The sequence below is a fragment of the Turicibacter sp. HGF1 genome (genome assembly GCF_000191865.1).
Classification (GTDB): domain Bacteria; phylum Bacillota_I; class Bacilli_A; order MOL361; family Turicibacteraceae; genus Turicibacter; species Turicibacter sanguinis.
Genome location: NZ_AEXQ01000060.1, coordinates 1 through 57671, shown reverse-complemented (window position 1 = coordinate 57671; position 57671 = coordinate 1). Strand labels below are relative to the sequence as shown.

At 34.8% G+C, this 57671-nt stretch carries 49 protein-coding genes, 1 pseudogene and 3 other annotated features (1 of these 53 running past the window's edge); of the genes and pseudogenes, 33 read left to right on the top strand and 17 right to left on the bottom strand.

The window, feature by feature from the left end; genetic code table 11:
- Together HMPREF9402_RS05855 and HMPREF9402_RS05850 are read right to left on the bottom strand one after the other, a co-directional pair.
- On the bottom strand, positions 1–335 hold the beginning of the coding sequence (locus HMPREF9402_RS05855; protein ID WP_009606822.1) for a GerAB/ArcD/ProY family transporter. It extends 733 nt beyond the left edge of the window; the window shows 335 of its 1068 coding nt (coding positions 1–335); the start codon lies at positions 333–335; its stop codon lies off the left edge, out of view.
- Between the two features lie 17 nt (positions 336–352).
- A pseudogene (locus HMPREF9402_RS05850) lies at positions 353–1882 on the bottom strand (spore germination protein).
- Between the two features lie 415 nt (positions 1883–2297).
- Between HMPREF9402_RS05850 and HMPREF9402_RS05845 the strand changes: the two are divergent.
- The 3 genes from HMPREF9402_RS05845 (at position 2298) to tpiA (ending at position 6259) form a co-directional block, all read left to right on the top strand.
- Positions 2298–4223: a response regulator gene (locus HMPREF9402_RS05845; RefSeq protein ID WP_006783426.1), complete on the top strand. Its 1926-nt coding sequence runs from the start codon at positions 2298–2300 to the stop codon at positions 4221–4223.
- A 162-nt stretch (positions 4224–4385) separates the two neighbouring features.
- Positions 4386–5474 carry a glycosyltransferase family 4 protein gene (locus HMPREF9402_RS05840; RefSeq protein ID WP_006783425.1) on the top strand — a complete coding sequence of 363 codons (1089 nt, stop codon included), beginning with the start codon at positions 4386–4388 and terminating at the stop codon, positions 5472–5474.
- 32 nt (positions 5475–5506) lie between these two features.
- Positions 5507–6259 carry a triose-phosphate isomerase gene (gene tpiA / locus HMPREF9402_RS05835; protein ID WP_009606804.1) on the top strand — a complete coding sequence of 251 codons (753 nt, stop codon included), beginning with the start codon at positions 5507–5509 and terminating at the stop codon, positions 6257–6259.
- A gap of 323 nt (positions 6260–6582) precedes the next feature.
- Here tpiA and HMPREF9402_RS05830 read toward each other — a convergent pair whose 3' ends face one another.
- From HMPREF9402_RS05830 to HMPREF9402_RS05820, 3 genes are all read right to left on the bottom strand, one after another.
- The gene (locus HMPREF9402_RS05830; RefSeq protein ID WP_006783423.1) at positions 6583–7041 is read right to left on the bottom strand and encodes a universal stress protein; all 459 of its coding nucleotides are present in this window, start codon (positions 7039–7041) and stop codon (positions 6583–6585) included.
- A gap of 122 nt (positions 7042–7163) precedes the next feature.
- Positions 7164–7580 carry a YrvL family regulatory protein gene (locus tag HMPREF9402_RS05825; protein WP_006783422.1) on the bottom strand — a complete coding sequence of 139 codons (417 nt, stop codon included), beginning with the start codon at positions 7578–7580 and terminating at the stop codon, positions 7164–7166.
- A gap of 64 nt (positions 7581–7644) precedes the next feature.
- Positions 7645–9771, bottom strand: a complete 2127-nt coding sequence (locus tag HMPREF9402_RS05820; protein ID WP_006783421.1) for an alpha-amylase — start codon at positions 9769–9771, stop codon at positions 7645–7647.
- Positions 9772–10176: 405 nt separating this feature from the next.
- Here HMPREF9402_RS05820 and HMPREF9402_RS05815 point away from each other — a divergent pair, with 405 nt between their 5' ends.
- A complete protein-coding gene (locus HMPREF9402_RS05815; RefSeq protein WP_009606808.1) occupies positions 10177–11214 on the top strand; it encodes a DUF2600 family protein in 1038 nt (345 codons plus the stop codon).
- Between the two features lie 10 nt (positions 11215–11224).
- On the opposite strand, the gene HMPREF9402_RS05810 is transcribed toward HMPREF9402_RS05815, so the two are convergent.
- Positions 11225–11788: a tRNA (mnm(5)s(2)U34)-methyltransferase gene (locus HMPREF9402_RS05810; protein WP_009606817.1), complete on the bottom strand. Its 564-nt coding sequence runs from the start codon at positions 11786–11788 to the stop codon at positions 11225–11227.
- The gene (locus HMPREF9402_RS05805) at positions 11788–12741 is read right to left on the bottom strand and encodes a TIGR01212 family radical SAM protein (protein WP_006783418.1); all 954 of its coding nucleotides are present in this window, start codon (positions 12739–12741) and stop codon (positions 11788–11790) included. The genes HMPREF9402_RS05810 and HMPREF9402_RS05805 overlap by 1 nt, the downstream gene beginning before the upstream one ends.
- 224 nt (positions 12742–12965) lie before the next feature.
- Positions 12966–13180 (top strand) — a binding site (T-box leader).
- Between the two features lie 261 nt (positions 13181–13441).
- Here HMPREF9402_RS05805 and leuS point away from each other — a divergent pair.
- Entirely contained in the window at positions 13442–15877 is a 2436-nt protein-coding gene (gene leuS, locus HMPREF9402_RS05795) for a leucine--tRNA ligase (protein ID WP_009606820.1), read from the top strand.
- A 124-nt stretch (positions 15878–16001) separates the two neighbouring features.
- Here the strand turns inward: leuS and HMPREF9402_RS05790 are convergent, their stop codons facing one another.
- Positions 16002–16772, bottom strand: coding sequence for a nucleoside phosphorylase (locus tag HMPREF9402_RS05790; protein WP_009606825.1), 771 nt, complete (start codon positions 16770–16772; stop codon positions 16002–16004).
- Positions 16773–16927: 155 nt separating this feature from the next.
- Positions 16928–17746, bottom strand: coding sequence for a Cof-type HAD-IIB family hydrolase (locus HMPREF9402_RS05785; RefSeq protein ID WP_006784295.1), 819 nt, complete (start codon positions 17744–17746; stop codon positions 16928–16930).
- A gap of 232 nt (positions 17747–17978) precedes the next feature.
- Here HMPREF9402_RS05785 and clpB point away from each other — a divergent pair, with 232 nt between their 5' ends.
- The 4 genes from clpB (at position 17979) to HMPREF9402_RS05765 (ending at position 25094) form a co-directional block, all read left to right on the top strand.
- Positions 17979–20564 carry an ATP-dependent chaperone ClpB gene (clpB, locus tag HMPREF9402_RS05780; RefSeq protein WP_006784296.1) on the top strand — a complete coding sequence of 862 codons (2586 nt, stop codon included), beginning with the start codon at positions 17979–17981 and terminating at the stop codon, positions 20562–20564.
- A 289-nt stretch (positions 20565–20853) separates the two neighbouring features.
- Positions 20854–21225: a hypothetical protein gene (locus tag HMPREF9402_RS05775; protein ID WP_006784297.1), complete on the top strand. Its 372-nt coding sequence runs from the start codon at positions 20854–20856 to the stop codon at positions 21223–21225.
- Between the two features lie 255 nt (positions 21226–21480).
- On the top strand, positions 21481–23286 hold the full coding sequence (locus HMPREF9402_RS05770) for an ABC transporter ATP-binding protein (RefSeq protein ID WP_009606834.1): 1806 nt from the start codon (positions 21481–21483) through the stop codon (positions 23284–23286).
- 2 nt (positions 23287–23288) lie between these two features.
- Positions 23289–25094: an ABC transporter ATP-binding protein gene (locus HMPREF9402_RS05765; RefSeq protein WP_006784299.1), complete on the top strand. Its 1806-nt coding sequence runs from the start codon at positions 23289–23291 to the stop codon at positions 25092–25094.
- A 204-nt stretch (positions 25095–25298) separates the two neighbouring features.
- Here the strand turns inward: HMPREF9402_RS05765 and HMPREF9402_RS05760 are convergent, their stop codons facing one another.
- Complete coding sequence (locus HMPREF9402_RS05760; RefSeq protein ID WP_006784300.1) at positions 25299–25823, bottom strand: DUF3899 domain-containing protein; 525 nt, start codon at positions 25821–25823, stop codon at positions 25299–25301.
- A gap of 288 nt (positions 25824–26111) precedes the next feature.
- Here HMPREF9402_RS05760 and HMPREF9402_RS05755 point away from each other — a divergent pair, with 288 nt between their 5' ends.
- The 8 genes from HMPREF9402_RS05755 (at position 26112) to HMPREF9402_RS05720 (ending at position 36070) form a co-directional block, all read left to right on the top strand.
- On the top strand, positions 26112–28067 hold the full coding sequence (locus tag HMPREF9402_RS05755) for a peptide ABC transporter substrate-binding protein (RefSeq protein WP_009606821.1): 1956 nt from the start codon (positions 26112–26114) through the stop codon (positions 28065–28067).
- Positions 28068–28364: 297 nt separating this feature from the next.
- Complete coding sequence (locus tag HMPREF9402_RS05750) at positions 28365–29324, top strand: ABC transporter permease (protein ID WP_006784302.1); 960 nt, start codon at positions 28365–28367, stop codon at positions 29322–29324.
- On the top strand, positions 29324–30763 hold the full coding sequence (locus HMPREF9402_RS05745) for an ABC transporter permease (RefSeq protein ID WP_009606815.1): 1440 nt from the start codon (positions 29324–29326) through the stop codon (positions 30761–30763). Before HMPREF9402_RS05750 ends, HMPREF9402_RS05745 begins: the two co-directional genes overlap by 1 nt.
- Positions 30764–30783: 20 nt before the next feature.
- Positions 30784–31833, top strand: a complete 1050-nt coding sequence (locus tag HMPREF9402_RS05740; protein ID WP_006784304.1) for an ABC transporter ATP-binding protein — start codon at positions 30784–30786, stop codon at positions 31831–31833.
- Entirely contained in the window at positions 31826–32758 is a 933-nt protein-coding gene (locus HMPREF9402_RS05735) for an ABC transporter ATP-binding protein (RefSeq protein WP_006784305.1), read from the top strand. Before HMPREF9402_RS05740 ends, HMPREF9402_RS05735 begins: the two co-directional genes overlap by 8 nt.
- Positions 32759–33398: 640 nt before the next feature.
- Positions 33399–33860: a Spx/MgsR family RNA polymerase-binding regulatory protein gene (locus tag HMPREF9402_RS05730; RefSeq protein WP_006784306.1), complete on the top strand. Its 462-nt coding sequence runs from the start codon at positions 33399–33401 to the stop codon at positions 33858–33860.
- 218 nt (positions 33861–34078) lie between these two features.
- Positions 34079–34894: a DUF4037 domain-containing protein gene (locus HMPREF9402_RS05725; RefSeq protein WP_006783752.1), complete on the top strand. Its 816-nt coding sequence runs from the start codon at positions 34079–34081 to the stop codon at positions 34892–34894.
- Positions 34895–34939: 45 nt separating this feature from the next.
- Positions 34940–36070: a competence protein CoiA gene (locus HMPREF9402_RS05720; RefSeq protein ID WP_006783751.1), complete on the top strand. Its 1131-nt coding sequence runs from the start codon at positions 34940–34942 to the stop codon at positions 36068–36070.
- A 7-nt stretch (positions 36071–36077) separates the two neighbouring features.
- Here HMPREF9402_RS05720 and HMPREF9402_RS05715 read toward each other — a convergent pair whose 3' ends face one another.
- Positions 36078–36662, bottom strand: a complete 585-nt coding sequence (locus HMPREF9402_RS05715) for a CYTH domain-containing protein (protein ID WP_006783750.1) — start codon at positions 36660–36662, stop codon at positions 36078–36080.
- A gap of 144 nt (positions 36663–36806) precedes the next feature.
- Between HMPREF9402_RS05715 and HMPREF9402_RS05710 the strand changes: the two genes are divergently transcribed.
- From HMPREF9402_RS05710 to HMPREF9402_RS05700, 3 genes are all read left to right on the top strand, one after another.
- Positions 36807–37499 (top strand): GTP pyrophosphokinase, encoded by a 693-nt coding sequence (locus HMPREF9402_RS05710; protein WP_006783749.1) that lies wholly within the window; start codon positions 36807–36809, stop codon positions 37497–37499.
- Between the two features lies 1 nt (position 37500).
- Entirely contained in the window at positions 37501–38286 is a 786-nt protein-coding gene (locus HMPREF9402_RS05705) for an NAD kinase (RefSeq protein ID WP_006783748.1), read from the top strand.
- Positions 38287–38396: 110 nt separating this feature from the next.
- The gene (locus tag HMPREF9402_RS05700; protein ID WP_009606837.1) at positions 38397–39290 is read left to right on the top strand and encodes an RluA family pseudouridine synthase; all 894 of its coding nucleotides are present in this window, start codon (positions 38397–38399) and stop codon (positions 39288–39290) included.
- Positions 39291–39308: 18 nt separating this feature from the next.
- Here the strand turns inward: HMPREF9402_RS05700 and HMPREF9402_RS05695 are convergent, their stop codons facing one another.
- Positions 39309–39608 (bottom strand): rhodanese-like domain-containing protein, encoded by a 300-nt coding sequence (locus tag HMPREF9402_RS05695; RefSeq protein ID WP_050780857.1) that lies wholly within the window; start codon positions 39606–39608, stop codon positions 39309–39311.
- Between the two features lie 132 nt (positions 39609–39740).
- Here HMPREF9402_RS05695 and HMPREF9402_RS05690 point away from each other — a divergent pair, with 132 nt between their 5' ends.
- The 6 genes from HMPREF9402_RS05690 (at position 39741) to HMPREF9402_RS05665 (ending at position 46731) form a co-directional block, all read left to right on the top strand.
- A complete protein-coding gene (locus HMPREF9402_RS05690) occupies positions 39741–40616 on the top strand; it encodes a helix-turn-helix domain-containing protein (RefSeq protein ID WP_009606810.1) in 876 nt (291 codons plus the stop codon).
- 285 nt (positions 40617–40901) lie between these two features.
- Positions 40902–42002, top strand: a complete 1101-nt coding sequence (locus HMPREF9402_RS05685) for an ABC transporter ATP-binding protein (protein ID WP_006784131.1) — start codon at positions 40902–40904, stop codon at positions 42000–42002.
- A 193-nt stretch (positions 42003–42195) separates the two neighbouring features.
- Positions 42196–42408, top strand: a binding site (T-box leader).
- A 101-nt stretch (positions 42409–42509) separates the two neighbouring features.
- Positions 42510–42725: a binding site (T-box leader), on the top strand.
- An 87-nt stretch (positions 42726–42812) separates the two neighbouring features.
- Complete coding sequence (locus HMPREF9402_RS05680; RefSeq protein ID WP_006784132.1) at positions 42813–43643, top strand: transporter substrate-binding domain-containing protein; 831 nt, start codon at positions 42813–42815, stop codon at positions 43641–43643.
- A 26-nt stretch (positions 43644–43669) separates the two neighbouring features.
- Positions 43670–44332 (top strand): amino acid ABC transporter permease, encoded by a 663-nt coding sequence (locus tag HMPREF9402_RS05675; protein WP_009606836.1) that lies wholly within the window; start codon positions 43670–43672, stop codon positions 44330–44332.
- Entirely contained in the window at positions 44325–45047 is a 723-nt protein-coding gene (locus HMPREF9402_RS05670; RefSeq protein ID WP_009606816.1) for an amino acid ABC transporter ATP-binding protein, read from the top strand. Before HMPREF9402_RS05675 ends, HMPREF9402_RS05670 begins: the two co-directional genes overlap by 8 nt.
- Before the next feature lie 10 nt (positions 45048–45057).
- On the top strand, positions 45058–46731 hold the full coding sequence (locus HMPREF9402_RS05665; RefSeq protein WP_009606831.1) for a M14 family metallopeptidase: 1674 nt from the start codon (positions 45058–45060) through the stop codon (positions 46729–46731).
- Between the two features lie 38 nt (positions 46732–46769).
- Here HMPREF9402_RS05665 and HMPREF9402_RS05660 read toward each other — a convergent pair whose 3' ends face one another.
- From HMPREF9402_RS05660 to HMPREF9402_RS05650, 3 genes are all read right to left on the bottom strand, one after another.
- Positions 46770–47750, bottom strand: coding sequence for a LacI family DNA-binding transcriptional regulator (locus HMPREF9402_RS05660; protein WP_238526649.1), 981 nt, complete (start codon positions 47748–47750; stop codon positions 46770–46772).
- Positions 47751–47844: 94 nt separating this feature from the next.
- The gene (locus tag HMPREF9402_RS05655; RefSeq protein ID WP_006784137.1) at positions 47845–49176 is read right to left on the bottom strand and encodes an MATE family efflux transporter; all 1332 of its coding nucleotides are present in this window, start codon (positions 49174–49176) and stop codon (positions 47845–47847) included.
- A gap of 24 nt (positions 49177–49200) precedes the next feature.
- Positions 49201–51051 (bottom strand): glycoside hydrolase family 13 protein, encoded by a 1851-nt coding sequence (locus HMPREF9402_RS05650; protein WP_006784138.1) that lies wholly within the window; start codon positions 51049–51051, stop codon positions 49201–49203.
- Positions 51052–51310: 259 nt separating this feature from the next.
- On the opposite strand from HMPREF9402_RS05650, the gene yunB reads away from it, so the two are divergent.
- The 3 genes from yunB (at position 51311) to HMPREF9402_RS05635 (ending at position 53348) form a co-directional block, all read left to right on the top strand.
- Entirely contained in the window at positions 51311–52153 is an 843-nt protein-coding gene (gene yunB / locus HMPREF9402_RS05645; protein ID WP_006784139.1) for a sporulation protein YunB, read from the top strand.
- A gap of 110 nt (positions 52154–52263) precedes the next feature.
- Positions 52264–52560, top strand: a complete 297-nt coding sequence (locus HMPREF9402_RS05640) for a YutD family protein (RefSeq protein WP_006784140.1) — start codon at positions 52264–52266, stop codon at positions 52558–52560.
- Positions 52561–52589: 29 nt separating this feature from the next.
- Positions 52590–53348, top strand: coding sequence for a TIGR01457 family HAD-type hydrolase (locus HMPREF9402_RS05635; RefSeq protein WP_006784141.1), 759 nt, complete (start codon positions 52590–52592; stop codon positions 53346–53348).
- Between the two features lie 23 nt (positions 53349–53371).
- Here HMPREF9402_RS05635 and dapF read toward each other — a convergent pair whose 3' ends face one another.
- Complete coding sequence (dapF, locus tag HMPREF9402_RS05630) at positions 53372–54205, bottom strand: diaminopimelate epimerase (RefSeq protein ID WP_009606832.1); 834 nt, start codon at positions 54203–54205, stop codon at positions 53372–53374.
- Positions 54206–54287: 82 nt separating this feature from the next.
- Between dapF and HMPREF9402_RS05625 the strand changes: the two genes are divergently transcribed.
- Entirely contained in the window at positions 54288–54524 is a 237-nt protein-coding gene (locus tag HMPREF9402_RS05625) for a NifU family protein (RefSeq protein WP_006784143.1), read from the top strand.
- Positions 54525–54582: 58 nt separating this feature from the next.
- Here the strand turns inward: HMPREF9402_RS05625 and HMPREF9402_RS05620 are convergent, their stop codons facing one another.
- Complete coding sequence (locus HMPREF9402_RS05620) at positions 54583–55503, bottom strand: hypothetical protein (RefSeq protein ID WP_006784144.1); 921 nt, start codon at positions 55501–55503, stop codon at positions 54583–54585.
- Positions 55504–55594: 91 nt separating this feature from the next.
- Here HMPREF9402_RS05620 and HMPREF9402_RS05615 point away from each other — a divergent pair, with 91 nt between their 5' ends.
- The 3 genes from HMPREF9402_RS05615 to HMPREF9402_RS05605 all read left to right on the top strand — a co-directional run bounded on the left by HMPREF9402_RS05615 (position 55595) and on the right by HMPREF9402_RS05605 (position 57662).
- Positions 55595–56098 carry a phosphatidylglycerophosphatase A family protein gene (locus tag HMPREF9402_RS05615; RefSeq protein ID WP_006784145.1) on the top strand — a complete coding sequence of 168 codons (504 nt, stop codon included), beginning with the start codon at positions 55595–55597 and terminating at the stop codon, positions 56096–56098.
- Positions 56099–56126: 28 nt separating this feature from the next.
- Positions 56127–56591: a divergent PAP2 family protein gene (locus HMPREF9402_RS05610; protein ID WP_006784146.1), complete on the top strand. Its 465-nt coding sequence runs from the start codon at positions 56127–56129 to the stop codon at positions 56589–56591.
- 81 nt (positions 56592–56672) lie between these two features.
- Positions 56673–57662, top strand: a complete 990-nt coding sequence (locus HMPREF9402_RS05605; protein WP_009606809.1) for an NAD(P)/FAD-dependent oxidoreductase — start codon at positions 56673–56675, stop codon at positions 57660–57662.
- The last annotated feature ends 9 nt before the right edge of the window (positions 57663–57671 follow it).

Genomic DNA, 57671 nt, shown 5'->3' with positions numbered 1-57671 from the left:
CTAGTAGTTGGAAAAATAGTAGTTGTCATAAAGGTTCCAAACTCGGTTAATGAAATAAAGGTAGTGAGAATAAAAAAGACAAAAAGTACAAGATAAATCAGCTTATTTAAAAATGGAGAAATATCTTGAGCGATTGCCATAAGGTTACGTGAATGATTTTTTTTTAACAATAAAAATACAGGAATTAAAAATAGTAGGTTGATTATATCAGCTATTACAATGGCGTATAAACTGGCTTCTAGTGCTTGTTCACTATTGGTATAGGTTAAAAGTGAGTAGTGTCGACAGAAGAATAATAATATGACTAATTGGGCGGTACTCAATGGTTTTTTCATGGATATCATCCTTATCTTTAGTCTTCATTAGATGAATGGTTAACATTATCCATCGAAGAATTCGTGTGCTTAAGACTAAACCTCAATATTGTATCTTTTAGGGCTTTAAATTTTAATGGACTTAATGGAGTCATATAAGAATAACCTGTATTATGGAGAGCGCATAAATTGATAAATAGTCCGCATATACCGAGTGCAATCCCGTATAAACCAAGAGCAGCTCCTAATAAAATAAAAGTCATTCTTAAAAAAGAGGATGGAACATGTAATGAAGGGATAACAAATTCTGAAATGGCTGTTAGTGCAATAATCATGACCATTGGTGTACCGACAAGTCCAGCTTGAACAGCAGCATCACCTATTACCAAAGCACCAATAATACTAACTGCGGTCCCAACTGGCCGAGGTAGACGCAGTCCAGCTTCACGCATAATCTCGTAGATTAAGGCAATGATTAAAGCTTGATAGATTAAAGGAAAAGCAGTTGTTTGCTCTGAAGTAGCAATTCTGTAGAGTAAGATTTCAGGCAGTAGTTCGGGATGATGATTTCCAAGTGCAACATAGAGCCCAGGTAGTAAGGTAGTGAGGATAAAGGCAATATATTTAATGATACGTAGAAATGATACGTAAACAGGTTGAGTCGTATAATCGTCAAGATTTTGAAAATGATCAGAAAAAAAGAAAGGTAAGAAAATAGCGAAGGGTGACCCATCTACTAGAAGCACAATTCTTCCTTCTGAAAGTTTAGAACAAACAAAATCTGGTCTTTCGGTTGTACCGATGTCTGAAAAGATTGAAAAGGGTTTACCTTCTAAAAAGGGAATCAGGTAACCTGTATCCAGAATAACGTCTAAATTGATTTTATTTAGCCTATCCTTAATATAAGCTAATAATTCAGGATCTGCTTTATCGGTTAAATACATCAGACAAACATCTGTGTTGCTCTTTTTTCCGACTTGTAGTAATTCAAATTTTAAATGATTAGATTTTAATCGTCGTCTAACCATTGTCATGTTAATTCGAATGACTTCACAAAATCCCTCCCTAGAACCGCGTATATTAGTTTCACCTGACGGTTCATCGGGGGATCTAAATGCATAGCCGACCATAGAGAATGCAATGGCTTCTTGATATCCATCAATTAGAATGGTGACTGATCCGGACATAATCATATGAAAGATTTCCTAATAAGTTGAAATCTCCTTAATATCAACTCCCATCGCGAGGTGATCTTTAATAAATGAACTTAGATTTGTTTTTTTTATGTCGTTTAATTCTAAGTTCATCATTGGGGCTAGAACCATTTCAGATAGCTGAGTCATATCGACCATAGATTCTATTGTAATAAATGCAATCTTTCGTCCTTTAATCGTCGTCTCTTTTATAACTAAATCAGCCGAATCATGATATTTTTCTTTTAATCTTTGGAGCGTTTCAGTTAAATTCTTTGAAAGTAGTTCAGCGTTAGTACTTGAATGAGCGGGTTTATATTGATAAAGTGAGGGGTTCTTCAAATAAGATAGTTTACTTCGGATAAATTTGAACATATCGTCACCTATTTTCATTTTTTGTCTATATATTTTTTGAATTATTTAGAAATCTATTCTAAAAAAGACAATAGAAGATATGAATTACCATAAAATTTTCTTTAAATTTGTGTCATGTGACAATAATGAAAGATTCGATTTCTCTTGCTTCAACAGATAAACGGGATTTTAATTGTTTAAATTTCTTGAATAAAAAATATGTTTTTAACATGATATTTACGACATTCCAAGTATTTCTACATTTAAATTAGCGAATTCATTGAATCTATTTATGAAAACCTTTATAATAGGAGTGATATAAAAGGAAATAATTTGAAAAAGAATGTATATACTTAAATGGTATTGGGGATACCTATTAGTATCGAAATCTTTAAGTAGAAAGTGGGGTTTCTGTTAGAACTTAACAGGTGATTTTATGAGAATTATTGAAATGGATAGGTTAGTTAAAATTTATGATGAAGTTGATACAGTGGGGAGTCCCTCGTGGTATACTAATTTATTAGAGTTGGCTTGCGGTTTTTTTGAATATAAAGTGAATGAAAATACTTGGTACGTAACGGAAAAAGTGAAACAACTTTTAGATGTTGAGGGGCATTCAAATCGTCATTCTAAATCTCAAAGTTTATTTGAAAATGAATCAATCAATGAAATCATTGAAAGTTTTTTATTGAGTCCAGAGGTTATTCTGACTCAGGATTTATTACTTCGTCATAAACATGAGCCATGGGAAACGTTAATGATAAAATGTGCAAAAGTGTTTGATGATGACAAAGTGTTAGTTGTTCAGGGGATGATTATTGATGTCACCAATAAAAAGCGCCATGATGTCATCGATGGGCAGTTAGAAAAATTACAGGCACTTGGTCAATTAACTAGTGGGGTTAGTCACGACTTTAATAATCAGTTAAATGGGATTTTAGGTTATGTAGCGCTCATGAAAACGATGACAGAAGATGAAACATTGCTTCGTTATATGGATGGGATTGAGCGATCAGTTCGTCATTCAACTGAATTAACGCGTCAGCTATTAGCTTTTTCACATAAACCGGAAAGTAAACGAATGAATATCGATTTAGTTCCCATCGTAAAAGATACAGTTAATATGTTAAAACATACGATTGATCGTCGAATTTGTATCGATTTACAAATTGAACCAGATGAATATTTTATTTTAGGGGATTCTTCGCAGCTTAATAATGCGATTTTAAATTTATGTATTAACGCTCGAGATGCTATTAAAGGTCAGGGGAGAATTGAATTAGTTTTAACACATGCTCAAATGGAGAGCATTCCTGGAAATCTTTTGAATACAAATATTACGCCTAATGACTATGCTATTTTAAAAATCACAGATACCGGTTGTGGAATTGAAGAACGTTTACAACATAAAATCTTCAAACCATTCTTTACAACAAAAGAAGTAGGAAAAGGAACCGGAATGGGACTTGCAGGAGTTGTCGATGCGATTCGCTCACATAATGGAGCACTTACATTAGAGTCAGTCGTTGGGAAAGGAACAACATTTACACTGTATCTTCCAATCAATCATGGAATTGAAGAAGTCATTAACGAAGAATCTATTCCACGGGGTGCGGGGAAGATTTTATTAATTGATGATGAACTATCAAATCTTGAAATTACGGAGGCGTTACTTGAGAGTTTTGGATATAGTGTGGTTGCTTTTTCAGATCCAAAACAAGCCGTTAAACATTATGCTAAAGCAGCAAATCAATATGATTGTATCTTGCTCGATGTTATCATGCCTGGTTTAAGTGGCGTGGAAGCTTTTAAAGCGATTAAGCTCATTAATCCGGATGCTAAAGTTATTTTATTAACGGGAGTTAGTGATCGTTTTGAGTTAGATTTCATTTTACGTCATGGAGTAGATGCATATGTTCCAAAACCGGTAGACCACTATACGTTATCAAGTGGTGTTTATAGTGTTATCAACCCTAAACCATTCGATGTTAAACCAATTAAAGCAGAACAGTTAATTGAGTTATCAATGTCTTTAAATATTTCATATGCTTTAGAACGCATTGCAGGAAACGTTAGGTTATATTTACGCATCGCTCATAATTTTAGAAAACATTTCTATATGATTGTAGAACATCTACCTCAGTTGATTGAATCGAACTTAGAAGATGCTATTCGAACGGTTCATACGATTAAAGGGTTATCCGCACAACTAGGAGCAGATGAGTTATACGAATATAGTCGTGAATTAGAATCTGCTTTAAAAGCTGAAGCGGGATTTGAAGATATTTTAAGTATCTTCCTCGAAGAGTTCATGGAAGTAACAGATGAACTAGGGCGTATTGAAGACCAAATTAAACGATAAAGGGTAGAGTTTATACTACCTTTTATTTTTGGTTATACATGGATAATATGTGGATTTTATTTGAAATTTTAAGGGTTTGTGAAGTTCTTTTTTGAGCTATTATTCTAAACAGATGAAATTTGTGGTATAATAACAGAAAAAATTAAATATTGAGGTGTCATTATGATTTACCTATTAGTCATAAGCTTTTGCTTTATTTTAGCGGTAGTAATTACGCCGTATGTGATTAAATTGGCTCATTTTACGAATGCAGTTGACCAACCAAATCAACGAAAAGTTCACAGTAAAGTGATGCCACGAATGGGAGGACTCGCTATTTACATTGCCTTTTTAATTGGATACATGGTATTCAATGTAAAGGGAAAGGCACTGGATGCGAGTGAGATTGCATTTATTGATGCCTACTTTATTGCCTCATTTGTCATTATCGTCACAGGAATGCTCGATGATATGTTTGAACTTCCAGCTAAACCGAAAGCATTGGCTCAACTAGTTGCAGCACTCATTATGGTCTCATACGGTCATTTTATGATTGATAAAATCTACTTGCCGTTTATTCCTGTTATTGATTTAGGCTGGTTAGGCGGAATCGTCACAGTTGTTTGGATTGTTGGGGTGACCAACTCGATTAACTTGATTGATGGATTAGATGGGTTGTCTTCTGGAATTTCTGCGATTTCATTTGGAACCATGGCGTTTTTAGCAGCTTTTCAAGGAGAACTTTTTGTTGCAACGATGTGTTGTTTATTACTAGGATCAACTCTTGGATTCTTAGTGCATAATTTCCATCCAGCTAAAGTGTTTATGGGAGATACAGGATCATTATTTTTAGGATTCTCGGTTTCTGTCTTTTCTTTACTTGGATATAAAAATGCAGCATTCGTCTCATTCATTGTTCCAATTATCGTTTTATCGATTCCAATTTTCGATACGCTATGGGCCATTATTAGACGTACATTAAATGGTCAATCACCGTTTGCACCAGACCGTGGACATGTTCATCATCAATTACTAGATCGTAATTTAGGGCATGTTAAAAGTGTTTTAGTGTTATATGGAATTGCTTTATTATTCTCGTTAACAGCTATTTTATATACTGTTTCATCGAAATTCTATGGATTAGTTATGTTAGTGATTGCGATTGTTGTTGTTGAGTTAGTCTTTAACACAACGGGGTTATTTAGATCAAAATCAAAAAATAAGAAGAAGGCAGAGGAGAAAGTTGAGGGAACGACCTCTTCTGTTGAATAATAGAAATCATGATAACTTAGAGGTGGAGAAAAATGAGAAAACCAATTATTGCTGGAAACTGGAAAATGAATAAAACACGAGATGAGGCGTTACAGTTTATTTATGCGGTTAAAGATAACGTTGTATCATCAGAAACTGTTGAATCAGTTATTTGTGCACCATTTCCATATTTACGTTGTTTAGTGAAACGTCAAGGAAATGCACTTCGTATTGGAGCACAAAATATGCACTTTGAAGAAAATGGTGCTTATACAGGTGAAGTTGCTCCGGATATGTTAAAAGGAATTGGTGTCTCTTATGTTGTGCTTGGTCACAGCGAGCGCCGTGAAATGTTTAATGAGACAGATGAAACAGTTAATAAAAAAGTTCATGCTGCTTTCGCGAATCATTTAATTCCGATTGTGTGTGTCGGTGAATCTTTAGCGGACCGTGAAGGTGGGATAACAAATGAAGTTGTCGATACTCAAACGGTGAAAGCTTTAGAAGGATTAACGCCAGAACAAGTAAAAAATGTTATCATTGCTTATGAACCAATTTGGGCTATTGGAACGGGGCGTACTGCAACAGCTGCACAAGCAAATGAAACCATTGGTTATATTCGCTCAGTTGTTGAACGAGTATATGGAACAGAAGTTTCTGAAGCTGTACGCATTCAATATGGTGGATCAGTTAATCCATCAAATATTAAAGAGTTAATGGCTCAAGAACATATTGATGGAGCATTAGTTGGTGGAGCATCACTTGATCCTCAATCATTCTTAGCTTTAGTTAATTATCAAGGATAAACAAAAGACGTTAGGTGGTAGGCCTAACGTCTTTTTCTTTAATGAGCTATGTATTTAAAAGAGAAGAAAAACACCTTCAATGCCAATCACTTAAGGTTTTCAAAGATATTATATTTTTTTGGATGAGTATTGTAGCCTAGTAGAGTGGATTAACATAACTTATGCTTAGATAGTTGTTACAGGTTGATTGATAGGCATTAATACGTCCTGTTATAACAGAATAGATGGTATAAATGACGATAAAATGACGATGGGAATTTAAGAAAACAAGAGATGAAAAATAAAAAAGATGCCTCTAGTTAGAAATGGCATCTTTTTATTTATTATTTTTCGTGATTACGAATGATGTTAACATCGCATTTTGCATGCTTTACAATATCGAATGAGACGCTTCCAAGTAAGAAACGGTCAAATCCAGATTTATTACTTGCTCCACATACAATTAAGTCTACCTCATATCCCGGAGCAATAACTTCAGCAATTGCAAGCCCTGGTGATGAACTATACGTTTGGACAATCTCAACCTCTTTAACGCCTTGATTCAAAGCCATTTCTTTGTATTTCTCTAATTCTTCATCCATGTAATTTGAGAAATCTTGTTTGAAAATATGAGTGGTTGATAACATTCCAGTTGGATCAATTGGAGTATAGATAATGGTATTTTTTTTAATATGACAAATCGTCAATTTTGAATTAAATACAACAGCAGAATGTATAGCAGAGTTGAGGGCTAATTTTGACTTTTCACTATCATCAACGGCCACTAAGATATTACGATACATGCTGTATCCTCCTTTCGATAGGAACTTCCTAATCTACTATTATTATACACCAAAATAAAGTAAAACGCTATCATTATTTACCTATATATGGTATATAACTAGTATATTCCTTATTAGGAGGATTATTCATTCAATGATTCGTCTAATTCCTTGTTTTTCTTCTCCAAAAAAATCGTGAATAAAATCAATAACACCGCAAAAATAATTTCTCCAGTTGTTGAAATAACCACATGAGGCATCCATTCATCTACAAAATGAATGATCCAAAGTGATGTCAAGAAATCAAGTGTACGATCCAAACGCATCATATTTTGTTTTGAGAGATTCAGTCCAGTACTGAGTGCATGGGTTACAAATTTTTCGAGAGCTTCGATTGGAAAGCTTAATAACATAATAAGAGCTAAATAAGAAAATAATGCCCAGATAGAATTATATTTGATACCAGAAAACCATAACAGTCCAAGAATCGGAAGAACCATGGCAGCCCCTAAGAGCAAAATTCCAGCACTATAGCCCAGAATATTTTTTAAGATTTTCACTTCATACTCCTCCATATAAAAAAGGTAACATCTGTTGATGTTACCTTTAATTATAGCATGATTCTTATAGTTTGATAATTTTAACTTCACCTGGTTGTAAATGAACTCTTAAATTTCCATTTAAATCAAATTCATGAACTTCGCGTCCCCATTCATGTGTTGAATACAGTAAACGTCCTGTTAACCAGTTGTTACCTGATTGATAACGTAAATCTTCAATATGAACGGTTACATCGATTGGAGAGTACATGTTTGTACTAGCGACAATAATGAAAAGATTATTGTTGAAGTGTCCACGTTTTCCGTCTTCGATATAACCGAATCCAATAGCAGGATCAGACAGACGATCAAATCCAAGTCCAATGAAGTTTTCAACATTAGTGAAGGTTTCTAAATGCTCATTACGGATTTTTGAGATAGCGTCTAATGTATCAGGAATATCCCAACGCATATGATTTAAGTAATGAAGTGCAAATTTATCAAATAAGGCTAATTTACCGAAGTAACGGTCTCCTGCTGGTAACATGTATTGCTCATTATCACGACAATCGAGTCCAGTGTTCATAGGTTGTGTTTCATAAACCTCTTGACCAGAGTTGATAAAAGGAACTCCATTCGGCATAAACATATTCATAATCGTTAACATTTTAGATAATGTACGTCCACCTTCGCGTGCTGCAAGACGTGGAGTATCATGTGTTTCACCACCTGCGAATACTGGGCAAGGTAAGTGACGAGATTCATACATAAAGTTATGAGTACGGTGTTCTCTGACACGTGGTTCTTGGTAGAATCCGTAACCGATGATCATGTTATAACCGATGTTACGAGATGTCCAAGCATTTTCATCTTGTAATTCTTCAGCAATGAAGCAGAAGTCTTTATCATTTGCACGAGCATTTGAAATAATACGATCAACAAGTTCTGATGGTAAAGCATGTCCCATATCGATACGTGCTCCATCAATTCCGTATTGTTGTTGATAGAATGGAATCACGTTTGATAATGTTGCCCATAAGCCTTCATTAATCACATTTCCTTTATAAAGGTTTGATTTGATTGTATCGAATAAAATGTATGGAGCAGGATTTGCACCACCTAAATATTTTTGACTTTCAACTGGATGATCCATATACATACGGAAGAATGTAACATCAGTCCATGGTGGTTGAACGTCATTGATATGATCTGAGAAGGCTGGAGCCACTGTTAATCCGAAGTCACGTTTAACTAGGTCTAAAATAGAAGCACCTTCTGTTTGTTTGTATTCTTCAACTAAACGATCCCATTTCTCTGAATCGATTATATTTGGAGCGTATGAGAATTTGCGAATATGATTCCATACTTGTTCTGATTGATAAACATATGGTAAAAATTCTGGTTTTGGTGTTAACGTATCTCCAAGACCTGGTACGTAAGGTGGATAATACTCATGGAATGTATCCGTGTATACCCAATAGAACCAATCTGGATGTTCAACAATTAAGTCACTTTCAACCGAGTTAGTACGTGGAATAATATCAATCATGACTTTCATATCTAAGATATGGCAAGCTTCAACGAAAGCTTGGAATTCTTCTTCGACTGTCATATTTGAACCTGTCATTGGATCTTTTAAACTAGGATCTAGTTCAAAGAAGTTACATACCCCATAAGGAGAACCCAGTTCACCTTTTTTATCTTTTAAAGAGAATTTTGAAATAGGTAACATATAAACTGTATTAACACCCATTTTTTTAAGTAGTGGTAAAAGGGCTAATGATTTAACGAATGTACCTGTCTCTTTTAATCCATAAATGTTTTGACTTTCTAAATCACCACTGCGATCATGATCCCATGATGTTGAAGTACGAACCATCATCGAATAAACAGTTGCTTTTTTAATCCAATCTCCACCTAAATATCCTGGTTTATCTACGAAAGAATGATGTAATTGGCTTAATGATTGATTATAATTAACGCCTTCTTCAGCTTTTGGTAAGATATATGATTCAATGACGCGACTATAGAAATTATATGGATTAACCATAATTTCCCCCCAACTTGTGCGCACCACTTCGTCCCCATCATAATTCCATGCATTCCATAAATCTGGAACCACATAATTATAAACTGATACATTGTTTATTTGATTTTTTAGAATATCGAGTAATTGTTTTAATTTGCTTCCCTCTTTTGCTGGTTGCGCCATTACTATTCCTCCTTGTCTCCATTTATACGTCTCATTATAGCATCTACATGTAAAAAAAAGTATAAATATAAGCGATTTCAAACAATCTTGTAACCGATTACCCATTTGAAGTGAAACGATTGAGTTTGAATCGGAAGAGTTGAAACTGTAGTCTTTTGTAAGGAAACATCAGAATATGTAAAATATAATGAAGGTTTTAAGAAAATGTCTAATTTTCTTGTTTGAAATGTTAGCAATCGTCCTAAACTATATAAGTCTAGATTAGTTTTTCAAACTTGGAAAACTTTTGCTTTTGAACCTGAAATCTCTTTGGATCCAAAAGCTAGAGTACGGAATTGATTTTAAAATACAAAAATCACGTTTATTTATATAGAAAGAATCATTTTTGATGGTGAGGTGAGTTAGATGATCTATCCAATCTTGATTTCAAGATTTTTTAAAAGCTATCAACCCAAGACGAAACAACTATTAGAATTTTATAAAAAACAGGCGGAACAGATTACCGATCCAACCTTAAAAAAAGAGGCACTGGCTAGTTTAGAGAGTAAAGCATTTCATTGTTATGGGGCTTCTTTTTATGCCTCTTTAGTTTCAACTGAATCTCAATTTGAATATTTAAAATTTATGACTGCCTATCAGACAATCTGTGATTATCTTGATAACCTCGTCGATCAAACGAAACTCATTAATGAAACGAACTTTAGACGATTACATCAAGCCTTGATAGATGTGTTTAAAATAAGTGACCCAACACTAAATTATTATCAATATCAAACGCAACAACTCGATGGAGGATATCTTATTGGACTCGTTCGAATGTGTCGCAAATGTTTGCATCAAATTCCTCACTATGACCTATATGCAGCTTGGTTAACTAAATTAGCTGCTCTTTATGTTGATTTACAAGTTTACAAACACCTACATGTCAATGAGCGTGAAATCAAGCTTAAACAACTTGTTGCGACACAAAAGAGATTAAGAGGGGATCTAACTTGGTATGAATTTAGTGCGGCTTGTGGCTCAACACTTGGGATTTTTACGATGGTTGCTTATGCAATGAATCAGTCAAAATACAACGTTCGTCCTGAGGTGATTTTCAATTGTAGTTTTCCATACGTTCAACAATTACACATCATGATGGATTATTTGATCGATTTAAATGAAGATATCCGAGACGGAGAACTCAATTTCTTCTCCTACTATGATACATATGAAGAAGGAATAGACACCCTTTTAAAAACGTATCAGAGTGCTCAAAGAAGTGTTAAAGCTTTACCAGAGGTTAAGTTTCATCAGACGATTAACGATGGTCTTTTCGCCTTATACTTAGCAGAAGGTATAAAAAAAGAACCGAAACTACAGTCGGTTCAAAAACAATTATTAAAGCCTCTTGGGTTTAGAGGAAAGTTTTTATATTATCAAGCATCTAAATTTGTGCGATAAAGCAATGACTTTATCGCACTTTTTCAATGGCTACAATAAATGGGGCAGTAGGGCGATTGACAAACTGATACTGTAAAACTTGTGTCGTTCCTGAATCAAGTGTGGCTAAGCAGTCTTCTAAAAAATGACGTTCAACTTTTCCTTCTTCATGTCCGTGATAAATCACTAAAATAATCAGTCCATTTTTCTTAAGTAGCGATAACATATCAGTCACAGCTTTCCACGTTGTTTCACCAGTCGTTGTAATCGATTGATCGCTACCAGGTAAATACCCTAAGTTGAAGATGGCTGCACTGATTTCTTCCGTGACATAATTTAAAACATGTTGATGCCCATCAAGGATTAATGAAACATTCTCAAGTTTTGCTTCCTCAAGTTTTGCCTTCGTACTATCGATGGCCTCTTGTTGGACATCAAAACTAAATACTTTACCAGACTCCCCAACAAGTTTTGCCAAAAATAAGGTGTCGTATCCATTACCAGCTGTGGCGTCGATTACTGTTTCTCCGGAAGATACAATTTTTTCCAATAGAGACTTTGAGAAAGGTAAGACGCGTTCAAGTGTTAGAGCCATTACACTTCCTCCTTCTTATACAGACGTCCTTGGTATGTATGACGTTCTTTCAAACGAGCATCAATCGCATTTAAGACTTCCCATTTTTTTAAACTCCACATTGGACCAATTAATTCTTCACGTACGGCATCGCCCGTTAAGCGATGAATGACCATTTCAGGTGGTAGAATTTCTAATTGATCGACGACTAAATCGATGTATTCATCTTTATCCATCAATTGAAGCATTCCTTTATCAAGCATTTTGTGCATTGGTGTTCCATCGATGACATGGAGTAAGTGAATCTTAATTCCTTGAACGTCAAGTTTCGCAACAGCTTTTGCTGTTTCAAGCATCATTTCACGTGTTTCTCCTGGTAATCCATTAATAATATGGATAATCACATCGATGTTATGTTTGCGAAGTTTTTCAACTCCCTCGACAAGCGTTTTAAAATCATGTCCGCGATTAATTAATTTTCCAGTTTGATCGTGCATCGTTTGAAGCCCCAGTTCAACCCATAAATTCACGCGTTGATTTAACTCACCTAGATACTCAACCACATCATCTGGTAAACAATCTGGACGCGTTCCGATTGAAAGTCCGACAATATTCGGATCACATTCTAAAACGGCTTCGTATTTTCGTTTTAACACCTCAACGGGAGCATGAGTATTGGTAAAAGCTTGGAAGTAGGCGATATATCCCGCTTCAGGCCATTTTTGATGCATCATTTCGCGCACTGAATTAAATTGTGTTTTTAAATCATCTTCAGGTTTTCCGGCGAAGTCTCCACTCCCTTTTGTACTACAAAACGTACATCCACCGTACTTGACAGTACCATCAATATTCGGACATGTAAATCCAGCATTGATCATAACCTTAAAGATTTTTTGATTATATTTTTCACGTAAATGATAATTTAACGTGTGATATCGTTTGTCTGAATAAGAATATTGAAAAGGATTATCCATGATAACGTCTCCTATCTAATCTAATATATCGTCGTATGTTTATGAATCTTAGCCTAAGTCAATCTAGAGTGAATGATCAGATTTATTAGGCATTTAGTCATCTCTCTTTCATTATTTTATCATACTGAACAAAATCTTTGAAATTTAACACGGTTTTTATCGTAGAATTATTAAAAAATGTTGTATTTTATGAAAGTTTTGATATAATCTTTCTTATAATAACTTATAAAGCTATGAAGAGGACTAGTAGTAAGGATGTCTGTTTTAGAGAGCGAATGGTTGGTGGAAATTCGCACAGAACACTTGTGAACTCACCTTGGAGTTGCAGTTGTGAAACTTTAGTAATGGCTGCCGTATTTCTTGCGTTAAAAGAATGGAGAGGTAAGACTGGTTTTTTGTCTTACAACTAAGGTGGTACCGCGTTTATGACGTCCTTAGAACTTTCAGGGTACTTTTTTTTATGCCTTAAAATGAAGACCTTTCCTTTATTAAGGTATAAAAAAAGTAATAGACACAAATTATTAGGAGTTATTTCTAATAATTGGGATTATAAGTTATGCATTGAACAGGTTATCGTTCATCTGAATTTGCTTTTAAAAAGTCAAATTTAGACTACAATAAAAATTTGCTCAAAAACTGGAGAAAGTCTTTAAAGAAGAGAATCTTTTTTCAACGGATGAGCCCACAGGAGGAATTCGTCATGGCATTTGAACACAAACAAATCGAGAAAAAGTGGCAAAACTATTGGCTTGAAAATAAGACATTCAAAACGTCTGAAGACAAGTCAAAACCTAAATTTTATGCATTAGATATGTTCCCATATCCATCAGGAGCAGGGTTACATGTTGGTCACCCTGAAGGATATACAGCGACTGATATCGTATCTCGTATGAAACGTATGCAAGGATACCGCGTTTTACATCCAATGGGATGGGATGCATTCGGTTTACCTGCTGAGCAATATGCATTAAACACAGGAAATGATCCTCGTGAATTTACAGATATCAATATCAATACATTCCGTAACCAAATTCAATCATTAGGCTTCTCATATGATTGGGATAAAGAGTTAAATACAACAGATCCAAAATACTACAAATGGACACAATGGATTTTTACTCAATTATATAATATGGGATTAGCTGAGATTAAAGATATCGAAGTTAACTGGTGTGAAGGGTTAGGAACTGTTTTAGCAAATGAAGAAGTTTTAAATGTCGATGGTAAAATGGTGTCTGAACGTGGAGAGCATCCAGTCATCAAAAAGCCTATGAAACAATGGGTTCTTAAAATTACACACTACGCTGAGCGTTTACTTGAAGATTTAGATGGTCTTGATTGGACTGAAAGCATTAAAGATATGCAACGCAACTGGATCGGGAAAAGTGAAGGGGCTTTAATTAACTTTAAAATTGAGGGTCACGAAGAATCATTCGATGTATTTACAACTCGCCCGGATACAGTATTTGGTGTGACTTATGTGGTATTAGCACCAGAACATCCATTAGTATCAGTGATTACAAGCGATGAGTGCCGTGCATCAGTTGAAGCGTACCAAGAAGCATCTAAAGCAAAATCAGATTTAGAGCGTACAGAATTAAATAAAGAAAAATCAGGTGTTGCAACAGGTGCTTATGCGATTCACCCAATCACAGGAGATTTAGTTCCAATCTGGATTGGAGATTACGTATTAGCAAGCTACGGTACAGGAGCTGTTATGGCGGTCCCTGCACATGATGAACGTGATTTTGAATTTGCTAAAAAATATGATTTACCAATGAAAGCTGTTTTAGAAGGTGATATGACAGAAGGTGCCTTCACAGGAGATGCTGCACACATTAATTCTGACTTTATCAATGGAATGAACAATACAGATGCAAAAGCTGCTGTTATTAATTGGTTAGAAGAAAATCAAAAAGGATCTCGTAAAGTTAACTATAAATTACGTGACTGGTTATTCTCTCGTCAACGTTATTGGGGAGAACCATTCCCAGTTATTATGTGGGAAGATGGAACAATGTCAGTTTTAGAGGCAGACCAATTACCACTCGAGTTACCGGTTATGGATAACATTAAACCATCTGGAACTGGAGAATCTCCACTTGCAAATGCGAAAGAATGGTTAGAAGTTGTACGTGAAGACGGAGTTAAAGGTCGTCGTGAAACAAATACTATGCCACAATGGGCAGGAAGCTGCTGGTACTACATCGGATATATCTTAAAACAAGAAAATGACTATGTGGGATTAAATACAGAAGAAGCAAAACAATTATTAAAAGAATGGTTACCAGTTGATTTATACATTGGTGGAGCAGAGCATGCCGTTTTACACTTATTATACGCACGTTTCTGGCACAAAGTATTATACGATTTAGGAATTGTTGAAACGAAAGAACCATTCCAACGTTTATTCAACCAAGGAATGATTTTAGGTGAAAATAATGAAAAAATGTCTAAATCTAAAGGAAACGTTGTAAACCCAGATGATATCGTAGAATCACATGGTGCAGATACATTACGTTTATATGAAATGTTCATGGGACCACTTGATGCTGCGATTGCCTGGTCAACAGAAGGGTTAGATGGAAGCCGTCGATTCTTAGATCGAGTTTGGCGTTTATTTGTGACTCCTGAGCACACATTAGCTGAAAAAGTAGTGGCTGAAAATGATGGTAAATTAGATAAAGTTTACAATGAAACAGTTAAGAAAGTCACAGAAGATTATGAAAAATTAAGCTTCAATACGGCTATCGCTCAAATGATGATCTTCATTAACGAATCATATAAAGCAACAAGCATTCCTCGTGAATATGTAGAAGGATTCGTCAAATTATTAAATCCAATCGCTCCTCATATGACAGAAGAAATCTGGTCAGTTTTAGGACATGAAGAGACAATGACATATGAAGCATGGCCAACCTATGACGAAGCAAAATTAGTTTCTGATACGATTACAATTATCGCGCAAGTTAACGGTAAATTACGTGGACGTATCGAAGTGCCGGCTACGATTTCTAAAGAAGAAATGCAAGAAGTAGCAATGGCAAACGAAAATGTTCAAAACTTCATTTCTGGAAAAGAAATCGTGAAAGTAATCGCGGTACCAGGAAAATTAGTCAATATTGTTGTAAAATAATGAAATTTAAAATCCCTCTGACGACTATTTCGTTGGAGGGATTTTTTATATTTGGTTTGAGTCGCCAAAAATGATGATAGATTATGGTATAGTATGGCAAATTGATTGTGAGTGTCAAGCCCCATTATTTTATCTTTATCACGGCTTCTAAACATAAAGTAAGAGCTATTTCAAATGAATCGCTACCCCAACCTCTTTCATCGTAATGATCAATATCAGCTAAGGTATCAGCCGTAAATAAAAGTTGTCCAAAGATGATGTTTCTAAATTGTGAACAGGCAGCTAAAGCAGAACATTCCATTTCCACTACGGAGCATCCCTCTTTTTTTCGGTACTCAACTTTACGCTTGGTTTCTCTAAAGAAACCGTCTGTTGTCCAGGTCAAACATTCGATATAGGAATAGTTTTGTTCAGTTAAGGTTAATTCAATGGCTTTTAATGCTATTTGATTTAAATCTACATATCTAGAGGGTGGTAAATAATGATAGGAAGTTCCTTCATCTCGTAATGCTTTAGTAGGAACTAAAAAAATATTTTCTTTGATATCAGTCAGGGCACCACATGATCCTGCAGAAATAACCTCTTTAACTCCATAGCTAATCAACCAATCTAGGATTTGAGTCGATGGAGCGGAACCAACGGGGGCCTGACATAAACAAATGTCATGCCCTTTATAATGAGTGATATAAATCGGATAAACTTTAGTTGCTGATTCAAAATTCCCCACAATTTTACAATTGTTTTGATTAGCATAATTATCAATATGACGACCTAAGAAGGCAAAGACTGCTTTTTTGGGTAATTTTAAATTTAATTTTTCATGAGTTGGCATGAGCACTGCTTGTGGATCGTTATCATATTCTAAAATAGGTATTTCATGTTTAATCAATGCCACGTGATATCCCCCCAAGATTTTTTATTTTTGAATATTTTACCATAATACTAGCGAGAAGCAATCTTTAATTTCATTTTTGCTTGAATAAAATATTAAAACTAGATAGATGCCATAATAAAAAAGCATTCTCATCAAAATTGAGAATGCTTTTTTTGTTATTTTGTTAAGATGTATTGTTCTAAATAGTGAGCAACACCACTCTCTTTGTTTGATTTGGTTGTGGTATTGGCTGCTTCTTTTAATTTGTCAATGGCATTGTCCATGGCAACCCCAACTCCGGCATACATTAACATTTCAATATCGTTATCTCCATCTCCAAAGGCGATGATATCTTTTGGCTCAATATTATAATATTTTGCTAGTTTTTCAATTGCTGTTGCTTTATTCGTATCTGATTTAAAGACTTCGATAATATTATCATTGTCTCCGTCCCAGTTACGGCATGTAATGATATCAGAGTAATGTTCACGTAAAAAGGCCATGACTTCTTCTGCCATTCCTTTTTTCGTTTCAAGTAAGAAGCCATTTGGATGCTCATCTAATGTTTCTTTAAATGGTCCAAATTTAACTGACGTACAGGTGTCAATATGGAACCAATCACGGATTGTATCACCTTGATGTAAAACATATAAGTGATCTTTGTATTCACAAAATGCATTGACGATGTAATTTTGTAATTCTGAATCGAATAATGTAATAATAACTTCTGTTGGAATTTGAGCTAAGATATCTTCAAATGAATCATCTTCAGGATGATGTATATATGCTCCATTAAAGTTAATAATAGGTGTATCGAGACCTAATTCTTTATAAAAATGTAATGAAGCACGAGCTGGTCGTCCTGTTGCAATGACAACGATATGACCTTCTTCTTTAGCTTTCATTAAAGCTTCTTTTGTTTTAGGATCGAGTGATTCCCAGCTTTGTAAAGCAGTCCCATCCAAATCTGTTACGATTAATTTTTTGTTCTCCATTTTAACACCTCCGGCTTAGTTAATATAATAGCATAGATTAATCGAATTTCAAAACGACAGTAGGTTTCATCATCAGCCACTTTTCCTAAATTATGAAGTTTTATCCTTTAGTATACATAAATTCCTAAACATAACGCATAAAATTATTAGCACTCTTATTGAACGAGTGCTAAAGTTGTGATATGATAATGATGTCAGCATATAATGACTATGAAGAATGGAGTGAAGAATTATGAATATTAATAAAATGACTGAAAAGTTACAACAGGGTTTAGTTAATGCTCAGTCTCTTGCAACTTCATTAAACCACCAAGAGATTGATACAGCGCATTTACTAAGTTCTTTATTACAAGATTCTGAAGGGTTAGCCTCACGTGTATTTGTGAAGCTAGGGTATCCCGTTCAAGAGATTGTAAAAGATTTAAAACAGATTTTAAATAAAAAACCAAGTGTAACAGGAAGTTCAGCCGAACCGTATGTATCAGCTGATTTGAATCGCGCTCTTTTAAAAGCAGATGATTATGCTCGTGCATGGAAAGATGATTATTTATCAGTTGAACATGTGTTACTAGCAATGCTTGAATCGAAAGATTATGAGATGAAACAGCTCATTAAAAAATATAATTTAAATGAAAAACAATTAAAAGAAGTTATTTCACAGATAAGGGGGAATTCACGAGTGATGACACAAAATCCAGAAGCAACTTATGAAGTGTTAGAAAAATACGGACGCGATTTAGTTGAAGATGTGAAATCAGGAAAAATTGATCCGGTTATTGGACGTGATGAAGAAATTCGTCGTGCGATTCGTATTCTTTCTCGTAAAACTAAAAATAACCCAGTTTTAATTGGTGAACCTGGGGTTGGGAAAACAGCAATTGTCGAAGGTCTTGCTCAACGTATTGTTCGCCAAGATGTTCCCGAAAGTTTAAAAGATAAAGTGATTTTTGAACTTGATTTAGCTGCCTTAGTAGCGGGAGCTAAGTACCGTGGTGAGTTTGAGGAACGTTTAAAAGCTGTCTTAAATGAAGTGAAAAATAGCGATGGACGTATCATTTTATTTATTGATGAAATTCATACCATTGTCGGTGCAGGTCGTACAGATGGAGCAATGGATGCAGGAAATTTATTAAAACCATTACTTGCTCGTGGTGAATTACACTGCATTGGGGCGACAACATTAAAAGAATATCGTGAATACATCGAAAAAGATCCGGCACTTGAACGCCGATTCCAAAAAGTTCAAGTTAATGAACCAACGGTTGAAGATACTGTTTCGATTTTACGTGGATTAAAAGATCGTTTTGAAGTACATCATCGTGTGAGTATTTCAGACCGTGCTATTGTAGCAGCCGCTACGCTATCAGATCGTTACATAACTGACCGCTTTTTACCAGATAAAGCAATTGATTTAATTGATGAGGCTTGTGCAACAATTCGTACTGAGATTGACTCATTACCAGAAGAACTTGATCGCATTAACCGTCGTGTCATGCAGTTAGAAATTGAAGAAGCAGCGTTAAAAAAAGAAACAGACGAATTCAGTAAACAACGTCTTCATACCCTTCAAAAAGAATTAGCGGACTTAAAAGATGAATTAAATGTTTTAAAATTACAATGGGAAAAAGAAAAACAAGCGATTCATGGGGTTGCCGATTTGAAAAAAGAACTTGAACTTGCTCGCCGTCAATTAGAAGATGCTCAAGCTCGTGGTGAATATGAAAAAGCAGCGGAATTACAATATGGTAAAATTCCAGGACTTGAAAAACAAATTGCTGAAGTAGAAGCCATGCAACAAGATGAGGCTGGAAAAGAAAATCGATTACTTCGTGAAAATGTCACAGAAGAAGAGATTGGTGAAATTATTTCTCGTTGGACAGGTATTCCAGTTGCGAAACTTGTGCAAGGAGAACGTGAAAAATTATTAAATTTAAAAGAGGATTTAAGACGTCGTGTTATGGGACAAGATGCGGCGATTGATTTAGTAGGAGATGCCATTATTCGTGCGCGTGCCGGAATCAAAGATCCACATCGTCCAATCGGTTCATTCTTATTCCTTGGACCTACTGGGGTTGGTAAAACTGAGATTGCAAAAGCTTTAGCTGAATTCTTATTTGATAGTGAAGAGCATATTGTGCGAATTGATATGAGTGAATACATGGAAAAACATGCTGTCTCTCGTTTAGTCGGAGCTCCTCCAGGTTATGTTGGTTATGAAGAAGGTGGACAATTAACGGAAGCAGTTCGTCGTAAACCTTATTCAATTGTTTTACTTGATGAAATTGAAAAAGCACATCCAGATGTCTTCAATATTCTTCTTCAAATCCTTGACGATGGACGTATTACAGACTCACAAGGACGAACAGTTGACTTTAAAAATACAATCATTATTATGACATCAAATATTGGATCACATATCTTGCTTGAAAATCCTGACTTTGAACAGGCTCAAGAACAAGTGCTTGACGTTTTACGTGAATACTTTAAACCAGAATTATTAAACCGAATTGATGAAATCATTACATTTAATCCATTATCATCATCTATTATTTATCAAATCGTGGATAAATTTATTGCACAGTTAAATGCCCGTTTAACAGAGCAACGAATTCATGTCGTGTTAACGGATGCTGCTCATGAGTATGTTGCAAGTGCTGGATTTGACTCTGTGTACGGAGCACGTCCATTAAAACGATTCATTCAACGTACGATTGAAACAAAATTAGCACGTGCTTTAATCGCAGGTCAGATTGAAATGGATACAACGGTGGTTGTTGATGTACAAGATGGAGAAATTGTTTTAAAATTCGAAAAATAAATTCAAAAAACTCATGAAATCAAATTGATTTTATGAGTTTTTTCATTATTTAAACTTTAAGATAAATTTAAGGGTTATCACGTATACTAAAAAATAGTTCGTTATATATATACAAACAGAAATGTATTTCACTATTATAAATGAGTCTCAGTATTAGTACTGAAGTCTTTTTGACACTTAGGCGTCACTATAGTCCAGTTAAAATTTTTACAAGTGTGAAAAACTTATCTGGACTTATATAGAATAGAGTCTTAAGGGGTAGCAAAAATATAAGAAGGAGTTTTATACAATGAAAAATATTAAAAAAGTTTCGAAGGTGTCAGTTGTCTTATATTTATTAGCGATTATTATGCTTGGATTTGGAGCTTATCAAGTGTATGCTTGTTATGCTTATGTGGCTTCAATTGTGGAGCAGGGATTTGTGATATCTGATAGTTTATCAGATGTTGTGAATTATTATATGGCAAATGTCACACCATATGCTTTTTACGCAAGTTGTCTAGGGGGACTTGGTTTTCTAATTCAAAAAGTGTGCGCTTTTGTTAATACGGTGCCAATGTCTTCACAATTGATTGAGGAAGTCACGCCATTAGTAGAAAATGACGAAGTTGAAACAGCAGAGGTCGTTGTAGAAACTCAAGATATTATGTTAGAACAATAAAATAGAAATGATGGTTAAAAGAGGTCTTCTGAGACCTCTTTTTTTTGTTTAATCTATGTGATTTTAAAAATAATGAAAATGTTTGAATTAACATCTTCCATATTTTAGTAAAGTGTGTATAATGGGTAAATGATGGTTATTTTGAATAATTAAGGGGCGATCATAATGAATAAATTAAATGATTTTAAAGTGGTTTTACATTAAAAGTTTAGAGGGAGTCTTGCATAAGTAGTTTAAGAAAGTCAGGTGAGGAAGATGCAAGAGTTTAAAAGTATTTTTAAATGGATGGAAGGGCAACGACTAAAAGTAGTCGGAGCCTTAATGGCAACTGCATTTGGAATTGTGTTTTCAACGTTAATTCCACTGGTCAGCCAAACAGCGATTGACATGGTTATTAAACAAACAACTGAAGGGAATCCAACCTTTATATCGGATATTGTTTTATCTGTCTCAAGTTTTAAAGGACAGTTATTAATGTGTGGAGCTTTAATTATGATATTTACAGTGATTAATGCCTTATTTAACTTTTTAAAGGCAAAATGGTCAGCAGAAGCTTCAGAAAATTTAGCGAAAAATTTAAAAGATAAAATGTATCATCATATCCAACAATTATCTTTTATGTATCATAAGCGCGTTGAAACAGGGGACTTAATTCAACGTTGTACATCAGATATTGACACGATACGCCTATTTTTATCCTCTCAACTTGTGGAGATGGGATATGCCGTTTTAATTTTTATTATTATCTTCTCGTTTATGTTATCTTTAAATGTCAAGTTTGCGTTAGTCAGTGTCTGCTTAACGCCAGTTTTATTTGGATTTTGCTTTATCTTCTTTAAAAAAGTAAAGCAATCATTTAAAGAAGCCGATGAATCGGAAGCGAGACTTTCAACGACGTTACAAGAAAACTTAACGGGGGTTCGAGTGGTCAGAGCTTACTGCAACCAAGAATATGAAATTAAACAATTTGAAAAACGTAATCAAGAGTTAAAAGAGAAAAGCTACGTCATGACCAAACTAAATGCACTCTTTTGGTCAAGTTCAGACTTTTTAAGTTTCTTACAAATTGCTGTCGTCATTATCTATGGAGCATATATTACAATCAAAGGTGAAATTACCCTCGGGACACTCCAAGCCTTTATCTCGTATGAATCGATGATTATTTGGCCGGTTCGACAACTTGGACGCGTGTTAACCGATCTTGGAAAAACGACGATATCGGTCAAAAGGATTAATGAAGTATTAAATGAGCCGATTGAATTTGAAGAAGGTCTTCAAAAACCTCAAATCACGGGATCTATCGAATTTGATCACGTTGGATTTGAATATGAAGATCATGACCGTATTTTAAAAGATATTAGCTTTAAAGTCGAAAAAGGTCAGACTATTGCGATTATTGGGCGAACAGGTTCAGGAAAAACAACGCTAATGAACTTATTGTTACGCTTATATGATTATACGGAAGGTTCAATTAAAATTGATGGCGTTGAACTAAAAAAAATCGATCATAAATGGATGCGTGCTCATATTGGGGCTGTTTTACAGGAGTTATTCTTATATTCAAAAACAATTAAACAAAATATTGCCATTGCTAAAAAAGATGCACATGAAGATGAAATTCAATCCGTTGCCAAACTGGCATCTGTTCATCACGTCATTGAAGATTTTGAAAATGGATATGATACCATCGTTGGAGAGCGTGGGGTTACTTTATCAGGGGGACAAAAACAACGTGTTGGAATTGCACGTGCTTTAATTAATGAATGTCCTATTTTAATCTTCGATGATTCATTAAGTGCAGTCGATACCGAAACTGATATTGAAATTCGTCGCGCCTTAAATGAGCGATCAAAAGATGTGACGACTTTTATTATTGCGCATCGTGTCAGCACGGTAAAAGATGCCGATCAAATTATTGTGCTAGATAAGGGACACATTATTCAACGAGGAACACATGAAGAACTTATTCATCAAGAAGGCTTATATCAAACTTTCTGGGAAATTCAAAATCAAAAAGAAGCTGAAGTTCTGAACTTGATGAATGAAGAAAGTGGGGTGTAATAATGGCGAAAGAGTTTGAAGAAGCTGAGTATACAAAGGCCGATTTTAAAACGTGGAAACAGGTCCTCTCATACATGAGTGATGCGAAGCGAGATGTCATCTTGTTATTCATCACGGCAATTACACTTGCTGTTTTAGATACAACCATTCCTCAATTAAATGGGATGGTGATTGATGAATATGTTTTAACGGGGAATTTAGATGGATTAAAAGGATTTGGAATTTTATATTTACTTGTCATTATGCTATTTGGATTTATTGTTTGGTCATTTATTATGTTATCTGACCGATTACAATTACATATTAGTTATCGAATTCGTCAAGATGCGTTTAAGAAATTACAGGAGTTATCTTTTTCATTTTATGACACGTCATCTGTGGGATGGCTGATGTCTCGTTTAACTTCAGATACAAATCGAATTGGCGGAATTTTATCTTGGGGGTTAACGGACGCTGTTTGGGGAACTATGGTCATGATTTTCGTCATGATTGCGATGTTTATTATGAACTGGCAATTAGCACTTATTACGATTGCCGTGTTACCAATTCTAGCGCTTGTGAGTTACTTCTTTCAAACACGCATTTTAAAACAATATCGCCGTGTTCGTAAAATGAACTCTAAAATTACGGGTGCGTTTAATGAGGGAATTACGGGAGCGGTGACAACGAAAACATTAGTAACGGAAGATGATAACTTAGATGAGTTTAGTCATTTGACAAAAGAGATGCGCGATGGTTCTGTTAGAGCGTCAATCATTAATGCAGTTTATTATCCAATTATCGTGGCTCTTGGTAGCGTAGGAATTGCCTTGATTTTATATAAAGGTGGGTTCGACGTGTTTAATGGAAAATTGTCATACGGAGATTTAGTCATCTTTATTTCTTACTCAACGTTGTTTTATGATCCGATTCGAACACTTGCCAACTTATTAACTCGTTTTCAAGATGCTCAAGCATCAGCTGAGCGTGTTATCTCATTAATTAACACGGACTCTGATATTATTGATCGACCTGATGTTATCAAAAAATATGGGCAAATTGGAAATCTAAAAAAAGAAAACTGGGAACCCCTTCACGGAGATATTGAACTGATTGATGTTGGATTTAAATATAAATCTGGTGAAACAGTAATGGAACATATGAATCTTAAGGTGAAAGCTGGTAGCAGTGTAGCGATTGTTGGACCCACAGGTGCTGGAAAAAGTACGATCGTTAACTTGATTTGCCGTTTCTATGAACCAACGAGTGGTCAAATTTTAATTGATGGTGTCGATTATCGCGAAAGATCTCAAGAATGGCTACATTCTCATTTAGGATATGTGCTACAAACGCCACAACTATTTAGTGGAAGTATTAAAGAAAATATTCGTTATGGAAAGCTGGATGCAACAGATGAAGAAATCATTGAAGCAGCAAAACTTGTCAATGCACATGAGTTTATTATGGAGTCAGCTGATGGTTATGACACTGTCATTGGTGAGGGCGGTTCAGGTTTATCAACGGGGCAAAAACAATTAATTTCATTTGCTAGAGCCTTGATTGCTGATCCAGCCATTTTAATCTTAGACGAGGCGACAGCTTCAATTGATATTGAAACAGAAAAGCTTATTCAAGATGCGATTCAGACTTTACTAAAAGATCGAACAAGTTTCATTATTGCCCATCGTTTATCAACGATTGTCAATGCGGATGAAATCTTATTACTTAAAAATGGTGAGATTTCTGAAAAAGGAACGCATGCACAGTTGATTGCACAAAAAGGTGATTACTATCAACTTTATATGGGACAATTTGAAAAAATAAAATAGTAAAAAGGTGAAGCGATTAATGTCGCTTCACCTTTTTTATATGGAAATAGAAATGTCTTTAATGTCAATCAATTTAATATTTAATACTGGGTCTCCTATCCTTGAAGACATATGTGAAGAAAGAGTTATTCAAACATGAAAATCTATCTGAACTTATTCTAAAACAAAAAGTTTTGTCGAGTTGTAACGCTATTTGTGGTGATTTTAGATAATCATGAATGAAATGATAGTTGTAAAAATAACTAAAACGATTGAGGAAAGAAGGAGTTGATTGATGTCTTCCCATTTTGAGGCCTGTTTATGTTCATAGAATTCTTCGAAGGTATGAAAAATTTTTTCACCCGTTTCTTCATCATAGTCGTTTTGTTTATCGATATTTTTTTTCGTTGGCCAATATTTTGGTAAGAAAAAGAGGACATAACGTTTTGTTTTTTGCCATGAATATTGGAACGTATAGAAAGCACCTTGATCTAAAATCCATTTAAAGCAGTAGATGCAGAAAAATAGTAGTGCAACTAGGAATAATGTGTTAATCATATTGATTAGTGAAAAGTGGCTAACAAATTGTTTGAAAATTAACGATAAGTCTGTTACTGAAAAATGATTAAATAAACTTTTAATTTCCCCCAAAATGTTAAAACGCACGATGCTTTGTGTCATTAAGAAGAAGGTCGTTATGCCAAGCATCCATGCAATGGATTTAAAAAATACTGAATATCTTTGTGTCATAGCTCATCACCTCTGAAATTTTTAGACTATTATAACAGATATTTACAGTAATGTGTATGAAAGTAAAGATAACTCAGGACATTTTTATTTAATTTATAAAATTTAAACTTATATTTTGGGTATTTTTAGTGAATTTATACAGTATATTTATTTTTTATTAACAAATAACGCTTTCAAACCAGAAAAAGGGATTTACAAATGGGGGAGTCGATTATAAAATAGTAACAAGTATCAAAATATGGTACAAAATATTCCAATTTTGGAAACAAAATTGAAGGGGGAAGTAACATGAATAAGAAATTATTAACTGTGTTTGCTGCTGCTTTCTGTGCCTTCGGATTAGTTGCATGTTCATCTGATAAAAATGCAACTGAAACACCGAGTACTGAGAGTACGACTCAATCACAAACAACAGACTCAACGTCTAAAAAAGTGTTAAAACTATTACAAACTTCTAACATTCCATCATTAGTACCATGGGCTGCAACAGATTCAGCTTCATTCTTAATGCTTGGAAATATCTTAGAAGGATTAGTAGTATTTGGAGAAAACGGATCAATTGAACCGGGAGCTGCAGAGTCTTGGGAAATCTCTGAAGACGGTTTAACTTACACATTCAAATTACGTGAAGATTCAAATTGGGTTAAAGCTGATGGATCAGTTTATGCTCCTGTAACAGCAAATGACTTTGTTTATTCTTGGAAAAAACTAATTGACCCAACAAGTGGTGCTCAATATAACTTCATGATTCAAACTGCAGGAATCAAAGGAGCTAATGATGCTTTAGGATTAGCAGAATCAATCGTATCTTACGATACATATAAATCAGATTTAGAAGCTTTAAAATTAAGCGATTATAAAGATAATGATACACAAACAGCACAAGCTCAATATGATGAAGCTAAAGCTGACTTAGAAGTGAAAATGGCTTCAGCTGAAGAAGCAATTTTAGCATTAGGTTTTGCATCAGTTGATGCAGCACGTACTGATATGTCTGAATTAATTGATGCATTAGGTGTAACGGCAGTTGATGAGTACACATTAAAAGTAGAGTTAGAAACTCCAACGCCATACTTCTTATCATTAATGGCATTCCCTTCATTCTATCCAGTAAATGAAGCGTTCGTTAATGAAGTAACTGAAGATAAATTTGGTACAAATGTTAATAACTTTATTTACAATGGTCCATTTGTATTTAAAGATTGGAAAATTTCTGAACGTTTCTACATCGAGAAAAATGTTAACTACTGGGATAGTGAAAATGTAGCATTAGATGGTGTAGATTTCCGTGTTGTACCAGGTATCGATAACAATACAGCGGTTGGATTATACTTAGAAGGATCAATCCAATCAATTGGTTTATCAGGTGCTAACGTTCAAACTTATGGTTCACGTCCAGATGCCGTTGCTTATGGGGACACTGGAATGTTCTACTTAGAAGTTAACAACGGTAAAGGTGCTATGACTCCTGAGAAAACATTACTTGCTAACACTGATGCTCGTAAAGCAATTAATATGGCAATTAACAAAGCATTTATCACAGACAATGTATTCGCAAATGGTTCATTACCAGCAGATTACTTTGTACCTAAAAACTTTGTTTACGGACCAGCAGATACAGCTTATGAAGGTGTAGATTTCCGTAATGTAAATGAAGAAAATGCAAATGGATACAACTCTTATAATCCTGAAGAAGCAGCAAAATTATGGGCAGCAGCTCGTGAAGCGACAGGGGTTACACAAGCATTAGAATTAGAAATCATTATCTTCGAAGGTGATAGTGCCGCTCAAGTTGGGGCAGCTATTAAAAATGACTTAGAGGCTAATTTAGGTGACGAGAACTTAACAATCAAGTTATCAGTTTTACCATTTGCTGAAAAGTTAGCTCGTTCGACTTCAGGTGATTACCATATGGTATGGTCTGGATGGTCTCCTGATTATGCAGATCCAATGACATTCTTAGATATGTTTACAACTGGAAATGGTCAAAATAAATTAGGTTATTCTAATGAAGAATATGATGCATTAATCGCTGCAGCTAAAACAGGTGATTTAGTAACTGATTTAGAAGCACGTTTTAAAGCATTAGCAGATGCAGAAGAAATCTTATTAGGTGAAGATCAAGCCTTCATTCCTTTATATCAACGAGGAAGTGTTGGATTACGCGATCCTAAATTATTAAATTACTGGCCACAACAAGTAGGACCTGACTACTTCTTCAAGTGGACAGATATTGCTGAGTAAAAATGACGCTTAAAAAAGTCATCATTCTAGCTCAGTGAATTAAATTTTAAGTTTTAAAACATGAAAACAGCTATTGAATAAATGAAAAATTCTATTTATTCAATAGCAAATAGCAAGCATAAGGCTAATCATTTAGTCTTATGCTTATTTAAAATCAATTAGCTTAAAAAATAGATTTAAAAAAAAGTTAATGCGTATTAATCTTTTTAAATCTATTTTTTAATAAGAATCAAAAAATTATGATAGCTAGTTGTGGGAGACATATTGAACTTAAAAAAGAAAGGGGAGAGTTAAAATATGTTTAAATATATTATTAAACGTATTGGTTATATCGTCATCACACTATTTTTAGTTTTAACGGTTAACTTCCTGTTATTACAGCTGATGCCTGGTGGACCTTTTGAAGATCCAAAGTTATCAGATGCACAAAAGACAATTCTTGAAAATAAATACGGATTAAATGATCCAGTTCCAGTGCAATATACACGCTATATGACAGGTGTGTTAAAAGGAGATTTTGGGACATCATTCAAGTTACAGAACCAAGAAGTATCGGATTTAGTTTTATCTCGTATTCCATATACGATTAAACCAGGGGCTATTGCCTTAGTAGTTGGGGTAACAGTCGGAATTATCCTTGGAGCCATTGCCGCAATGAACCGAAACACGGTTTGGGATCATTTAATTACGATTATTGCGGTACTAGGGGTTTCGATTCCATCCTTCGTTTTAGCATCTTTCTTACAATATTTTATTTGTAATAAACTTGGTTGGTTACCTTATCTTTACCAATCATACGACCCAATTCGTGGGGTAACACGTTTAGCAGAATTTAAATCATTAATTTTACCATCCTTATCGTTAGCAGTACCAGTTATTGCATCATTAATGCGATATATGCGAAGTGAATTAATTGAAGTATTAAATACAGATTATATTCTTTTAGCACGTGCAAAAGGATTAACAAAATCACAAGTCATTACACGTCATGCTTTACGTAATGCCTTAATTCCGGTTATTACAGTTATTGGACCGATGTTAATTTCGATTATGACAGGAAGTTTAGTTATTGAACAATTCTTTGGAGTACCAGGATTAAGTAAGTTAATGTTAGATGCGGTTACAATGAATGACTATTTCTTAACACTTGGAATTGCTTTCTTCTATAGTTTCTTATACGTTGTTGTCATCTTAATTATCGATATTTTATACGGAATTATTGACCCTCGTATTCGTCTTGCAGGAGGTGGAAAATAATGATTTATAAGAAATTTGATCCAGAATTATTTGAGCGTGCGCAGTTAAATCATGCAAAAGGGGATGAAATCAAGACAGAAAGTTTAAACTTCTGGCAAGATGCTTTCCGCCGTTTACGCCAAAATAAGCCATCAATTATTTCTTTATATGCGATTATTCTTTTAGTTGTTGTTTCATTCTTAGCACAAATGATTGGACCAAAACACTCAAATGGAAATGCTGTTCGTTATGATCAAACTCCAATCATTATTGAAGAATCGACTGGCGTTGCAATTGAAAAAGGTCGTTTGAATTATTTACCGCCTCGTATTCCAGGAATTGAAAAACTTGGAATTGCGGATGGAACAATGAAAAAAGACTTAACAAACCTAGAATTAATGGTCGGAAGTAATTTACCTGAAGACATTAGTAAATTAAATTCACCTTTAACAAAAGCTGAGTTTGTTGAAGCCTTAGGAATTAAATATCATCCATATGATTATCAAATTATTTCATGGACAGGTGAGGGAGAAAATAAAGAAGTAACCATTCAGTTAACGGGGGCAAGCACAACTGAAACGGTACCTGTTAGTGAGTTAATGAGTGAATACTCTTCGTACAGTGATTTAGATTCATTTGAATTCATTAGTAGTAGCGTTGACCAATATGGTGTTCAGATGCTAAAAGTTAAAGTCAATGTCTATGTTAAAAACAATATTGAACATTTATACTTCTATTTTGGTACAGATGAGTTAGGCTTTGATGTTTGGACTCGTTTATGGACAGGGGTTCAAGTTTCTTTATTAATTGGATTCTTATCATTAATTATTGACTTTACAATTGGTATTTTATACGGATCAATCGCTGGATTCTATGGAGGAACTGCTATTGATAACGTTATGATGCGTATTACAGAAATTTTGGGAAGTATTCCAACAACCGTTGTTTTAATTATCTTTATTACCATTCGAGATCCATTCATTGATGGGATAGAGAGCTTATTACATTTAAAATTATCTAATGTACAGGCATCATTTATTACGTTAATTATCGCCATGAGTTTAACAGGATGGATTTCAGTTGCTCGTGTCGTTCGTGCTCAATATTTAAAATTAAAAGATCAAGAGTTCGTTATGGCTTCAACAACACTTGGAGCAAGTAGTACTCGTATTATTTTCAAACACCTATTCCCAAATATTATCGGACAATTAGTTGTTATGGCAACTTTCTCGATTCCAGGAGCTATTGCAACTGAGGCGATGTTATCATTCATTGGTTTAGGTCTTCCAATTCCAATGTCATCACTTGGGGTATTATTAAGTAACGGTAATAAAGTTATGACAAGTTATCCATATTTAATGATTATTCCATCATTCTTTATGGTGTATTTAATGCTTGCGATTAACTTATTAGCGAATGGTCTTCGCGATGCGTTAGACCCACGTTTACGCGGTAAATAGAAAGGGACGGTGACGAATACATGAAGAAAATCTTAGATGTTGAAGATTTAACTATTACATTCGATACATTTGCAGGTCCTGTCTCTGCAGTTCGTGGTGTGAGTTTTACTCTACATGAGGGCGAAACTCTAGCGATCGTTGGAGAATCAGGATCAGGGAAATCAGTTGCATCAAAAGCCATTATGGGGATTCTTGCTGAAAATGGTAAAGTAACAGATGGATCGATCTTATATACAAAAGAATCAGGGGAACAAATTGATTTAGCCAAATTAACAGAGCGTGAATATCATCAAGTTCGTGGTAAAGAGATTGCCATGGTATTCCAAGATCCAATGACGTCATTAAATCCAACGATGACGATTGGAAAACAAATCATGGAACCGATTATTAAACATCAAAAATGTTCGAAAGCAGAGGCAAAAAAACGTGCAGAAGAATTAATTAGTTTAGTTGGAATTAGTGATGCAGACAAGCGTATGAAGCAATATCCTCATCAATTCTCAGGAGGGATGCGTCAACGTATCGTTATTGCAGTTGCCTTAGCATGTAATCCTCGTATTTTAATCTGTGATGAGCCAACCACAGCTCTTGATGTAACCATCCAAGCACAGATTTTAGAATTGATTAAAGAAATTCAAGCTAAAACAAATGTTGCTGTTATTTTCATCACGCACGACTTAGGAGTGGTGGCGAATGTAGCAGACCGTGTCGCTGTTATGTATGCAGGACGTGTTTGTGAAATTGGAACTAGTGATGAAATTTTCTATAATTCTTGTCACCCATATACTTGGGGATTATTGGCGTCAATGCCTGATTTAGATACAAAAGAGGAGTTATTATACGCCATTCCAGGAACACCTCCTAACCTTTTAACGCCGCCAAAGGGAGATGCTTTTGCACTTCGTAGTGAGTATGCTTTAAAGATTGATTTTGAGGAACAACCACCCATGTTTAAAGTAAGTGATACTCATTATGCAGCAACTTGGTTATTACATGAACAAGCTCCTAAAGTAACACCACCAGCTGCTGTTTTACGTCTTCGTGCTAAAGGGGGATATGATCATGAGTAATCAAGAACGTGAAGTTTTATTAGAAGTTAAAAATTTAAAACAGTATTTTAAAATTAATCGTCATATCACAGTTAAAGCCATTGATGATATTTCATTTAAAATTTATAAAGGTGAAACATTTGGTTTAGTTGGAGAATCAGGTTCAGGAAAATCAACAACTGGACGTAGTATTATTCGTTTATATCAACCAACAGCTGGAGAAGTTATCTTTAAAGGAAAAAACATTGCAAAAAAATTATCGAAAGCTGAGAAAGCTGAAGTATGTCAAAAAATGCAAATGATTTTTCAGGATCCAATGGCATGTTTAAATCCTCGTATGCGTGTGATCGACATTATTGCCGAGGGAATTGACATTCATAAATTAGCTAAAACAAAACAAGAACGTGAAGAAAAAGTTTATCGAATTTTAGAAGCAGTTGGATTAAGTAAAGATCATGCTGGACGTTATCCTCATGAATTTTCAGGTGGGCAACGTCAACGTATTGGGATTGCTCGTGCCTTAGTGACAAATCCAGAGTTTATTATTGCGGATGAGCCAATTTCAGCGCTTGACGTTTCAATTCAAGCACAGGTTGTTAACTTAATGAACTTGCTTAAAAAAGAATTTGGATTAACGTATTTATTTATTGCGCATGACCTATCAATGGTTAAATATATTTCAGACCGTATTGGTGTTATGCACTTAGGACGCTTAGTTGAACTTGGAAGTGCAGAAGATATTTATGAGCGTGCGATTCATCCCTATACTCGTTCATTATTATCAGCAATTCCTTTACCAGATCCAAATTATGAACGTAATCGTCAACGTATTGTCTATGATAAATCTAAAGTGGATTACTATGCAGGAGAGTGGACAGAAGTTAGTCCTGGACACTTTGTCCTTGGAACAGCTGAAGAAATTAAAACTTGGCAAAACGAACGATAACTTAATCATAAAAAGATGTATCGAATTAGATACATCTTTTTACTATATACAAACGGGAAAAGCGTCATCATTTTATAATCAGACTTAGTCTTCAAGCCATTAGTAGATGGTGCCCCTTTTAAGGAGTTTTAACGCATCATGATAAAAGGATGGACATTAGATTCGGAGGTTAAGTAGCGAGTAAAACGAGCTCTGAACTTTTCTCAACTGTTTGGATATAAAGGAAGAAATCCGATGTTTTGTGGATGAATCTAGTAGTTGAAGCGTAGATTGCCACAGGCAATTGCTAGGTAAAGTAAAAGTTTTCTAAATGTGAAAAACTTATCTAGAACAATCGATGTATCCTTTTTTAGTTCGTTGAATTGTATTTATCTGGGAAAAATGTTGTTTGATGTGGATTAACAATATTTATTATTTTATAACTAAATTTATTTTTTATATTTTACTTGTATTTTCCTTATGAGTTCGATACAATTTTAAAGAAATAAATCATATCATTTGACAAATAGGTAGAAATAGGACATGTATAACAGTTCTAGCTGGAGTAAAACTAATAATATTAAATATTATACGTTGTCAGTCTTTAATGTGTATTGTACAATAGAGAAGATAGTGCTTGACTATCGTGGAGGGATAATAAATGATTGAAATTTATACATCGCCAAGTTGTTCTTCATGCCGTAAAGCTAAAAAATGGCTAGATGAATACGGGATTAAATATATTGAAAAAAATCTTTTTGTCACAAAGATTACAAGAGAAGATATAAAAAATATTTTAGAAAAAACGGAAAATGGTTTTGAAGATATTATTTCAACTCGCTCAAAAGCATTTAAAGAAAACAATTTAGATGCAGATGAAATGACAATTAATGAGTTATTAGATTTTATCGTTGCGAATCCAAGTGTTTTAAGACGCCCGATTATTGTCGATAAACATCGTCTTCAAATTGGATATAACGATGAAGAAATTCGTTGTTTCTTACCGCGTGAGTTACGCAATGTCATGTATTGTAATAATTGTGATAACTGTAATTGTTCATATGTCAAAGCATTAGAACGTGCGTTAAGTGATAATTTTATTGAACAAACAGAAGTTAAGTAAAACAGTATTGAAGTAGCATTCTACTTCAATACTGTTTTTTTTTTATGCAAAAAAACAAAAATGGACATAAAGAGTAGGAATAAAGAATAGAATGAATTGAGTTCTTACAATGACTAATAATCCAAACAGCTACTTGAAACTAGTTGTTTTTTTATAAGAAACAAAATGAATGTTAAGAGATGTCAGGGTATCTAAATCAAAGTGATGGAGGGGAAGAGATGATTAATTTAAATGAAATACTGCATCGACTTGTTGCCGACTATTCTGAATTAGGAGAAGTTGTTGGTTTAACGATGGCTGGTTCTAAAGCAGCAAGTTTACAAGATGATTTATCGGATATTAATTTAGATGTTTATTTAGTAAATCCTTTGACGGAAGAAAAAAGACGACAAATAATTTTAAAATATGCGACAAAAATAGAGATGAATTATCCATCCTTCGTCACAAGTGATCATTTTCTCTTGAGTGATTTTCCAGTTGAGATTACGGTTTCATTTATTATTTTGTCAGAACTTGAGCAGGAATTATATGATGTAATGGAACGTCATGTAGCAAAGGTAGGCTATACGACGTGTTTTATTCGTAATTTTATGGATTCCACCATTTTGTTTGATAAAGGGGGACGCCTAAAAGCGTTGTATGAAAAGTACGCAACTACTTATCCCAAGCAACTAAAGGAAAATATTATTGATTTAAATTTTCCTCTATTAAAAGATAGTTTCTCTTCTTATTATCATCAACTTGAACAAGCGATTATTCGCCAAGACACGTTGAGTATTCCACCAAGAGTCAGCAAGTTTTTAGCGAGTTATTTTGATATCATTTTTGCGATAAATGAAGTTTATCATCCGGGGGAAAAGCGTCTTATTCAAATCATGGAAGATAGTTGCGATATTTATCCGACCAATTTGAATGAAAAAGTTAAACAACTAATGGGCTATGCCGCACAAGGTGATATTCAATTTTTAGATATCATGGATGAGATGATTAGAGGACTTGAAGAAGTTTTAAATGAGCAAAATACTGCTTCTTGAAAAAGATAATCGTTAAAATAAGCGTATATCATGTTAGGTGATAACATGTTAACAGCAAAATTAAACAATCAACTCATTGATTTAACAGGACTTAGTCGAAACGAAATTATACAAAAGCATCAAAACCACTTACCTTACATATGCCCACATTGCGAGGGGGACATGATATTAAAGTATGGGATGAAAAAAAGAGCTCATTTTGCTCATAAAGTGCCATGTGAATATCAATGTTCTGAATCTGAAAGTGAGGAGCATAGAATTTCAAAATTTTTACTTGCCTCGTACCTAGAACGTCAAGGGGCAACCTCTATCAGGATTGAAAAAAGATTTCAAGATATCTTACGAATTGCCGATCTTTATTTTGAATGGAATCATCAAGCTTATGTTATTGAAATTCAAAAAAGTGCTATAAGTCAAAGCTTGTTTGAATCGCGAGTTCAAGACTATCGTTCAAAAGGAATTGAGGTCCTATGGGTTTTTATTGGAGATTTGAAGGAAAAGCCTCAAACCTATTTAATAAATAAAGTCATGGCTTTAAATAAACATCATCCACTGATTCATCTAAATATTATGACCGAAGAAGTTACTCTCTTTAATCAAATTATTTGGCTTAACCCAAAAGAGGTTAAAGCACAGGCAAATCGAGTATATTTAAAAAATTTACAGATGACCGATTTGCTAAATGATCAAGAAGCGTGTGAAGGTGTTAATTTAACACAATGGTTAGCGATAAAAAAAGAATTTAGATGTATTAAATGGCAACAATACATCAAAAGTGAAAGAGAGTTGGTTAGACTTTGCTATGGGCATCGTCTAACACTCTCGCTTATGCCATCTGAAGTTGGATGGCCCATTGCGAATCATCAGGGATTTACCAAACCACTTTTTATTTGGCAAGCGTATGTCTTAATTGGTTTCATTATGTCGAAAGAGATTGGAAGTTTTTTTAACCTGACGGATTTAGTTAATAGATTAAAAGGTCACTATCACTTAAAAATTGATCAATATGCCATTAAAGCTTTGAAGGCTTATCTTTTGATTTTAGCTCGTTTACAGATTATATCCAATCACAAGGGGTATTATGAAGTGTTAAAGTATCCCCGTGTTTATCATCAGTTAGAAGAAGTGTTAGAAGAGGATAGAAAAGTTGGCAATTTATTAAAACAAAAAAACTAGCCTTAGGCTAGTTTTTCTTTTTATTCATCGCATTGGTTGCACGTTTAATTTTATTTTCAGTTTCACGCGTTGGGATATGATATTGTTTTAAAAGGTCATTGAAATGACGTAATCCCACTTCATAGTCAGTGACTTCATATTCTAATTCATAGTCAATCACATCAGAGTAAAAGCTCTTATCTAACACAAGAAGACCTTCTTTATATGGCACTTCAGCACGTTTGGTTGTTAAGTCAGTGATGACTAGAAGATGATTAACATCAACGGATAAAGATTGTAAGGCCTCATACACGGGACCTTTCACTAAAACTTTATCGTATTTTAAAGCTTGATAATCTTGTTTGGTAATCATTTGATTCGTTTCAAGTAAACCGACGGCTTGTTTTGTTTTTAAGGTTAATTCATAAGTACTGTTTTTAACACGGATACGAAGAGCCGCTTCAAGTTTTTTTAACTGTCCTGTCGGCGTATCAAAGTACACATTTTTTTGCGTCCACAGTTGTTCTTCGTTAATCGAAAACTTATTTAAAAGTTGTTGATATTCTTGTTCAGTTAGCATATTCTTGAACTCAATTTCAAGATTTGTTGCCATTAAAATCACCTCTATATTTTATTATGACGTATCCTCGTGTTATAATCAATAATAGATAGTTATAATTGTCACTAACTTGAAAAAAAGTATATGAAAACCATTTGAAAGTAAACGTAAAAGAGAGGAATTAGAGGTGAATGTTTAATGGATTGGTTAAGTTTTTTTGAGCCTTATGAATTAGCATTACAAGAATTAAAAATCAATTTAAGGGGAATTAGGCAACAATATAAAACAAAAGGGCTCCATTCACCCATTGAATTTGTCGATGGGAGGGTTAAAACTATCTCAAGTATTTTAGATAAGCTTGAACGAATGGGGTTATCTATTAATGCAATAGATGAAGTGTATGATATTGCGGGAATTCGAATTAACTGTCAGTTTGTCGAAGATATTTACATGGTCGTCGATTTATTGACAAAACGTCACGATCTTGAAATTGTAGAAACGAGAGATTACATTTTAAATCAACGCGACAGCGGTTATCGCTCGTATCACATTCATGCTTACTATCATCTAGAAACCATTGATGGGATGAAAAAAGTATTAGTTGAGTTCCAAATTCGAACGCTTGCGATGAATTTCTGGGCAAGTATTGAGCATTCTTTAAACTATAAATACGATGGTCAAATTCCAGATCAAATTAAAGATCGCTTAAAACAAGCGGCTGAAGCAGCTGGATGGCTTGATCGACAAATGTCAGAGATTCGCGATGAAATCGCTGAAGCACAGAAAACATTTGAAAAACGAAAAACAGATGAATACCGTATTATTGAACCACCCACAAGTCTTGTCAATGTGAATGAAGACTATGTAATTAAACAACAAAAAGGTGACTAATATGAAAGTTTCGATTTACGCAAATGAACGCGAAAATTCTCAAGAAGTAAAAGCACAGCTTTTAAAAAGGCTTCAAGCTGCTTCGGTTGAAATAGATGATGAGTATCCAGATATCGTCTTTACCATTGGTGGAGATGGAACGGTTTTACATGCCGTCCATCATTATTTATACTTAATTGAAACAGTTAAATTTATTGGAATTCATACGGGGCACCTTGGATATTACACGGACTGGCTGCCAACAGAATTAGATGATTTAATTACCTTTATCCATCAAGATGCACAAAAAATTAGTGAATACCCATTACTGTCAATTAAACTCTGCTATGATGAAAGGGACTGTCATCAGTTATATGCGTTTAATGAGATGACGATCTTAAATGCGTTTCGAACTCAACACTTTAACGTCACGATTGGTGATTTGTTTTTTGAATCATTTAGAGGGACTGGTCTCTGTCTTTCAACACCAACCGGAAGTACCGCCTATAATAAATCATTAGGGGGAGCTATTTTATATCCGAGTTTATCTGCTTTTCAAATGACAGAGATTGGATCAATTAATAATAATGTGTATCGTACGATTGGATCACCGTTGATTATTCCAAAAGAACAAATGGTCATCTTAGAGTCAGAAAACTTTGAGGATATTACAATTACAAGAGATCATTTGTATGCCACTTATAAGCATATTAATCGTGTTAAAGTGACGCTTTCTGATCGTAACGTCAAATTTATTAAACGTCATGATGTACCATTTTGGGGACGTGTAAAAGATCATTTTCTATAGAAAAATTGAAATGTTTTGAAAGGACCTTTCAATATTGGGGCAGATATTAAAAAGTCTTGATAAAATTTATCTGGACTTATCTATCAGAATTAAAAGTTAAGGTGGAATCTATGAGTTTAACATTAACCTATGAAATCAAAGCAGCAGATGATCAAACCTTACTGCTTAATTTTTTGAAAAAACAAGACATTTCTAAAAAAGCCATTGTTGCGACGAAACATCGTGGTGGAAATATGGAAGTGAATGGTGAGCATCAAAATGTTCGCTATCTTTTAAAAGAGGGAGATGTCTTAGTGATTACATTTCCTGAAGAAGAGAGAAGTACAGGGCTGACTCCGTATGAGATGCCGCTTGATGTAGTGTACGAAGACGAGTATTTACTGGTCATCAACAAACCAGCAGGCATTCCAACGATACCCTCTTTACGTCACCCAGAAAAAACGCTCGCCAACGCTCTCATTCATTATTACAATGAGCATGAGATTGCCTCGACGATTCACTTTGTCAATCGGTTAGACCGTGATACGTCCGGGCTTTTAATGGTCGCTAAGTACCGCCACATTCACCATTTGCTAACGAAAGATGTGAAGCAGATTAAGCGCAAGTATTATACGCTTGTCAAGGGAGTGATGGAAAAAAATTCAGGGACTGTTCATGCGCCGATTGCAAGAGAATCCGAAGGAAATGTGCGACGTTGTGTTCGTGCAGATGGTGATGATTCAATTACCCATTATCAGGTGCTTGAAGTATGGGAAAAATCGACGCTTGTCGAGTGTGAACTTGAAACAGGACGAACACATCAAATTCGGGTCCATATGAATTATTTAGGTCATCCCTTAGTTGGGGATACACTGTATGATGAATTCGCGTTAGAGCTAGAAGAGGGACATCTCTTACATAGCTATGAACTAAGCTTTACTCATCCGATTACAAAAGAGAGACATCTTTTTCAAACAGATTTACCTAAACGTTTTAAAGCCTTAAAAAAGGGACAAGAATGTTAAACACTCTTGCCCCTTTTTTTATCTGAATCGCATATTAGCATAACCACCTTGCACAGAGACTACCCGGTACCCCAAAGGTTCTAGCATCATACAGGCTCGATAACTTTCACTCCCACTATCGCAAATTAAAAAGTAGGTTGAATTCATCGTTAAAAATTTTTCGGGGTACATGACAATCGATTGATATGGAATATTAACTGCACCAGGAATATGAAACTCCGAAAATTCATAGGGAGATCTTATATCAATGACAATTGGTTTTTGCTTACTACTACCCATAAGTTGAGAAAGCTGACTAGGACTAATTGTTTTAGGCATCTTTTTATCCTCCTTTATAAGTTTCTAGTAAATCTTTTTTAATACCCTCATCCGTTAAACTGCTATTTTATAGGAATTTAAAAAATGATATACTTACTGTATATATTATGAGGGGAAGGGTGAGGGTGTCATATGCTTTTACAATTAAAACAATTATACGGGGAACAATGTATCATTGATGAAATTCCAGACTATCCAAATGACTATTATTGGTATAAAGATGATCAAAATCACCTCATCGGTATCAAAAAAGGGATCTCAAAACAAGAGAAAAAATTACTAGGGGTTATGCTTGAAGAGGTTGTAGGCGTTGATTTCAATCAACAAATCAAATTATTGTGGCTAGAATTACTGTTACACAATAAAAAAAGTTTACTAGACATGATTCAAAAAGACGGAAATGAAATTAGATTCATCTTCTTTGCCCACCATTTTGATGGTGATACTAAACTAGAGTTTGATGAACTTATCAAAGAATTAAATGAAAAATGTATTGTCCTCTTTTTAAGCCGTGAGTTTGGTGTCATTATCGATTTTCAAACAAAAGAAGAACATAATCTAGAAGAACTCGCACAAGCGATTCAACAAGACTTCTATCACAACATTAATTTTTATCAATCAGACTGTTATTTAGTTGATTCAAACATTTCGCAGGCCTTTTTGAATGAATATGAACTTTATAAAAAATATCGAAATACGACTAAGTTGACGGTTAGTTCACACGATTTACTATTACAATATATGATTCAAAATTTAAATCTATACGAAGGCTATTCTCATTTTGTCGAGAAGTTTAACAAAATCCCCTATGACTTATTAGAAGTTGCTAAAGTTTATATGGAAAACAACTTTAATATATCCGTTGGTGCCAAGATGATCTATATGCATCGCAATACGTTCATGAACAAACTTGAACGATTTATCCAATTAAGTGGACTCAATATTAAAGAATTCCATGATGCTTTGATTGCCTATGTCATCATTAATCAAATGGAAAAAAACACTTAAACTGTCATCTTGTATGACGGTTTTTTTCATCAAATTTGGAGTAGATGAGAAGCTTTTAGTTGTCTAGAATCCCGTTGATGTCATAGATCATAGAATCGAGATTTAATAGTGTGTTCGACGACATCAAGGAATAGCTTAGCTTTTAATTTGCGATGTAAAATTAAAGGTTTAGAGCCCCTTATACACTTTGCACAATTTATGTATGCGTTTTATGTGCAGTTTGTTTATTGATAAAAAATCGTTTTCATTCTATAATTTAACTATCACATGAGGGAGGAATTAAAAATGGCTGAAATTAAATTAAAAAATATTTACAAAATCTATGAGAACAATCCAAATCCATCGGTAACTGACTTCAATTTAGATATCGCGGACCGCGAATTTATCGTATTCGTTGGACCATCTGGATGTGGGAAATCTACTACTTTACGTATGATCGCAGGGTTAGAAGAAATTTCTAAAGGGGAATTCTATATTGATGGTGTGTTAATGAATGACGTAGCACCAAAAGATCGTGATATCGCGATGGTATTCCAATCTTACGCGTTATATCCACATATGAATGTATATGATAACATGGCATTCGGATTAAAATTACGTAAAATTCCTAAAGATGAAATCGACCGTCGAGTTAAAGATGCTGCTCGAATCTTAGGTCTTGAACAATATTTAGATCGTAAACCAAAGGCGTTATCAGGGGGACAACGTCAACGTGTTGCTTTAGGGCGTGCAATCGTTCGTGATGCAAAAGTATTCTTAATGGATGAGCCATTATCAAACTTAGATGCTAAATTACGTGTTGCCATGCGTTCAGAAATCATTAAATTACATGAGCGTTTAGCAACAACTACTATCTACGTAACACATGACCAAACAGAAGCGATGACAATGGCGTCTCGTATCGTTGTTATGAAAGACGGAGTTATCCAACAAATCGGTTCTCCAAAAGAAATCTACGATAACCCAGCAACTGTATTCGTTGGAGGATTCATCGGTTCACCTGCTATGAACTTCATCCACGGTAAAGTAGCTAACGGATATTTCGTAGCTGACAACCAAAAATTCCGTATTCCTGAAGGAAAATACAATATGTTAAAACAAAAAGGATACGATAATAAAGAAATCATCTTCGGTATTCGTCCAGAAGATATTCATGATGAGCCAATCGTAACTGATACTTACGAAGAAGCAAAATATATTGCTGAAATCGAAGTTGCTGAGTTACTTGGACATGAATCAATCCTTTACACTAATTTAGCGGGACAACAATTAGTTGCTAAAGTAGATGCTCGTTCAGATATCCGTATGGGAGATAAATTAGAAGTTGCTTTAGATATGAACAAATGTCACTTCTTCGATGTTGACACTGAAAAAGCTATTCGTTAATCGAAGTTTAAAAAATAATATATACACACACTTTAAAGCTGTATCTTGAATAAGATACAGCTTTTTTTGTCTCTTCATCCTAAATCTAATCGGACTTTTAAAGGATTGAAAATATCTTCTGATAGAATGAAGTTTTGATTAGAAAATGGTGGGAGAATTTGATTGATTTATCTTGTACATTATTATTAACTTAAAATAATCAATGATCAAGAGAGTAGAAGTAGAGCATATCTAACAGCGAGTAGGGGGATGAGAGCCTAAAAGTGATTCTATTTTGAAGCGCACTTGTGAGAGTTTATCTGAACTAAGAGTAGGATAAGACGCCTACCTGCGTTAAGGGTTAGAGGGAAACATATTTTGTTATATGTTTAACTGGAGTGGTACCGCGGTCTTAATCGTCTCTAGAATTAATAGTCTAGAGGCGTTTTTTTATTTTATTAATAAAACAACAAATGGAAATATTTGGTTGACAAACAGAGGTGAATCCTGTATGTTAGTAATAACTTAAAAAAATCGATGATCAAGAGAGTAAGGGTAGAGGGAACTTAACAGCGAGTAGGGAATGGTGAAAGCCTACAGGAACATCTATTCTGAAGCGCACTTGTGAGAGCTTATCTGAACCAAAAAGTAGGATAAGACGCCTGCCTGCGTTAAAGGTTAAAGGGAAACATATTTTGTTATATGTTTAACTGGAGTGGTACCGCGGTCTTAATCGTCTCTAGAATTAATAGTCTAGAGACGATTTTTTTTATTCTTCAAGGGCCCTGAAGATAAAAAAACAAAAAGATGAACTTAAGGGAGAGATGAACAATGAAAAAAATGATTAAAGGTTTAGTCTTTATAGGAATATGCTTATCAGTACTGGGTGGATGTGCACAAAGTTCAAATGAAACGAGTCGATTCGATAAAATAAAAGAAACTAAAAAAATAACCATGGCGACAAGCCCAGATTATGCACCTTATGAATTTATTGATCCAACAAAGTCAGGATCGGAACAATATGTAGGAGCAGACATTGAACTTGGAAAATATATCGCACAAAAATTAGGTGTTGAATTAGAATTGAAGATTATGGATTTTAGTGCTGTTTTAGCTGCCATTAGTGAGGGAAAAGCTGATATGGCGATTTCAGGACTAGGATATAAGCCTGAACGTGCAGAAGCAATGGAGTTTAGTGAGGCCTATAATACATCTGAAGATGGAGACGGTGATGGATTTTTAATTCGTGCAGAAGATGTCGAAAAATATAAAACATTAGAAGATTTTAATGGAGTTAGTATTGCAGCTCAAAGTGCTTCATTACAAGAAGGATATGTTAAAGACCAATTACCAAATGCCCAAATTAATACCATTGCCTCTCTTTCAGATGGTGTCTTACGTGTTCAAAGTGGAAAGTCAGACGCGTTAGCTATCTCATATTCAACAGGAGAGCAGTATGTGAACGCCAATAAAGATTTAGTCATGAGTTCTGTCTTGTTTGAAGGAAATGATTCAGAAGGAACCATGATTGGAATTGTTAAAGGGGAAACAGAATTAGTCGAAGCCATCAATGAAATCATCCAAGAGGTAAAAGAACAAGGATTATATCAACAATGGGAAGAGGCGTATATAGCCTATGCTAAAAGCTTAGGAATTGAATAAGACGCATTAAGGAGGAGTGTGAGAACATGGTTCAAGATATGATTAAAATTTTAGATCAGTACTGGTATGTCTTTTCAGAAGGGCTAGGGGGAACGTTAAGTCTAGCTGCTATCACGGTTTTCTTTGGAATGATTTTCGGGGCAGTTCTTGCCATCATTAAGTTATCAAAATCAAAAATTGTTCAATTCATTTCAACCGCTTATATCGAAATTATTAGGGGAACACCTTTACTGTTACAACTTTATTTCTTTTGGTTATTTTTGCCGAAATACTTACCATTTGAAATCTCAGATTGGACTTGTATTGTCATTGCCTTAGTTATTAACAGCAGTGCCTATGTTGCCGAAATTATCCGTGCCGGAATTCAAGCGGTTGACAAAGGACAGATGGAGGCTGCTAAAAGTCTTGGAATGAGTGATGTCCATATGATGACTCGCATCATCTTCCCACAAGCCGTTAAAAATATTTTACCAGCGCTTGGGAATGAATTTATCATGATGGTCAAAGAAACATCACTCGCATCAGTCTTCTTTATCAACGATTTAATGACCTCGTATCAAATGATAAAATCGGCCACATTCAAACCGATTGCACCACTTATGATTACCGCGGTCATCTATTTTATTGTCACATTTAGCTTATCAAAAGTAGTTAAAGCGATGGAAGGGAGATTGAGTGTCAGTGATTAAAGTTGAAAAATTAAGTAAATCATTTGGAGATTTAAAAGTATTAGATGAAATTACCGAAGAAATTCATCAAGGGGAAGTGGTATCCATCATAGGTCCGAGCGGCAGTGGAAAAAGTACATTTTTACGTTGCTTAAATCTACTTGAAAAGCCGAGTAGTGGGCGCGTTATCTTTGAAGGAACCGATATAACAGATAAAAAAGTAAACATCGATTTACACCGTCAAAAAATTGGGATGGTCTTTCAACATTTTAACGTCTTTCCTCATTTAACTGTCCTTGAAAATATTACGATTACGCCAAGGCTTGAAAAGAAAGTTCCAAAAGCAGAAATTGAAGCCAAAGCATTAGGATTATTAAAAAAAGTTGGGCTTGAAGAAAAAGCAAATGAATACCCACGAAAATTATCAGGGGGACAAAAACAACGTCTAGCAATTGTTCGTGCCCTTGCGATGGACCCAGATGTCATTTTATTTGATGAACCAACGAGTGCACTCGATCCTGAGATGGTAAAAGAAGTCCTTGAGGTGATTAAAGATTTAGCCGTGAATGGAATGACGATTGTCATTGTGACGCATGAGATGGGATTTGCTAAACAAATTAGTGATCGTGTGCTATTTATGGATGGGGGCAATATTTGCGAACAAGGAACGCCACAGCAAATTTTTGATAACCCACAACATCCACGTACGCAAGCCTTTTTAAGTAAAGTGCTATAGGGGGGATTTAATGTTAACGACGTTTAAATATGATCATTATTATTTATATGATGAATTAAAAGATTGTCTTAAGATATTACAAGATAAATATCCTCATTTAATGAGTGTCGAATCCATTTGTGAAACAGATGAACAAAAACAAGTCTTTGCCGTGACGCTCACGAATCAAAACACAGGGGCGCCACATACGAAGCCTGCCTTTTATATGGATGGTAATCATCATGCAGGTGAAGTAACAGGTTCCATGGCCGCGATGCATACGATTGATTATCTAGTGAAAAATGAAAGCCCATTACTAAATGATTATACGGTATATGTTATTCCACGTATGTCACCAGATGGAGCGGAAGCCTATTTAACCAGTGCAGAGAAACTTCGCTCAGTGAATCGAAATTATCCGTATGAGGAAAAAGAAGCGGGATTGCATCCTAGTGATCTAGATGGTGATGGTGTCATTCGTTTAATGCGTGTTAAATCACCGTATGGTGCTTGGAAAATTTCAAGTGATGATTCACGAATCATGATTAAGCGCCAGCCGGATGAGGTGAATGGAGATTTTTATAACGTTTATCCTGAAGGGGAAATTGTTGGATTTGATGGGATCAATATTAAACTAGCTAAAAATAAATGGGGGCTTGATTTTAATCGAAATTATCCATTTGGATGGTTCCCAGATGCCCGTCAACCGGGTTCAGGGAAATATCCACTTTCAAATCCTGAAAATAAAGCGGTGGCTGACTTTATTATTAACCATTCGAATATTAGCTTAGCTTCAACGCTTCATACGAGTGGAGGAATGATTATCTATCCACCTGGGATACATCCTGAAAAAAAAGCTCATCCCTTTGATATGAAGTTATATAAAACGATTGGAAAAATGGGAACAGATGAAACAACGTATCCATGCTACAACATTTTTGATGCTTTCTTGACAGATACTGTTAATTATTCATCAGGTGCCTTTGATGATTGGTGCTACTTTACCCAAGGAATTTTAACTTATACCGTTGAACTATGGGATATGAAAAAGCACGCCGGAATTTCCCATACTTGGCCACGCATTGCCCATCAAGAGGTTGAAAAAGAGCTGGAAGATTATAAAAAGCAACTGGCGTGGATTGATACGAATGTTTCAAAAGAAGCAGGATTTAAGGAATGGACAAAGATTAATCATCCGCAACTCGGTGAAGTTGAAATAGGTGGATGTGATTTCAAATATACGATGCAAAACTGTCCGCCACATCTACTTCAGACCGAGATAGAAAACAACACCAAATTTATGTTGCGTCAAATTGCGACGCTTCCAAAATTAGTTTTTGCATCTGTAGAGGTGATTCAAGTAGCTCCCAATCTTTATCAAATGGAAGTCGTTGTTTCAAATCAAGGCTATCTTCCAACCTATGTTTGTGAACAAGCTAAAACGGTGAAAGTTGATCAACCAGTCACTGTTTCATGTGTTGGAGAAGTTAAATTGATAAACAGTGAAGAAACTCAGACCATCGGCCATCTAGAAGGATTTTCAGGAATTAAAACAGAGTATAGCTATGATGGAATTCAGACCGAGAATCATGCCCCTATTTTGAAAAAAGTAACGTGGTTGATTCAAGCTAAGACAGGGACCACCGTTACCTTAATAGCTACTCAACCTAAAGCAGGACGAATTGAAAAAAGCATGTCCTTATAGAATAAAAAATACCGTGAAGCAGCGCCTCACGGTATTTTTTATTTTGTTGACTCACGTTCGATGAGTTCAACAGGTAATGTAATATGTAATTGTTCAATCGGTTCCTTTTTAATTAACTTAAATAAGGTTTCAGCAGCGATTTCTCCCATTGATTGAATCGGTTGGGCAATAGTTGTAATCGTTGGATCGGTAAATTCACAGATGCTGATGTTATCATATCCAACAATTTGAACATCTTCTGGGACTGAACGTCCTAATTTTTTTAAACAACGCATCGCACGCGCTGCAATGATGTCACTTCCAGCAAAGATTCCATCAATTTGAGGATGCGTAATTAAAAATTTATAAATTTCTGAGGTATTATCTGTTGAAAAATCAAGCTCTACCGTATGGACACGAATATAGGGATCACGGTTCATCGTCTCTAAAAAGCCATTACAACGTTCATTCGCAGGTGCAACTGTTGATGGACCTCGGAATTGAACGATATTTTTACATCCGAGTGACATGAGTCGATTGGCTGCTAAAATTCCTCCCATATAATTATCGGCTGTAACAGATGGGATATCTTTACTGATAATACGATCCAGTGCGACAATTGGAATATCTAAATTAGTATAAGAAGCGATATCCGGTGAATTTGAGCATAAAATTAGACCATCAATTTTATTGGTTGAGAATATTTGTAAATATTCTTTTTCACGATCAATACTCTCCTTTGAAGTACATAGCATTGTTTTATAGCCATGATGTAAAATAACCTCTTCCATCCCTGAAATCATGTCGTTGAAAAATTCATTCTTTAAATCAGGAATAATAACTCCAATAATTTTTGATGATTTTCGATAAAGTGAACGGGCAATTTCATTTGGAACGTAATTTAATTCTTCGATTGCCTTCATTACAAGCTCTTTTGTATGTTCATTAACGTAACCTTTACTATTAATAACACGAGAAACGGTCGCGACTGATACATTCGCAAGCTTTGCTACGTCTTTAATATTTGCCAAATTTGCCACCCCTAAAACTATTTATGTAATCGTTAACCTATCCCTTAATTATAAAGACGTGAGCTGTTAATGTCAATCATCGTCTCGATGTAAAACGCTAAAATTAGGAAATAAACGACTTATTTACCCATTTTTGGGACTTCCAACGAATGGTGAAGACCAGTCCTCGGAAACACTCATCCACTGCAAATGCAATCCAAATACCAGCTAATCCAAGACCAAACCAAATCCCAAGAACATAAGCGACTGGAATACAAATGACCCACATCCCAACAATCCCTAAAATAAATGGATAATTAATATCTCCCGCTGCTTTTAAAGCATTCGTTAAGACAAGATTTGTTGCACGACCAATTTCTAAGAATACATTAATTAATAAAAGCGTGTGTCCAAGACTTAGAATATTTGCATCACTTGTAAAAATTCCAAATAAAAAATCACTGCCTAAGTAACAAATAATTGAAAGTCCAAGTGAGACGGATACGGCTAATCTCTGCGTTTTAAATGTCTGATGCGAAACCTCATCTGTTTTTTTCTCACCAATCAAATAGCCTACTAACACTTGATTTCCTTGAGCAATTGCTAAACTGAATAAATAAACAAACATCGAAATATTCCCCGTATAAACACGCGTTGTAATCGCTAGTGTTCCAAGCATGGAAACAAAGGAAATAATAATGACTTGTGATGTTGAATAAGCAAGTTGTTCAAGAGCTGATGGGACTCCGATTTTTAAAATATTTTTAACATCTTGAAGTGGCCAAGATTTGAAGAAGTGTGTTGAAAATTTGAACTCAATTTTACGATAAATAATCACAGCAATCAAGACAACCGTTACGAATCGACTAAATACCGTTGAAATAGCGACTCCAACCGGTCCTAGTTCTTTGACCCCAAACAATCCATAGATAAATAGGGCATTCCCACAAATATTAATCAGATTGGCAATTAACGTAATAATCATGGAATGTTTCGTATACCCAAAGCTTCGTAAGATGCCACTTAAGACCGGTTGAATGGCCATTAAAAATAAAAAGCTTCCAATAATTTTCGTATAATTAAGCGTTATATCCATAATTTCAAGTGGCGTATTCATGAATGTTAAAATATATTTTGAACACGTAATCATCACAACACTTAAAATAATACCAATCAAAAAGTTGGCCCCAATCGAAACGATTGAGACCTCGCATGCCTTCGTTTGATTTTTGGCTCCTAAATTTTGTGATACTAAGATAATCGTTCCCGCTGCCACAAAGTTGAACATCACCCCAATCAAGTTAATGACTTGATTCGACATTCCAACAGCGGCTACTGCATTATCCGAATAGGCGCTTAACATGAAGGTATCGACCATTCCCATAAGCATGAACAGTGTCAACTCAATGAAAATAGGCCACGATAATTGAAATAATGATTTTTTTTCAAATGACATAACTTTCCCCCCTAAAGCCAGTTACTATTTAACTGGCACTAATAATAGGGCAGAAAGAGGTGCTATTTTTACCCTATTTTTAATGATCATTTCCTCATCAGTCATAAGGTTACGATACATTTGATTCATCGTAGTTGGAACACTAACTGATTTTGCCTCATCTTGATTATTTAAAATCACATAGATTTCTTCGTCTTTGAAAACTTTTTTGAAGATGATCACATTCTCTTTATCATTTGTTTCAATCCACTGTAATTCATGAGAACGCATCGCCGGATAGTTTTTACGAATGCGAATTAATTGTTTTAAATAATCATACATTTCACGATCTTGTTTTTCTTCATCCCAAATCATACAACGACGGCATAGTGGATCCGCTCCACCATCTAAACCAATTTCGCCACCATAATAAATACAAGGTGAACCGGTTTGTGTCATTTGGAAGGTATAAGCTAATAACGCTTTTGCTTTATTACCTTCGCAAGTCGTTAATAAACGCGTTGTATCGTGACTATCTAGTAAATTAAAAGCCACTTCATTTACATTGTGAGCGTAGTCTGTATAAATCTTATTAATCGCTACTTTAAACTCAGATGGCTTCATTCGATCTTTTGCAATAAACTCGAGCATCGCGTCTGTTAATGGATAATTCATAACGGCATCAAATTGATCACCATTTAACCAAGGTTGAGAATCATGCCAAATCTCACCTAAGATATAGACATCATCCTTGATTTCACGAACCGCTTTTCTAAATTCACGCCAGAATGCATGATCGACTTCATTAGACACATCTAAACGCCATCCATCAATGTCAAATTCACGAACCCAATAACGCCCAACTTCTAAGAAATAATCTAACACTTCTGGATTTTCTGTATTTAACTTTGGCATATTCTCACAAAATGCGAAAGCATCATAATTTAATCCATTAGGTTGTAAAATTTCATCAAAATCTTCTTCAATTAATGGGAACTTACGAATATGGAACCAGTCTTTGTATTCTGATTTTTCACCATTTTTCACAACATCTTGCCATTGTGGGAAATTCCAACCGCAGTGATTGAAGACAGCATCTAACATAATACGAATCCCACGGGCATGTGCTAACTCAACAAATTGTTTGAATAATTCTTTTGTTCCAAATTGAGGATCAATTTCAAAGTAATCTTCCGTATCATATTTGTGAGTTGATGGTGATTTAAAAATCGGGCAGAAGTAGATTCCTGTAATTCCTAAATCCTCAATATGATCTAAGTGATCGATAATTCCTTGAATATCGCCTCCAAAGAACGTATCGTATTTTGGATCAACAGATCCCCATTCGACTACATTTTTAGGATCAATTGAAGCATCTCCATTTGCAAAACGTTCAGGGAAGATTTGATACCATACGGTTTCTTTTACCCAAGCAGGAGCATTGAAAACATCAATACCATTTAAGAATGGGAAGCAGAAGAAGTTTCCTAAGTTTTCAAAGTGTGTTTTTTCCTCAGTCATATCTGAATCTTTTGCTTTATTAGTTAAATTAACAATTTTCTTTTCCCCAAATAAAATTTGTTCTTTATCTGACTCTAAAACGAAAGCATAACGCATACGTCTAAACTCTGGGCTGACAGCCGCAATCCAATAATCAAATAATTCAGTTGATGCTTCTTTTTTCATTTCAACGGTTTTTGACATCCAACCACTAGCACCTTCAGCGTTTAAGTTTCCGCCACCACCACCAGCAACCCAGTGATAAGGATCTCCGAAAATAACCTCTGCGCGTTCTACTTCATCTTTAGCCGTACGAATACGAAGGTGAATGGTCTTTTTATCGTATGCGTAAGCATAGTTTTGTTTTGGTCGATGATAAATTGCATGATAGTTCATTAAAATTTCACTCCTTTTTATTATAAAACTGTTCAATGTTATCCCCTCAATTGAATATATATTTAATAATCATTGAATTCAGTTATTAAATCGCATCCATTTTATTGGCTACGTTTTCATTATGCCACCTTAGCAATTGAATTTCAATGAGTTTTTGAAACGTTTCACCTGTGTAACCGGTTTTCTAAATTGGAAACAATAAAATTCAGGAAGTGACAATTAACGACACAATGAACTAAGGGAGGAAAAGAAGTAAAATATGAGGCGACGTCGAAGAAGAAAACGATATTATATTAATCTAAAAAAATGGAGAAGAATAGGCATCGCGGTTTTAGTTGGATGGGGAATTTATGTTAGTTTAACCTTTATGTATCAGAATCTATATCCCGTTGTCATGACTTATGCGAAGGCTCAAACGACAAATATCGCCACCTTAATTATTAAGGAAGGCATTGCGCAAAGCGAACTCGTCAACTTCAAAATAGATGAAGTCATTAAATTTAAAGAAAATGATGAGGGACTCGTCAGTAGCATCATCGTCAATACACCTGTTTTGAATCGCTTGCTCGTTTCAACTACCCAGCAAATAGAAGAGAAATTACTGCTCGTGGAGAGTGGTGACTTAACTGAACTTGGTTTGGATGCTATCTATGGGGGACCTTATGAAGATGGCGTCTTGATTAATATTCCATGGGCGGCGGCCTTTAATTTGTCGCTGTTTCATGATATTGGTCCAAGTTTTCCGGTGAGTGTTAAGCTAAATGGAAGTACTGTAACTGACATTGTAACAGAAGTTAAACCATACGGAATCAATAATGCCTTACTTGAAATTTTATTAAAAGTAGATGTCAAATTAGAGGTCTTATTACCGTTTAAATCGGATGAAGTCACTGTCTCAGTTTCAAGTCCACTGGTATTAAAAATGATTACGGGACAAACACCACAATACTATTACATTGGAAATAGTTCGGCATCACCAATGAATCCAATTTCGGGTAGTACAGATACTTCATCTAGCAACTCAAATACGCAAACACCAGTACCAAATCCATCACCTGAACAAAGTGTAGCAGAGGGAATGGAAAACCTTTTATTAGAATAACCTAACAAAAGCCGTATTTTTAAACTGAAAAAATACGGCTTCTGACATAAAAATTAACTTTAATCATGATTTATGATAAAATAACTATTAATAGACTAGGAGGTAGTGAGGTGAAAAAAGTGAGCCGATATCGTTATAAATTAGTGAAATCCCATCTAGTGGAATTTGAAGAAGAATTATTTTATCAAAAATTAACTGAAATTTTAGAAAAATACGATGTAATTGTGGGGGATTTTTCAGGAGGCCAATTACGTTTAAAAGGCTTCTATTATAACGAGCGCAAAAATGTTCCACTGGAATTAAAATGTATCACGATTCCAGAATATTTAACAGAATATTGCGTTTATGGATGCCCCTATTATGTATTAGAAAAAATCACCGTTCAACCTGAAACTGCAACTGAATAATAAATGAGATAGACAACGAGGAAGATAGCATGTATAAAGGATATTTAATCGACTTAGATGGAACAGCTTACCGAGGATGTGAGGTCATAAACGAAACGTTACAATTTGTAAAAAAACTTCATGAAAAGCAAATTCCGTATTTATTTTTAACAAATAACAGTTCTAAAACACCAGACATGGTGGCAGACGTCTTACAAAAACATGGTTATCCTGTCACAAAAGAGCAGATTTACACACCATCTATGGCAACGGCTCAATATATTTATGAGCAAAATCCAAATGCCAAGGTTTATATGATTGGTGAAATTGGTCTTGAAACAGCTTTGCTTGAAAAAGGACTGACGTTAACATCTGAGCAACCAGACTATGTTGTTATTGGACTTGATCGTGACATTAACTATGAAAAGTATGGATTAGCTTGTCTTGGAATTCGACAAGGGGCAACCTTCATTTCAACGAATGGCGATGTTGCCATTCCAACTGAGCGTGGATTGATGCCAGGTAATGGTGCCTTAACATCTGTTATTACCGTTTCTACGGGTGTTGATCCTATTTTTATTGGGAAGCCAGAGCGTATCATCATGGAAAAAGCCCTTGAGATGATTAAGGTTCCAAGGCAAGAAGTGGCCATGATTGGTGATAACTATTTTACAGACATTTTAGCTGGAATTAATGCTAATATTCCAACCATCTATATTGAAGGGGGCGTTTCACTTCGTGAAGAAGTCATGAGTTACGACGCTAAGCCAACCCATATTTTAAAAGACCTATCAGAATTTAATATTTAAAAAAAGGCCCAAGGGCCTTTTTTTTAGTCTTCATCAAAATAAGTTCCACAGCAGACCTTCGTTGTTTTTCCTGATGTCAAAAGATGATCGTTTAAATCCCACTTAACTTCTAAAATTCCACCAGGTAAGTACACCTTGATGATTTCATTAGGAAGCACTTGTCGTCTAACAACGGCACTCGCAACCGCAGCAGCCGTATTCGTTCCACACGCGCCTGTAAAACCAGCTCCACGCTCATAAGTTGTTAATTTTAATTCGTGATCATTTATGACAGTTAACATTCCAACATTGACATCGTAACGCTTTGATAAGCGCCCCATTTCCTCGTAAAAGGTATGATGATCTTCATCCGTGTATATAATAAAATGAGGATTTCCCATCGAAATCATATCCACCATCCAAATGCCGAATGATGTTTCAATTTCTTTACAATACTTTGTGACATCACTTTTAAGGCTCAGTGGTTCATAAGGTTCAGTTAACATATGTGCAAGTCCTAAGTCTACTGTGATGACATCTTTATCATGTGTTAACGTGGAAATATTAGCATCTGTTTCGACTAAGATTTGATCTTGATTAAAACGGTCAATTTCCATTAAATATCGACCTATGAGCCGTAATCCATTTCCGCATGTTTTAGCTCTAGATCCATCTTTATTATAAATCATCATTTTTACATCTGCTATATCAGAGGGGGTTAAAATGATGATACCGTCCGATAAAATTCCGGTACTTGCATCCGTTATTTTAAGTGCTAATTGTGACCAGTCCATATTACTTTTAGGTTGTTCTAGCAGGTTGATAATGAGGTAGTTATTACCTAGTGTAGATAGCTTAGTAAAAAAAAAGGTAGCCAAATTGATTCCTCCTTAAGTATATCTGTTTACTTTTTCACTTACCCGTTTTATAATTTAACTAATTCATAATGAGGTGATAGCAGTGAACGAAACAGAAAAACAAATCGTTGAGATTCTTGAAAAGTTAAGACCCTATTTACAACGTGATGGTGGCGATGTTGAATACATTAAATTTGAAGATGGAATCGTTTATGTTCGAATGCTAGGAGCATGTGTTGGATGTGCTTCAATGGATTCAACATTAAAAGATGGAATTGAGCAAATTTTATTAGAAGAAGTTCCTGGTGTTATCGGCGTTGAAAATGTAGATGAATTTTAATTCAATATAAAAAAGAGGTCCTCTATTATTCTTATTCAATAGGGGCCTCTTTTTTACATTAATTTGAATATTTTGCTTCACGTTGCACCCATTCTGGTACCCTTAGTTCGATGAGTGTACTTTGGTAAACCTCATAAGGAAGTTGATAGAGAAGTTTACTATATTGCATGGCTTGCTCATATAAGGCCGGAACATCAATTTCTTCATCGGCTCTTAGGTTATACAGGGCGTCATAAAACTGAGTCGGAAAATAAAGCCGTGCATAAAGAAGTTGCCATTCTTCTTTAGTCAATGGATTAACCTGATTTATAATTTGAACAAAGGTACGAACTTGATTCAAATCGAGATTCATTAAGTAAAGATGACGAATATATTCGCAATAGCATCTTGCCTTATTATCAAGTGTCACTAACTGTGGAGAAAAAAATTCATATTTATAGGTTGTCGGTGTGAGACGCATATGGCAAAGCGAAACCAAATATTCTGTTGTTGCGATTTCATTTATAAAAGTATAAGCTTGCTCATTTAAATGAATATAATACGTAGCTAAATCAAAAAATAAAGAGCGATTCTCAGGTGGTAGCTGATCAATTAAAACATTTAGTTGTTCTTCATGAAGTTGTGTTTTGGCTAACCACCTTTGCTTTAATTCGCTCGCTAATGGATAGGGTTTAGGATAAATGACAGGAATATTCAATGTTTTAATATCGACATATTCATGTAAGGGTGTCATAGATTCTAAGACATAGTAATGCTGATTTTCAAATAGAACAGTCGTTGTATTTTCTTTAGAGAGTAGCACACGTTGAGTTGAACTATATTGTAAAAGTTGTAGAAGATGGAAAAAAACTGTATTCTTCTCTTTTCCAACTGATATAATATATATATATCGGTCACCAAAGTTTGTATAATAGATATCATTCAACTGTTCTAAATGATCGATATGGAGTTGATAGTACCAATTAATTAGCTCCTTCATTCGAATCATCCTCTAATTTTAAGATAGGTATCTAATCTATATCTATGCTAGTGTGATATATAAATATGATAATTGAAGGGATGAAAATAAAATGGATCAAAAACAATTAACAGATTTAACTATTCAAAGAATTAAAGATAGAGGCGTTACATTAGAACAAATTGCAGAGCTTACACACTTTTTACAAGTCTCTTACTGTAAAGAATTAACATTAGAAGAATGTCTTGAAAATGTTAAGGCTGTTTTAGGAAAACGTGAAGTTCAAAACGCTGTTTTAACAGGAATTCGTCTAGATGAATTAGCAGAGATGAAATTATTAGAAGGACCGCTACAAGAAATGGTTGATACAGATTACTCCTTGTACGGAATTGATGAAATTTTAGCCTTCTCTATTTTAAATGTCTATGGTTCAATTGGTTTTACTAATTATGGATATATTGATAAATTAAAACCAGGTATTTTAGGAGAAATTGATGCTAAGGGAAAAGGTGAAGGATGTTGTCAAACATTTATGGATGATTTAATAGGAGCGATTGCAGCGGCAGCGGCTAGTCGTATCGCGCATCGTCGGGTAGGAAAAGCTGAAGTTGAATAATCAATTGGTTTAGAGGGGAGAGATTATTGTGTGGTTCAATTATGCACTCGAAGCAGCCATATTAGCTAATTTATTGGCACAAATCGTCAAAGTACCAATTCGTGTTCTTACAAAAAAAGAATGGAGTCCACGCTTATTAATCTCAACAGGTGGTATGCCAAGTTCACATTCAGCATTTGTGTCTGCCTTAGCAACGGCAGTTGGAGTGACAGACGGTATACATTCCACAACATTTGCTATCTCATTTTGTTTTGCAGCCGTGGTTATTTTTGATGCCATGGGAATTCGTCGCCATGCGGGTCAACATGCTGCTATGTTAAATCAGTTATTAGATGATTTAATGAAAAATGGTGATTTTTCAATTTTTCAAAATCCAAGTTACCAAAAAAGATTCAAAGAGTTACTGGGACATGAGCCTCTTGAAACATTTGCGGGAACATTATTTGGGATTTTTATTGCTTTTGTATACGCTATGATGATAGGTATTATTTAATAAAATAATTTGTATAAAAGTTGTTTGTGACACAACTTTTAGTTATAATTTAAGTACGATTTTAAAAGAGAGGTGAATCAGATGGCAGAACAAATTTTTGATTTAACAATTATCGGTGGAGGACCGGTTGGAATTTATGGAGCCTTTTATGCTGGGATGCATGGAATGAGCATTAAAATTATAGATGCACTTCCTGAGCTTGGGGGGCAATTAGCGGCATTATATCCTGAAAAATACATCTATGATTTACCAGGTCATCCTAAAATTAAAGCAGGAGAAATGGTAGAACAATTATTAACTCAGATGAATCAATACCAAGATAAAATTGATATTGTAACAAACACGACAGTAGAAACAGTTGAAAAATTAGAAGATGGAACATTTAAAATTTGTACGAATCAAGAGTGCCATTATTCACGCTCTGTGATTATCACAGCTGGAAACGGAGCCTTTACACCACGTCAATTAGATGTACCAAATGCAGATGATTTTAATAATATTCATTATTTTGTTTCAAGTATGGATCGTTTTAAAGGGAAAGATGTCATCATTTTTGGTGGTGGCGATTCGGCAGTAGATTGGGCCTTAATGCTTGAGGGTGTTGCAAAAACAGTAAAAATTGTACACCGTCGTGATGATTTTAGAGCCCATGCTGCTAGTGTTGATCGATTAAAATCATCTACGGTTGAGATTTTAACGCCATATGTTGCAAAAAGTTTACAAGGTGAAAATAATCAAGTAACTGCTGTTGAGTTAACAAACTTGACAACAAATGCAACAGAAAAAGTAAATGCAAATGAAGTCATTGTTTTATTTGGATTTATTTCGTCACTTGGACCAATTAAAGATTGGGATTTAGAACTTGATAAAAATGCTTTATGTGTTAATCATCGTCAGCAGACAAGTGTTTCAGGAATTTATGCAGCGGGAGATGCTTGTACGTTCGATGGAAAAATTAAAATGATTACCACTGGATTTGGCGAAATGGTAGTTGCTATTAATGCTGCTATTCAATATGCTTATCCAGAAAAAGTTCATCGTCATAAACATAGCTCAGCTCTTGTTAAATAAAAAAAACGT

Bases quoted from the DNA above. Each gene is read 5' to 3' on its own strand.
- HMPREF9402_RS05750 (WP_006784302.1), top strand. From the start codon at position 28,365: ATGTTTAAATATATTATTAAACGTATTGGTTATATCGTCATCACACTA.
- HMPREF9402_RS05820 (WP_006783421.1), bottom strand. From the start codon at position 9,771: ATGGCGCAACCAGCAAAAGAGGGAAGCAAATTAAAACAATTACTCGAT.
- HMPREF9402_RS05725 (WP_006783752.1), top strand. From the start codon at position 34,079: ATGATTAATTTAAATGAAATACTGCATCGACTTGTTGCCGACTATTCT.
- HMPREF9402_RS05685 (WP_006784131.1), top strand. From the start codon at position 40,902: ATGGCTGAAATTAAATTAAAAAATATTTACAAAATCTATGAGAACAAT.
- HMPREF9402_RS05765 (WP_006784299.1), top strand. From the start codon at position 23,289: ATGGCGAAAGAGTTTGAAGAAGCTGAGTATACAAAGGCCGATTTTAAA.
- HMPREF9402_RS05745 (WP_009606815.1), top strand. From the start codon at position 29,324: ATGATTTATAAGAAATTTGATCCAGAATTATTTGAGCGTGCGCAGTTA.
- HMPREF9402_RS05810 (WP_009606817.1), bottom strand. From the start codon at position 11,788: ATGGCTCTAACACTTGAACGCGTCTTACCTTTCTCAAAGTCTCTATTG.
- HMPREF9402_RS05705 (WP_006783748.1), top strand. From the start codon at position 37,501: ATGAAAGTTTCGATTTACGCAAATGAACGCGAAAATTCTCAAGAAGTA.
- HMPREF9402_RS05715 (WP_006783750.1), bottom strand. From the start codon at position 36,662: ATGGCAACAAATCTTGAAATTGAGTTCAAGAATATGCTAACTGAACAA.
- HMPREF9402_RS05770 (WP_009606834.1), top strand. From the start codon at position 21,481: ATGCAAGAGTTTAAAAGTATTTTTAAATGGATGGAAGGGCAACGACTA.
- HMPREF9402_RS05805 (WP_006783418.1), bottom strand. From the start codon at position 12,741: ATGGATAATCCTTTTCAATATTCTTATTCAGACAAACGATATCACACG.
- HMPREF9402_RS05665 (WP_009606831.1), top strand. From the start codon at position 45,058: ATGTTAACGACGTTTAAATATGATCATTATTATTTATATGATGAATTA.
- HMPREF9402_RS05655 (WP_006784137.1), bottom strand. From the start codon at position 49,176: ATGTCATTTGAAAAAAAATCATTATTTCAATTATCGTGGCCTATTTTC.
- HMPREF9402_RS05775 (WP_006784297.1), top strand. From the start codon at position 20,854: ATGAAAAATATTAAAAAAGTTTCGAAGGTGTCAGTTGTCTTATATTTA.
- HMPREF9402_RS05785 (WP_006784295.1), bottom strand. From the start codon at position 17,746: ATGGAGAACAAAAAATTAATCGTAACAGATTTGGATGGGACTGCTTTA.
- HMPREF9402_RS05680 (WP_006784132.1), top strand. From the start codon at position 42,813: ATGAAAAAAATGATTAAAGGTTTAGTCTTTATAGGAATATGCTTATCA.
- HMPREF9402_RS05675 (WP_009606836.1), top strand. From the start codon at position 43,670: ATGGTTCAAGATATGATTAAAATTTTAGATCAGTACTGGTATGTCTTT.
- HMPREF9402_RS05695 (WP_050780857.1), bottom strand. From the start codon at position 39,608: ATGCCTAAAACAATTAGTCCTAGTCAGCTTTCTCAACTTATGGGTAGT.
- HMPREF9402_RS05815 (WP_009606808.1), top strand. From the start codon at position 10,177: ATGATCTATCCAATCTTGATTTCAAGATTTTTTAAAAGCTATCAACCC.
- HMPREF9402_RS05845 (WP_006783426.1), top strand. From the start codon at position 2,298: ATGAGAATTATTGAAATGGATAGGTTAGTTAAAATTTATGATGAAGTT.
- HMPREF9402_RS05650 (WP_006784138.1), bottom strand. From the start codon at position 51,051: ATGAACTATCATGCAATTTATCATCGACCAAAACAAAACTATGCTTAC.
- clpB (WP_006784296.1), top strand. From the start codon at position 17,979: ATGAATATTAATAAAATGACTGAAAAGTTACAACAGGGTTTAGTTAAT.
- HMPREF9402_RS05720 (WP_006783751.1), top strand. From the start codon at position 34,940: ATGTTAACAGCAAAATTAAACAATCAACTCATTGATTTAACAGGACTT.
- HMPREF9402_RS05605 (WP_009606809.1), top strand. From the start codon at position 56,673: ATGGCAGAACAAATTTTTGATTTAACAATTATCGGTGGAGGACCGGTT.
- HMPREF9402_RS05735 (WP_006784305.1), top strand. From the start codon at position 31,826: ATGAGTAATCAAGAACGTGAAGTTTTATTAGAAGTTAAAAATTTAAAA.
- HMPREF9402_RS05690 (WP_009606810.1), top strand. From the start codon at position 39,741: ATGCTTTTACAATTAAAACAATTATACGGGGAACAATGTATCATTGAT.
- HMPREF9402_RS05615 (WP_006784145.1), top strand. From the start codon at position 55,595: ATGGATCAAAAACAATTAACAGATTTAACTATTCAAAGAATTAAAGAT.
- yunB (WP_006784139.1), top strand. From the start codon at position 51,311: ATGAGGCGACGTCGAAGAAGAAAACGATATTATATTAATCTAAAAAAA.
- HMPREF9402_RS05710 (WP_006783749.1), top strand. From the start codon at position 36,807: ATGGATTGGTTAAGTTTTTTTGAGCCTTATGAATTAGCATTACAAGAA.
- HMPREF9402_RS05740 (WP_006784304.1), top strand. From the start codon at position 30,784: ATGAAGAAAATCTTAGATGTTGAAGATTTAACTATTACATTCGATACA.
- leuS (WP_009606820.1), top strand. From the start codon at position 13,442: ATGGCATTTGAACACAAACAAATCGAGAAAAAGTGGCAAAACTATTGG.
- tpiA (WP_009606804.1), top strand. From the start codon at position 5,507: ATGAGAAAACCAATTATTGCTGGAAACTGGAAAATGAATAAAACACGA.
- HMPREF9402_RS05760 (WP_006784300.1), bottom strand. From the start codon at position 25,823: ATGACACAAAGATATTCAGTATTTTTTAAATCCATTGCATGGATGCTT.
- HMPREF9402_RS05840 (WP_006783425.1), top strand. From the start codon at position 4,386: ATGATTTACCTATTAGTCATAAGCTTTTGCTTTATTTTAGCGGTAGTA.
- HMPREF9402_RS05730 (WP_006784306.1), top strand. From the start codon at position 33,399: ATGATTGAAATTTATACATCGCCAAGTTGTTCTTCATGCCGTAAAGCT.
- HMPREF9402_RS05755 (WP_009606821.1), top strand. From the start codon at position 26,112: ATGAATAAGAAATTATTAACTGTGTTTGCTGCTGCTTTCTGTGCCTTC.
- HMPREF9402_RS05830 (WP_006783423.1), bottom strand. From the start codon at position 7,041: ATGTATCGTAATATCTTAGTGGCCGTTGATGATAGTGAAAAGTCAAAA.
- HMPREF9402_RS05700 (WP_009606837.1), top strand. From the start codon at position 38,397: ATGAGTTTAACATTAACCTATGAAATCAAAGCAGCAGATGATCAAACC.
- HMPREF9402_RS05635 (WP_006784141.1), top strand. From the start codon at position 52,590: ATGTATAAAGGATATTTAATCGACTTAGATGGAACAGCTTACCGAGGA.
- HMPREF9402_RS05620 (WP_006784144.1), bottom strand. From the start codon at position 55,503: ATGAAGGAGCTAATTAATTGGTACTATCAACTCCATATCGATCATTTA.